The sequence below is a fragment of the Bartonella tribocorum genome (genome assembly GCF_002777915.1).
Taxonomy (GTDB): Bacteria; Pseudomonadota; Alphaproteobacteria; order Rhizobiales; family Rhizobiaceae; genus Bartonella; species Bartonella tribocorum_A.
On record NZ_NJGE01000004.1, the window covers coordinates 115,343 to 156,403 of the forward strand.

Annotated in this window: 35 protein-coding genes (1 of these 35 running past the window's edge); 7 read left to right on the top strand and 28 right to left on the bottom strand. The window is 37.6% G+C overall.

What is annotated here, in order from left to right:
* From ugpE to CER18_RS02895, 6 genes are all read right to left on the bottom strand, one after another.
* On the bottom strand, positions 1-201 hold the 5' portion of the coding sequence (ugpE, locus tag CER18_RS02870; RefSeq protein WP_100128591.1) for a sn-glycerol-3-phosphate ABC transporter permease UgpE. It extends 651 nt beyond the left edge of the window; the window shows 201 of its 852 coding nt (coding positions 1-201); its start codon is at positions 199-201; the stop codon falls past the left edge of the window.
* Positions 202-211: 10 nt separating this feature from the next.
* Positions 212-1,096 (bottom strand): sn-glycerol-3-phosphate ABC transporter permease UgpA, encoded by an 885-nt coding sequence (ugpA, locus tag CER18_RS02875; RefSeq protein ID WP_100128592.1) that lies wholly within the window; start codon positions 1,094-1,096, stop codon positions 212-214.
* 95 nt (positions 1,097-1,191) lie between these two features.
* Positions 1,192-2,526 (bottom strand): sn-glycerol-3-phosphate ABC transporter substrate-binding protein UgpB, encoded by a 1,335-nt coding sequence (ugpB, locus tag CER18_RS02880; RefSeq protein WP_100128593.1) that lies wholly within the window; start codon positions 2,524-2,526, stop codon positions 1,192-1,194.
* Between the two features lie 1,202 nt (positions 2,527-3,728).
* Positions 3,729-4,451: a glycerophosphodiester phosphodiesterase gene (locus CER18_RS02885; RefSeq protein ID WP_100128594.1), complete on the bottom strand. Its 723-nt coding sequence runs from the start codon at positions 4,449-4,451 to the stop codon at positions 3,729-3,731.
* Positions 4,452-4,636: 185 nt separating this feature from the next.
* The gene (gene guaA, locus CER18_RS02890) at positions 4,637-6,193 is read right to left on the bottom strand and encodes a glutamine-hydrolyzing GMP synthase (protein WP_100128626.1); all 1,557 of its coding nucleotides are present in this window, start codon (positions 6,191-6,193) and stop codon (positions 4,637-4,639) included.
* Between the two features lie 132 nt (positions 6,194-6,325).
* Positions 6,326-7,612, bottom strand: coding sequence for an RsmB/NOP family class I SAM-dependent RNA methyltransferase (locus CER18_RS02895; RefSeq protein WP_100128595.1), 1,287 nt, complete (start codon positions 7,610-7,612; stop codon positions 6,326-6,328).
* Between the two features lie 445 nt (positions 7,613-8,057).
* On the opposite strand from CER18_RS02895, the gene CER18_RS09980 reads away from it, so the two are divergent.
* The gene (locus CER18_RS09980; protein ID WP_180299370.1) at positions 8,058-8,204 is read left to right on the top strand and encodes a hypothetical protein; all 147 of its coding nucleotides are present in this window, start codon (positions 8,058-8,060) and stop codon (positions 8,202-8,204) included.
* Positions 8,205-8,382: 178 nt separating this feature from the next.
* Here the strand turns inward: CER18_RS09980 and guaB are convergent, their stop codons facing one another.
* The 3 genes from guaB to CER18_RS02910 all read right to left on the bottom strand — a co-directional run bounded on the left by guaB (position 8,383) and on the right by CER18_RS02910 (position 13,389).
* Positions 8,383-9,882: an IMP dehydrogenase gene (gene guaB, locus CER18_RS02900; protein ID WP_100128596.1), complete on the bottom strand. Its 1,500-nt coding sequence runs from the start codon at positions 9,880-9,882 to the stop codon at positions 8,383-8,385.
* A 159-nt stretch (positions 9,883-10,041) separates the two neighbouring features.
* Positions 10,042-11,613: a phospholipase D family protein gene (locus CER18_RS02905; RefSeq protein WP_100128627.1), complete on the bottom strand. Its 1,572-nt coding sequence runs from the start codon at positions 11,611-11,613 to the stop codon at positions 10,042-10,044.
* 390 nt (positions 11,614-12,003) lie between these two features.
* A complete protein-coding gene (locus CER18_RS02910; RefSeq protein WP_100128597.1) occupies positions 12,004-13,389 on the bottom strand; it encodes a sigma-54-dependent transcriptional regulator in 1,386 nt (461 codons plus the stop codon).
* Positions 13,390-13,656: 267 nt separating this feature from the next.
* On the opposite strand from CER18_RS02910, the gene CER18_RS02915 reads away from it, so the two are divergent.
* A complete protein-coding gene (locus tag CER18_RS02915) occupies positions 13,657-14,016 on the top strand; it encodes a hypothetical protein (protein WP_100128598.1) in 360 nt (119 codons plus the stop codon).
* A 284-nt stretch (positions 14,017-14,300) separates the two neighbouring features.
* Here the strand turns inward: CER18_RS02915 and CER18_RS02920 are convergent, their stop codons facing one another.
* Both CER18_RS02920 and CER18_RS02925 read right to left on the bottom strand, forming a co-directional pair.
* Positions 14,301-15,293, bottom strand: coding sequence for a KpsF/GutQ family sugar-phosphate isomerase (locus CER18_RS02920; RefSeq protein WP_100128599.1), 993 nt, complete (start codon positions 15,291-15,293; stop codon positions 14,301-14,303).
* Positions 15,294-15,332: 39 nt separating this feature from the next.
* Complete coding sequence (locus CER18_RS02925; RefSeq protein ID WP_100128600.1) at positions 15,333-16,223, bottom strand: UTP--glucose-1-phosphate uridylyltransferase; 891 nt, start codon at positions 16,221-16,223, stop codon at positions 15,333-15,335.
* A 258-nt stretch (positions 16,224-16,481) separates the two neighbouring features.
* Between CER18_RS02925 and CER18_RS02930 the strand changes: the two genes are divergently transcribed.
* Complete coding sequence (locus CER18_RS02930) at positions 16,482-17,738, top strand: lytic murein transglycosylase (protein ID WP_100128601.1); 1,257 nt, start codon at positions 16,482-16,484, stop codon at positions 17,736-17,738.
* Positions 17,739-17,753: 15 nt separating this feature from the next.
* Entirely contained in the window at positions 17,754-18,830 is a 1,077-nt protein-coding gene (locus CER18_RS02935) for an SGNH/GDSL hydrolase family protein (protein WP_100128602.1), read from the top strand.
* 163 nt (positions 18,831-18,993) lie between these two features.
* Here CER18_RS02935 and CER18_RS02940 read toward each other — a convergent pair whose 3' ends face one another.
* Entirely contained in the window at positions 18,994-21,018 is a 2,025-nt protein-coding gene (locus tag CER18_RS02940) for a M3 family metallopeptidase (RefSeq protein ID WP_100128603.1), read from the bottom strand.
* 886 nt (positions 21,019-21,904) lie between these two features.
* Here CER18_RS02940 and mgtE point away from each other — a divergent pair.
* The 3 genes from mgtE to ppa all read left to right on the top strand — a co-directional run bounded on the left by mgtE (position 21,905) and on the right by ppa (position 26,765).
* Complete coding sequence (gene mgtE / locus CER18_RS02945; RefSeq protein ID WP_100128604.1) at positions 21,905-23,281, top strand: magnesium transporter; 1,377 nt, start codon at positions 21,905-21,907, stop codon at positions 23,279-23,281.
* Between the two features lie 1,060 nt (positions 23,282-24,341).
* A complete protein-coding gene (gene typA, locus CER18_RS02950) occupies positions 24,342-26,168 on the top strand; it encodes a translational GTPase TypA (protein ID WP_100128605.1) in 1,827 nt (608 codons plus the stop codon).
* Between the two features lie 66 nt (positions 26,169-26,234).
* On the top strand, positions 26,235-26,765 hold the full coding sequence (ppa, locus tag CER18_RS02955) for an inorganic diphosphatase (protein ID WP_100128606.1): 531 nt from the start codon (positions 26,235-26,237) through the stop codon (positions 26,763-26,765).
* A gap of 52 nt (positions 26,766-26,817) precedes the next feature.
* Here ppa and CER18_RS02960 read toward each other — a convergent pair whose 3' ends face one another.
* The 16 genes from CER18_RS02960 to CER18_RS03035 all read right to left on the bottom strand — a co-directional run.
* Positions 26,818-27,132 (bottom strand): DUF167 domain-containing protein, encoded by a 315-nt coding sequence (locus tag CER18_RS02960; protein ID WP_100128607.1) that lies wholly within the window; start codon positions 27,130-27,132, stop codon positions 26,818-26,820.
* A gap of 22 nt (positions 27,133-27,154) precedes the next feature.
* Entirely contained in the window at positions 27,155-27,448 is a 294-nt protein-coding gene (locus tag CER18_RS02965) for a YggT family protein (protein WP_100128608.1), read from the bottom strand.
* Between the two features lie 335 nt (positions 27,449-27,783).
* Positions 27,784-28,344 carry an invasion associated locus B family protein gene (locus tag CER18_RS02970; RefSeq protein WP_100128609.1) on the bottom strand — a complete coding sequence of 187 codons (561 nt, stop codon included), beginning with the start codon at positions 28,342-28,344 and terminating at the stop codon, positions 27,784-27,786.
* 109 nt (positions 28,345-28,453) lie between these two features.
* Entirely contained in the window at positions 28,454-28,975 is a 522-nt protein-coding gene (locus CER18_RS02975; protein WP_100128610.1) for an RNA pyrophosphohydrolase, read from the bottom strand.
* 38 nt (positions 28,976-29,013) lie between these two features.
* Positions 29,014-30,324 carry a S41 family peptidase gene (locus tag CER18_RS02980; RefSeq protein WP_100128611.1) on the bottom strand — a complete coding sequence of 437 codons (1,311 nt, stop codon included), beginning with the start codon at positions 30,322-30,324 and terminating at the stop codon, positions 29,014-29,016.
* A complete protein-coding gene (locus tag CER18_RS02985; RefSeq protein ID WP_100128628.1) occupies positions 30,314-31,558 on the bottom strand; it encodes a murein hydrolase activator EnvC family protein in 1,245 nt (414 codons plus the stop codon). Before CER18_RS02985 ends, CER18_RS02980 begins: the two co-directional genes overlap by 11 nt.
* Positions 31,559-31,693: 135 nt before the next feature.
* Entirely contained in the window at positions 31,694-32,176 is a 483-nt protein-coding gene (gene rlmH / locus CER18_RS02990) for a 23S rRNA (pseudouridine(1915)-N(3))-methyltransferase RlmH (protein ID WP_100128612.1), read from the bottom strand.
* A gap of 1 nt (position 32,177) precedes the next feature.
* The gene (gene rsfS / locus CER18_RS02995) at positions 32,178-32,606 is read right to left on the bottom strand and encodes a ribosome silencing factor (protein ID WP_100128613.1); all 429 of its coding nucleotides are present in this window, start codon (positions 32,604-32,606) and stop codon (positions 32,178-32,180) included.
* Between the two features lie 68 nt (positions 32,607-32,674).
* Positions 32,675-33,268, bottom strand: coding sequence for a nicotinate-nucleotide adenylyltransferase (locus CER18_RS03000; RefSeq protein WP_100128614.1), 594 nt, complete (start codon positions 33,266-33,268; stop codon positions 32,675-32,677).
* Positions 33,269-33,297: 29 nt separating this feature from the next.
* Complete coding sequence (locus CER18_RS03005) at positions 33,298-34,554, bottom strand: glutamate-5-semialdehyde dehydrogenase (RefSeq protein ID WP_100128615.1); 1,257 nt, start codon at positions 34,552-34,554, stop codon at positions 33,298-33,300.
* Between the two features lie 42 nt (positions 34,555-34,596).
* Positions 34,597-35,739 carry a glutamate 5-kinase gene (gene proB / locus CER18_RS03010; protein WP_100128629.1) on the bottom strand — a complete coding sequence of 381 codons (1,143 nt, stop codon included), beginning with the start codon at positions 35,737-35,739 and terminating at the stop codon, positions 34,597-34,599.
* 1 nt (position 35,740) lies between these two features.
* Positions 35,741-36,766 carry a GTPase ObgE gene (obgE, locus tag CER18_RS03015; RefSeq protein WP_100128616.1) on the bottom strand — a complete coding sequence of 342 codons (1,026 nt, stop codon included), beginning with the start codon at positions 36,764-36,766 and terminating at the stop codon, positions 35,741-35,743.
* A gap of 170 nt (positions 36,767-36,936) precedes the next feature.
* Positions 36,937-37,665 carry an RlmE family RNA methyltransferase gene (locus tag CER18_RS03020; RefSeq protein ID WP_100128617.1) on the bottom strand — a complete coding sequence of 243 codons (729 nt, stop codon included), beginning with the start codon at positions 37,663-37,665 and terminating at the stop codon, positions 36,937-36,939.
* Positions 37,666-37,695: 30 nt separating this feature from the next.
* Positions 37,696-39,006 carry a Ppx/GppA phosphatase family protein gene (locus tag CER18_RS03025; protein ID WP_100128618.1) on the bottom strand — a complete coding sequence of 437 codons (1,311 nt, stop codon included), beginning with the start codon at positions 39,004-39,006 and terminating at the stop codon, positions 37,696-37,698.
* Positions 39,007-39,962: 956 nt separating this feature from the next.
* Positions 39,963-40,565 carry an invasion associated locus B family protein gene (locus tag CER18_RS03030; RefSeq protein ID WP_100128619.1) on the bottom strand — a complete coding sequence of 201 codons (603 nt, stop codon included), beginning with the start codon at positions 40,563-40,565 and terminating at the stop codon, positions 39,963-39,965.
* Positions 40,562-41,061: YadA-like family protein (locus CER18_RS03035; protein ID WP_180299371.1), on the bottom strand; the 500-nt coding region annotated here is incomplete at its 5' end. The genes CER18_RS03035 and CER18_RS03030, both read right to left, overlap by 4 nt.

The window sequence follows — 41,061 nt, forward strand, 5'->3', positions numbered from 1 at the left end:
TGAAAGGCCATTACCAAAAATCGTTTTATAATTTTCCAGAGCGTATTCCCCTGGTAAAAGAGGAAGTGTTCCTGAATTAAATGCTGCTGAACTATGAGTTGATGCAATGATCGCAACATAAACTGGAAAACAAATAATGATAATGCCAACAATGAGCGTAATATGGGTTAGAAATTTCAAAACAGGGCGATTTTCAACCATAATTTGTTTCCTAATATTGTACACGGCGCTCAATCCAGCGAAACTGGATAAAGGTTAGGACAATAACCATCAACATCAATATTGTTGATTGTGCTGCTGATGCACCGATTATCTGATTTCTAAAGCCATCGTCATATACTTTATAGACGAGGATATTCGTTGCACGTGCAGGCCCCCCAGAAGTTGTGTTATCAATAATACCAAAAGTATCAAACATAACATAATTGATATTGACGATAAGAAGGAAAAATGTTGTTGGTGAAATTTGTGGAAAGACCACAGTCCAAAATCGTTTAAAGGGACCAGCACCATCAATGGCTGCTGCTTCTATTTGAGAACGCGGAACGGACTGAAGAGCTGTAAGAAAAAAGAGAAAATTGTAGGAAATTTGCTTCCAGCTCGCTGCAATGACAATCAGAATCATCGCTTGGGTACCATTAATACGATAATTCCATAGCACCCCTATTTTTTCCAGAAGAAAAGGAATAATTCCAATGGTGGGATGGAAGATAAACAACCATAATATACCTGCTAATACTGGAGCAACAGCATAGGGCCAAAGCAAAAACATTGTATAAGCCTTTTTTGCACAGATAACACGGTCAACACAGACAGCCAAAAGAAGTGATATTGTCATTGAAGCGATAGTAACTGAAATGGAAAATACTGCGGTTGTAAGAAGTGATTGCAGATAAGTAGGATCAGAAAGAACGGTTAGATAATTTTCAAAACCAATAAAGGTTGTTGTAAAGCCAAAAGGATCTTCACGCTCAAAGGATGATTTTAGGGCTTGAGCTGCAGGCCAAAAGAAAAACAAAAAAGTCACAAGAAGCTGAGGGAAAAGCAGTCCGTAAGAAAGGAGACTATTTTTAAAATACGCATTTTTTTCTTGCATTCGCAGGGCTCTTTAAATGTAGAGACTTTTAAAAAATAAACAAAAAGGACTCAACTGCTTTTATTGAGTCTTTAACGTTTAACAAAAAAACGAGATCAATGATTAGATTTTTCAAATTCTCGCAAGAGTTTATTTCCACGTTCAACGGTCTCATCTAAACCATCTTTCGGTGTTTTTGAACCACTAAGAACAGCTTCTAACTCCTGATCAAGAATGGTACGAATTTGCGGTAAATTACCAAACCTTATCCCTTTCGAATTAACTGTCGGTGGATTAAGATTGATCTGTTTGATAGCAATATCAGCCCCTGGCGTTTTTTCGTAGAAATGTTGTTTTTCACTCAATTCATAAGTTGCTTTTGTGGTTGGAAGATAACCTGTTTTTTGATGCCATTTTGCTTGGTTCTCTGTTTTTGAAAGAAACTTAAGAAACGCAGCTGCTCCGGCATATTCTTTTGGGGTATGTCCCTTAAATGCCCAAATAGAAGCCCCCCCAATAACTGAATTTTGTGGCGCTCCTTCTGCATCCTTATAATACGGTAGCATACCAACGCCCACATTAAACTGTGCTTCAGAAACAATTCCAGCATGTGATCCTGAAGATTGCATAAAAATTGCGCAGTTTTGTGCCATAAACATCGGTGTCGCATCTAATGCGCCTGCAGGACCACCATAGCGGAAAATACCTTGATCAGACCACCTTTTCAGGTCTGTCCACATACGCACTTGTAAAGGTCCATTAAATGTAAGTTCTGAATCAAGTCCTTTAAAGCCATTTTCCTTCGTTCCAAAAGGAACATTGTGTAACGCTGAAAAATTTTCTATCCCAATCCATTGAGCTGCATAAGCCATTGTAAAACCACACGTTGCCGCTTTAGTCTCAAGAATTTTTTTAGAAAAATCTTCTACATCTTGCCATGTTTTAGGGGGCTGTTCTGGATCAAGTCCGGCTTTTTTAAAGATATCTTTGTTGTAATAAAGGATTGGTGTTGAAATATTGAATGGCATAGAAATTATATGCCCCTGTTCATCGGAGTAATAGCCGCTAATAGCAGGAAAATAATCTGTAGGATCAAATTCTTGTTTTGTATCAGCCATAAGTTGATAAAATGGATAGATTGCACCCTTTGCAGCCATCATAGTTCCAGTACCAACATCATAAATTTGAGCGAGAACGGGCTGCTTCTTTCCGCGAAATGCTGCAATAAGCGCGACCAAACCCTCTTCATATTCGCCGCGAAATGAAGGAACAACTTTATATTCAGATTGACTTGTATTAAAATCGTTAATGAGGCTTTCAGTTTGCTTTCCTAATTCACCACTCATAGAATGCCAAAAGCTGATTTTTGTCTGCGCAAAACTTGCTGTTATTCCAGCTGTGGACATTATAATAGCAACCGTGGCCGCTATGAAAAGATAAAAACGACTCATGGTTCACCCTTTCTGAAGTGATGGAATACAAACTACCCCTGAATTTATAGTATTACACATAACATGCTATGACAGTTTTATTTCAGAAATACATTTTTCCATTTAAACAGGAACCACCAAAAGGTCAAATGAATTTGTTTAGATTTTTTCGTTTTCTTTTATAGACTTTCTTATGGTTTAATGAGATATGCGTTTGTAACTATCTGAAAAAAGTGAGATAATTTAAATACACGAGGAAATAGATAAAAAGATATAGATCGTAAATGTCATTTAATGACTTTGTGTAATACCTAATAATATCTGGATTTACTTTTTTCAAAAAAGAATTGTTTATTCTTTTGTTATTTGTCTTATAATTTTTGGCTTATAACTTTAACATGATGTTGCTAGCAAATTTAACGAAGAGACATATAGAATTTTTCTTAAAATTAAAAAAATCGTTTTGACGTGCTTAAAAGTCTCCTTCGCGATAATGGCAACACATTGATTTATAATAATAAATTATCCTTTTCAACTTGAATTATAATGCCCAATATAGTAAGATTTTCTCATTCCAATCCCCCTCAAATTGAATCAATTCATATCATTTGCTTGCACATCAAAAGCGGGGCTGGCGTGTGGGTAAAACTGTATAAGAAAGGATTAAAAATGGCTCTTATAAACTGTCTTAATGCAAGATCTGTCGCAACATTGGGGGCTAGCAAATGGAACCACGCCCCTCATGCAAAATAAAATGATATTGTATGATTAATTGCCATGCTGTTAAAAAATCTTTTAATACATCTACATTTCATAATAGCCTCTATAAAACAAGCTATAAACCTTTTCGCTAAAGTATATAAGAATTTTTGTACGCCATCATTTTTATACTTTATAAAAGCGCAAAACAGCATCATCATATGATGCTCCTAATGCTTCAATAAGGCTTTCTTTTAAGAGAGTTTGAATTGAATATTTTATTTTTCTCAATAGCTTTTCATCCACACACCAATCTCACTCGTAATATGCAAGCGAATGATTTTGGTTGATTCATTGTAAAAAAATCTCTTGCTATTAAGAGTTATCACTTAATATAAAAAGCACTTAATTATCATTAAGAATCAATGTGTTATTATCATATAAAAGAAAATACTTCCCTCTTTCCTCCATTACACTAGCTTTATAAAGTATAAAGGCACTGGGATTTTATAGAAGTATATTTCCTAACTTTGTGCACGCAATTGCAATGCAAGATCAGGTTGATCTGTTGTAATATAATGTACAGGCATATTAAGCCAATGTGATAACCGAGGTTTTCCGTTGATTGTCCATACCCCTACCGTAAAACCAGCTTCAAGAGCTGCTTCAATAAAGTCCTGTGAGGCAATGGAACCATCTAAACTTAAATCAGAATAACCCAATTGTTTCCATTCAGAAAAACGACAATACATATCACCTTCAAAATTATCAACACATGGACCAGATGGTATTCCTGCTTCAACAAAAGGACGAAGGATCAAAGGATCAAAACTAATCGCAGAAACCCGTTCTGTTAAATTTCGACTTTTTATGAGTGCAAGCGCTTTTTGGGATAAGATTGTTTCACGCTCAACTTCACCACATGTTTTGATTTCAAGATGTAAACCAACATTGGTTGGTGCAAGGAGATCAAGAACCTCTTCTAGCAAAGGAGGCGCCTCTTGGCTTCCTTTCACGCAGAGTTGTTTGCGTGTTTCATTATCAATATCGTGAATATATCCCTGTTTGCCAACCAATTGATCTAGACGAAAATCATGAAAAACAACCACTTCACCACTTTTCAATAAATGAACGTCACATTCAACTTCATCAACACCTAACGCTATAGCGTTATTAAATGCTGAAAAGGTATTTTCAGGATAAAGATGCGCTCCACCACGGTGTGCAACAATTTTTTTCTCAGACATGCAAAATTTCACACTTTTTAATCTTAAATGATATTGGCTCTAAATGATATTAAGGTACAGATTTTCAGATAAAAGCTTATATTCTATAAACGTGCACAATTATTTTTTAAGATTTTTTCTATATTTTGCTCAATATCAAACCCTCAATCATATTTTATTCTTAAAAAGCTTACCCTTCATTTCAGTCATTCCCATTCAATGGTACCAGGAGGCTTTGAGGTTACATCATAAACAACACGATTAATCCCTCTAACTTCATTAATAATGCGTGATGCTGTCTTACCTAAAAATGCCATATCATAGGGATAAAAATCAGCAGTCATTCCATCGACAGATGTGACAGCGCGAAGCGCACAAACAAACTCATACGTGCGACTATCCCCCATCACCCCAACAGTTTGTACAGGAAGAAGGACAGCAAAAGCTTGCCAAATTTCATCATAAAGACCGGCTTTACGGATTTCCTCAAGATAGATAGCGTCTGCTTCACGTAAAATTTCTAATTTTTCACGGGTCACTTCCCCTGGACAGCGAATTGCAAGACCGGGACCTGGAAAAGGATGGCGACCAATAAACTGCTCGGATAACCCTAGCTCTCGTCCTAGCAAGCGAACCTCATCCTTAAAGAGCTCACGCAACGGTTCTACAAGTTTCATATTCATCTGTTCTGGTAACCCCCCCACATTATGATGGCTTTTAATGGTTACCGATTTACCAATAGCAGAAACACTCTCAATAACATCTGGATAAAGTGTTCCTTGTGCTAAAAACTCTGCTCCTCCTATTTTTTTCGTTTCTTCTTCAAAAACTTCAATAAAAAGGCGCCCTATTGTTTTGCGCTTTTTTTCTGGATCTGTCTCACCTTCTAAAGCACTCAGAAATATATCGGCAGCATTAACGTGAATAAGCTCTATGTTATAGTGATCACGAAATAATGTAAGAACTTCCTGAGCCTCATTCTTACGCATTAATCCATGGTCAACTAAAATGCATGTCAGCTGATCTCCTATGGCTTCATGAAGGAGCACCGCGACAACAGATGAGTCCACTCCCCCAGAAAGACCACAAATCACACGACTTTTCCCAACTTTTTGTCGTATTGTCGCAATTGCCTGCTCACGATAAGAAGCCATTGACCAATTGCCTTTAATCGCAGAGATTTTATGAATAAAATTTTGCAAAAGTTTTGTACCATCCGGTGTGTGGACAACTTCAGGATGAAACTGTACCGCATAAAAATGTCTTTTCTCATCAGCAATGGCCGCATAGGGGGCTCCTTTTGAGGTTCCTATGACACGAAAACCTTCTGGTAAAGCAGCCACACGGTCACCATGACTCATCCATACTTGATAATGAGAACCTTTTTCCCATACGCCATCAAAAAGGGCACTCTCCTCTTGGATTTCCAAAAAAGCACGACCAAATTCACGCTCATGTCCGGCTTCAACCCTTCCTCCAAGCTGAACACACATGACCTGTTCCCCATAACAAATACCAAGAATCGGAATACCGACCTCAAAAATTTCCGTTGGAGCACGTGGTGACCCCTCATCAATAACAGAATAAGGACTTCCTGATAAAATAATAGCTTTAGGATTTATGCGGCGCATAGCTTCTAAAGCCAATTGAAAAGGAACAATTTCACAGTATACCCCCATTGCTCGCACCCGTCGTGCAATGAGTTGTGTAACTTGTGAACCAAAGTCAATAATAAGAACAGTGTCTGGATGTGATATGCTCATAGAAAACCAATCAACAATTGTAAAAGAGAATTCATGAGAGTTATGATTCAATCTTTTTCTTTTCACAAGCCTGTTTTCTTAAGAAAAAGATTATTCTCGTAAAATTTATGATAAAAAATGCAAAAATATAGATTAATGTTTTTTTTGCAACACAGATAAAAAGAAACCATCTGTTTGTGTTGTTGCAGGTGATAAAGTCAGTCCATAATTTGAAAAAACTGGTTGTACAGAAGAAAAATTAAAATGTTTCTGCCAAAGTGCCTGTATATCTATTGGATAAAAATGAGAATGCTGTTGCAGGAAATGGGAAATTTGTTCCTCATTTTCATCTGCAAAAAGGGAACAGGTAATATAGACTAAGCGCCCTTTTGGCTTAAGATAATCTATTGCTTCATTCAAAATAGCCCTCTGTTCTGTTTGGCGTTGTTTTACCTGCTCTAATGTTAACCGCCATTTCGCATCTGGACGACGACGCCATGTTCCTGTCCCACTACAGGGTGCATCTAAAAGAACTCTATCCATCTGGCCTATTAATGGTTTCAATTCTTCTTTTTGTACTCGTGTTTGTACATTACGAACACCAGCGCGTCGAAGACGATCAAAAATAGGCGCTAGACGTGCTTTATCGGAATCATAAGCATAAATTTGCCCACGATTATTCATATCGGCAGCTAAAGCTAATGTTTTGCCACCAGCACCTGCACAATAATCTAATACCTGTATGCTTTCTTGCGCTTCCACAAGATGAGCAACAATTTGAGATCCTAAATCCTGTATTTCAAAGTGCCCTTTTTGAAAAGCCGGTTCCACTTGAACATTGGGATGGCGATCAAATTTTTCAATCGGAGCAACTCTTAGAGCTTGCTGAAACCATGGCAAAGATTGAAGTTTGGTTTTTGCTAACTCTTTCAACACCTTTTCTGATGTTGCCTTTAGGCTATTTACCCGTAGATCTAAAGAAGGACGCGTTGCTAACGCAGCAGCCTCAGTGACCCAATTATCACCAAATAAAGGACAAAGATGTGCTTGACACCATTGAGGAATATCACCACGAATATAGTCTGGTGCATCCACTAATTGCCGCCTTTGCCACGATTTGCGCTGTTTATCCTCTAATAACTGCGGAGCAAATCGGTCTCCTTCTAACGCATCGTCAATTTGCTCCAGCGTCATTTTTCCAGTATCTAATAAGGTAGCAAAAACAATATCCCGAATATCATCACTCTCCATACGCCATTGTAAAGAATATCGTCGTCTTAAAACATCATAAACGATTGTACCAATGGCTGCACGATCACCTGCTCCCGCAAAACGATGAGAAAGCCCCCAATCCTTTAAAGCTTCTCCTACGGGGCGATGCCTCATTTCTATCTCTTTGAGAACATCTATTGCTGCCTGCAAACGCCCACCTAATCGCATTCATTTCTCCCATTAAAATAATAAAACTCTAAACCGTTTTAAAAATAATATTATCTTCTTATTGCCAATGAAACCTATTCAAAACTCTCAAAAATTTACATTCACTTTTAAAATGATCTGAGCATACTTTTTTATAAGATCCAATTGAGTGTATCTAGATTTTTCTTTTCATCTTTTCCCCATTGGCTTTTATCCTTCTCAAAGGTATACAATCCTCTTATGCTAAAAGATATGCTGCCATCTATAAAAAAAAGAAAAATAAAATCTCTTCCATCTTAAAAGGATTATCTTTCTTAAAAAAAGAGAAAAAGCTTCTAACAAGATGAGACAAGCACATCTTATTCTCAACAAAAAATTAACTTTTTAGAAAATGCTTGGAACCACTATTTGGTATGACCGTTTTTAATAGACTGGCAACTGCCAGACAATTTAAAAGGAGAAAATAATGACTTATAATAATGGAAAAACAACTTCATCTAAAAGCCGTCATAATACAATACCCTCAAACAATGGAAAGAAATCCGTCCAAAGTGATCAGACAAACACTCGCCAACGTACGCCAAATACAGGACGCAAGACAACAAAAAGTTAATTCTAGCTTTATATAGTTTACTTCACACAAGTCTTGACTGAGAGAATTAGAGCTTTAGCCTCTAATTCTTTCTCTTTTGGATTATTACACCAAATCATAGACAAAAAAAGAACCATCTCTCTTCCTTGTTCTCGGAAGATTTTACATCTATGCAATATGACGCAAAGCTCTTATTCCTTCAAACTGGCCCCCGATAATTTGGGCTCTCCCGTGTGATCGAAACATCATGTGTATGACTTTCATGGAGTCCCGCATTGGTAATACGCACAAACGTTGCTTTTTTACGAAACTCTACGAGATCTTTTGCCCCAACATAACCCATCGAAGCGCGCAATCCACCAGCAAGCTGATGGAGAACTGATGCTATAGGACCTTTATAGGCCACTTGCCCCTCCACACCTTCAGGAACCAACTTCAATTCATCACGAACATCATCTTGAAAATAGCGATCTGCTGATCCGCGTGCCATAGCACCAACAGATCCCATACCGCGATAGGCTTTAAAAGATCGACCTTGATAGAGGTAAACTTCACCAGGACTTTCTTCTGTACCCGCTAAAAGAGAACCGATCATCGCTGCACAAGCTCCACCCGCTAAAGCTTTAGCAAAATCACCCGATGCTTTGATCCCACCATCTGCAATGATAGGAATTCCTGCTTTTTCCGCAACTTCTGCAGCATTCATAATAGCAGCAAGTTGTGGAACACCCACACCAGCAACAATACGTGTTGTACAAATAGAGCCAGGACCAATACCAACTTTTACCGCATCTGCTCCGCTGTCAATCAATGCTTGTGTTGCTTCAGCAGTTGCGACATTCCCAGCAATAACAGCTGGAGAAGAAGCCATCTTTTTAATCCATTCAACAGTTTCTAGCACACGCTGAGAATGTCCATGCGCTGTATCAATGACCAACACATCGACACCTGCGTCAATGAGGCGTTCAGCACGTTCAATCCCATCATTCCCAACACTACTAGCCGCTGCAGCACGCAAGCGCCCTTGAGAATCTTTAGCCGCATTTGGATTTAATTTTGCTTTTTCAATATCTTTAACCGTTATCAGACCGACACAACGATTTTGCTCATCCACAACTAATAATTTTTCAATACGGTGATGATGTAAAAGATATTTTGCTTCATTCAGTTGAACATTTTCACGCACTGTGATCAAATTTTCATGCGTCATTAATTCATAAATTTTTTGTTTTGGATCCGATGCAAAACGAACATCTCTATTGGTCAAAATGCCAACAAGTCGTCCCGCTGTCTCACCTTTAACACTATTTTCAACAACCGGAATACCTGAAATACCATGAGAGCGCATCAAAGCTTTCGCTTCTTCAAGTGTTGCATCAGGTCCAATTGTGACTGGATTAACAACCATACCAGATTCAAACTTTTTCACTTGGCGGACTTCTTCTGCCTGCTCAATAGGAGACATGTTACGATGAATAACTCCAAGACCACCAGCTTGAGCCATAGCAATTGCTAAACGTGATTCTGTTACCGTATCCATTGCAGCGGAAAGTAATGGCAAATTGAGATTAATATCGGCTGCAATACGCGTCCTAAGATCCACTTGACTAGGCATAACAAGAGAATGGCCGGGCTGTAAAAGTACATCATCAAAAGTCAGTGCCAATGCCCCTGTTCCCGTTTCAACAATCTTTGCCATAGCAAAATTCCTTTTATAATAAAACATTATAATAAAACACCGCACGAAGCTTTAAAACACATGCGGTTCTCATAGGGTAGATTGGCAAGAAATTATGCCATGCTACAAACAAAATGAAAAGAAAAATAAATATTTTTTTAAAGTGTGGTTTATAAAAATTTACAATTGTGATTCAATCGGTAACCAACTTATTACTTTTGCAAATGCGCGACGCCAAAAATTGCTTTCTGGCTCATAATCAATGCTATATTTTTTTTCATTTTCAATAAAATCCCAATAAATACGATTATTATCACCAAGACGAAGATGATAGCTCATCTCTCCCGTCGTTTCTTCACAAAACAACAAATCTAGCCTTGCTGTAATGGGGGCACATTCAAAAAGAATGCCCATTTCTGTATTGAGTGCTGCTGATCTAGGATCAAAGTTTAAAGAGCCAATAAAAGCTGTTTTACGATCAACTAAAAAAGCTTTGGCATGTAAACTTGCCTTACTCGATCGAAATAATCGTAACCCATGGGGATTGCCTTCCGCTTTTAATTCATAAAGCTTAACACCACTTTTCAATAGCGCCTTACGATACGGTACATAACCACCATGCACTAATGCTACATCGGTCGCAGCCAAAGAATTGGTGAGAATTTTGACATCAACACCTTTTGAAACCAAATTACTAAAATGCTGCGTACCAACCTTACCAGGAACAAAATAAGGTGATGTAATTTGAACCGTTTTTTGGGCATTTCCAATAACCTTTGAGAGGGCCTTCATAAGCCAATTACCCGCTTTTTCACGCAATGCTTTTTCTGGAGGATCAGAAAGAACAACAACTTTATCCGCTAAAAATAACCGCTTTCCTGTCTGGATAAAACAATCAAAGTTAATATGTTCTTTGACATAATCTAAATAAACTTTTGCAACCTTGGAATCCCGAAAATTTCGTAATTTATCCTTCCAATAGCTAAGATCGCTTGCGCTTTTAGGAATAACCAAAGTATGAATTGGCAAAACAACAGCACTATTCCAAAAATCATCAAAGATACTTTCCACCTTTTTAACAGAGGGACCGATTAACATCAAATCTAAATCTCGAAAATGAGATTCTTCAGCAGCATCAAAATAAGAATCTGCAAGATTACGTCCTCCTACAAAAGCAACCCTGCCATCAACAATAAAAGCTTTATTATGCATTCTACGTGTTACAGTAATTGCCCGTAATATAATCTCTAAACCACGACGTAAACCACCTTTACGCGATCGCCCTGGATTAAACATTCTCACCTCAATATGAGGATGTTTATCGAGTGCAATATAAGCTGGATCACGTGCCTGAGCGTTAATATCATCCAAAAGAAGCCGTACCCGAACGCCTCGATCAGCTGCCTCAACTATTTCGCTTAATAATAAACGCCCCGTTAAATCATCGTCCCAAATATAATACATCAGATCAAGGCTACGCCCAGCCTCTGCCGCGCCTATTGCACGAACACAAAACGCATCCAAATTGCTGATGATGAGGGAAAGGGCATCTTTATTAACCCCCAATCCATTTTCTTCCTCAGCCAATTGACTAACAATACGATCAAGCTTGGTCTCATCCTTCTGAATAGGCAACGCATAAGAAGATTGTCCCCTAGCACTTTTCATAAAACGCCCATAGGTGTAAATTGCCAACATAGATGCAATTAAAAAAAAGAGAATAAAGCCAATAACAATCTGTAAAAGAGTCAAAAAGGATAAACTTTCTATTTTTAAGCGTTGCATCACCCGTGATACAAACCACAACACTCATCATTTTATCTTAACCGTATAGCAGATAAAATGCCACCTCTTGCTTAAGAGAGTATAAATTTAATATCCATGATAAAAAAATAGCTGAAATATTTAAAAATCTCTTGGCTTTAATAAATATAAATTTAACTAAAATTGTATAAACTGAGACAAATGATTAAAATAATCCAATAAAATTTATACTTGATTTAAGTCTACAAAGTCATCCTCTATCGTTCAAATTTACAAGTAAATGATTGTTTTATTTTAATTGCCGCTACTGACTTTATCAAAAGCCCTGCTGCCTTTTTGAAAATCATACTCTTCATCAAAAAAGACTTCTTATGAATTTTACTTTTGATCTTGATTTCTTATGGTTCTCAATTCTTCCATTTTTCTATAAAGTGTAGAGCGACCGATGTGAAGACGGCGCGCAATCTCACTCATATGTCCCTTATAATGTTTAACCGCTTTCTCGATAATATCATGTTCCATCTCTGCAAAAGTACGCACATGCCCATCAGTATTCAAAAATTGTATTGAGTCTTGTTCATTATTTTCTTGCATATTACCCTCAATGATATTTGGAACACTCATGAATGAATTTCCCATTAACTGCGGAAAATCTCGAACAGTTAATAAAGGTCCCTCACTAAGTAAAATCGCACGAAATAAAAAATTTTCAAGTTCATTTCGATTGCCAGGCCAATCATACTGCATAAGCAAAGAAAGAGCTGATCCTGCTAAACCATGTACATGTGATCGTCCTGTTTCTGTTATGATGCGATTGATCAAACGTTGTGTGATCTCTGGAAAATCATCCCTTAATTCTCGTAAAGCAGGAACGCTAATAGAGAGATGAGAAAATTGTTCAAACAAACTATGCAAAAAAAAGTTCTCTTTAACCAAGTCCTTTAAACGCGATGTTGAAATAGCAATGATCCGAAAAGGAAAAAGTTCTCCTTTTGTATCCCTTTCCCTTTCTTTAAGATAATGAGCAAACCGCCTTTGCTGTATGGGCTCAAGTCGATCAATATCACAAAGGCAAAGTGTCCCTTTTTCAAGCGAAGAAATCAATGGGAGGAATTCTTTAAACCAATGCTGATTTTCTTCTTCTGGATCAGAAATCGCTGAACATTGAAAGCGAATAAAAACGCCCTCTGCAAATAAACCTTCATGATGAATAATCCGTGCTAAGGTCTCACGACCCGTTCCAACTTCACCCTCTATCAAAAGATTCTGTGAAGTCGTTGCTGCTGCTTTCGATTGCTCTAAAACGACCTGCATAGCTCTACTTTTTATGTAAAGGTCAGAAAAGCGTAAATGATTCTCTTTCTTGCGCCGAATATCTCGAACCTCATGTTCCAAGGCTGAAATAAGAGCAAGAATATCCAAAGTAACTCTTACGCGTAATAATGTTACTGGATAAATCCAATAATCAATAGCTCCAGCTGTTAAAGCTTTCTGGAGTAAATCATGATTCTCTTGTTGTGCTATCACAACAATAGGAACAGAAACACCAGCAACTCTAATCATTTTAATCAAATCGCTCACACTCAAATCACTCATCACGACATCAAGGAGTGCAAGCACAATGTTTTTACGTCTGTGTAAAAGATCAATTGTACGAAGGCCATTTTCTGCTTCAATGACACGGTAACCAAAACCTCGGAGCATAGCAGAAAGCTCTATACGTCTTCCATAATCTTCACTCGCAACAAGAATGGGACCAACCATAATGTCAATAATCTCCTTTGAGATTACTCATGAGACTATTCAGCAGCTTAATGTAAAAATTGTTGTAAACCATAAGAAATATTTCACCTCTTGTGTTTCACTTGCACATTTCATCAAGCTGTTAATTAAATACAACATTAAGGCATTTTTTTCTATTTTTTTTGCTTTTTCATTGATTTTCATCAAATTTTTCATATTGACTCATGGTATAATTTAATAACTTTATAGGAAATAGAGAGCAAAATAATCTAAATTAGAGTGAAATAAATGAAACATACCTATCATATTTTATGTCTTACAATCATCGCTTTGCTAGTGAGTGCTTGTAGCTTTTCGCAATATTATAACCCTAATATGTCAACTGGGATTGATGGAAAATGGGTTGATGAGAATGGTATTATTTCTTCTTTCCATAATGGTGTTTTTGAAACGCGTGCAGCAGATACAGAAGAAAAACTATCAGAAGGTGCATATAATTATCTCAATGCTCAAAATATAGAAATTGAAATACGCTCTATTCTCCGTGGAACAATTTCTAGAGTCAATTGTACAATGTCATATAACGCCACACAACTTCTCTGCACCTCAAATACAGGAGCACCGTTTTTCCTTAAGCGGAAATCTTAAACCAAGTAAAAGTGAAGCTTCTCTTAAATTAAGAACACAGAGGAAGCACATACATCAAACAGGAGGAGATCCTTTCCCCTCCTGAGAGGAAGTCCTCTCTAAAATACGCAAAAAGAGTGATATGCTCTCCATCTGTAAAGTTTTTTTAACATGATAAAATGCGTAAAATAACCATTTTTTTCCAAAAAATATCAGAAAAATTCCTTTCACAGTAAAATTGTGACTTTGTATCGTTCAATCTATTTTAGCCTAAAGTAACATTTTATCTGATAGGGAATTTTAATCTAAGCAGCACCGATGCGCAAAAGATCATGAAAATGAACAATTCCTATCGGTTTTTTATCTTCAACCACGAAAAATGCACCAATATGATGATCATTAATAAAAGCCATTGCTGCACCAACAAGTGTATTCGGCTTTACAACTTTAGGCGCTTTGGTCATCACCTCATCAACATTAAATTTTGATAAATTAAAATGAATGTTCCGTGCAAGATCACCATCGGTCACAATTCCAATGAGTTCACCTTTTTGATTAATAACACCAACACAACCAAAATGTTTTTCGACCAAAACATTCATCGCTTCAGTCATAGCTGTTCCCTGCATAACCAAAGGAATACGATCACCCTCATGCATAATATCACACACGTATTTAAGGCTTGCACCAAGAGAACCACCAGGATGATATATTTTGAAATCGGTTGCGGTAAAACCACGCATTTCTAAAAGAGAAACCGCTAATGCATCGCCCATTGCCAATTGCATAATTGTTGAAGTTGTAGGAGCTAAACCATGGGGGCAAGCCTCTTCTACCTTTGGTAATAAGAGAACAATATCAGCTTGTCGTCCTAACACAGAGTGCTCATTTGATGTCATTGCAATAAGAGGAATACGAAACCGCGCCGCATAACTCATAATACCACTTAACTCTTGCGTTTCACCAGACCATGATAAAGCAAGAATAACATCATCAGATCCAATCATACCAAGATCACCGTGATTGGCTTCTGCAGCGTGAACAAAAAAAGCAGGTGTTCCCGTTGAAGCTAAGGTTGCTGCAATTTTTGTCCCTATATGACCACTTTTTCCAAGACCTGTAATGATCACATGTCCGTGGGCATTTTTAATGGCTTGAACAGCCGCTTCAAAAGAAGATGAAAGACTTCTAAGAAGAGCTTCTTCAAGGACTTGAAGCCCTTGCTTTTCACTGGCAAGTGTTTTAAGCGCCGATGCAACAGCACCCTGCAAAGCCATATGAGGAAATGGTATTGTCATAATCAAATTCAATCAATAAAATTAAATGAAAGATCTACATCATTTTTCAACTGTAATGGTTTCCAGTAAATTTTTCAATGAGGCAGAAATATGGCTGTGCATATCAGCACGTGCCAAAGAAAATGCAACGTTAGCTTCAATAAAACCGGCTTTAGAACCGCAATCAAAAGTACGCCCTTCTAATTGCAAACCCCAAAAATCCTGTTCGTTTGAAAGCCTTATCATTGCATCTGTTAGTTGAATTTCATTTCCTGCTCCTCGTTCTTGAGTGGAAAGAATATTAAAAATTTCTGGCTGCAAAATATAACGTCCATTGATGTACAAATTTGATGGTGCTGTTCCAAGCGCTGGTTTTTCTACCATTTTTGTGATTTCAAAACCATTGGCAATCTGTTTTCCTTTCCCCACAATACCATATTTATGGGTTTCTCTAGGATCACATTCCTGAACTGCTATAATATTTCCACCCCCCGTTTTTTCATAAAGGCTCATCATCTCAGAAAGACACCCTTTTTTTGCTTGTATCAACATATCAGGTAATAACAAAGCAAAAGGCTCACCTGCAACTAATTCACGCGCGCACCAAAGTGCATGCCCTAATCCCAAAGGTTGCTGCTGCCGTGTGAAAGAAGTTGTCCCTGGCAACGGCTGCAACCGGTGCAAATGCGCAAGATCTTCTTTTTTTCCACATTCAGCAAGTGTTGTATATAATTCAACTTGCGCATCAAAATAATCCTCAATGACCGCTTTGTTGCGTCCAGTCACAAAAATAAAATGCTCAATACCAGCTTCCCGAGCTTCATCCACAACATATTGAATAACAGGCTTATCAACAACTGTTAGCATTTCTTTAGGAATTGTTTTTGTCGCAGGAAGAAAACGCGTACCAAGGCCTGCTACGGGAAATACTGCTTTCCGGATTTTACGCAAACTCACCCTCCTATGAATTCATATAACCTTTTTATTTATCACATGTTTTTATGAAATAGTAAAAAGATATCTTATTGTTCTGATTATCATTATAATGGGCAGTAAAAAATGTAAAAGAAAATATGAGAATTTATTGAAAGAATTAAACGAATTATTTGTTGCAGTTTTTTCCTCTTCTTGATCATATTACCGATTAAACTAAATACAAAATAAAGTTATTGTACATCTCATAAATTGAATATTAATGGGGATTTCAAAATGCAAAAAACTAAATTGAAGACTTTCTCTTTTTTAGAGAAGTCAATAAACCGGAGAACACTTATCACTGGCTTTGTCGTTCTTTTGTCTGCTTTTTTAATGTTTTTTGCATCCTTTTCATATGCTGATAGCGGATTTAGATACTGGATTAAAGGGTTTAAAAAAATAGCTATTGCTCACGATATTAGCCCCTCTACGTTTCATATGGCTTTTAAAGGCATTAATGCTATTGATCCAGAAGTTTTAAAAAGCGCCGCATACCAACCGGAATTTGTTGCACCCTCATGGAATTATTTTGATAATCGTGTCCATGATATCGCAATTGTGGAAGGACAGCGCCAAGCAAAAAAATGGCATAAATGGCTTCTTCAAATTGAAGAACGTTTTGGTGTTGACCGGAATATTCTACTTGCTATTTGGTCAATGGAAAGCAATTATGGGAAAATTTTAGCCAATAAAAGTGTCATGCGTGATACCATTCGCTCACTTGCAACCCTAGCCTATGCCGATAAAAAACGTGCAAAATATGCATATATACAACTGATTGCTGCTATGAAAATTCTACAAAGTGGTGAAATTAAACGCTCTCAACTCACTGGATCTTGGGCTGGAGCATTGGGACATACCCAATTTATTCCAAGCAGTTATCTCGCCTATGCCATTGATATGGACAAAGATGGACGGCGTGATATCTGGACCTCTGTTCCAGATGCTCTGGCTACTGCTGCTAATCTTCTCCATAAAAATGGCTGGCAACCTCACCTTATTTGGGGCGTAGAGGTAAAAGTTCCTCAGGGGAAAAACCTTCCTGAAGGCTGGCATTCCTTTGAACAATGGAAAAAATTAGGTGTAAAATACGCAAATGGGCATCCTCTTCCTCCGTTAGCTGAGCAAGCAATATTAAAATATCCAGATGGAGCCAAAGGACCTATATTCTTAGTCACAAAAAATTTCTTTGTTCTAAAACGTTATAATAATGCAGATCGTTATGCTTTCGCTGTTGCTCTTCTTGCTGATCGCATTGCTGGACATCCTGGATTAGTGCATGATTGGCAAAGGCCTTTTCAACCTCTTACCTTCCAAGAGTGTAAAGAGCTGCAATCTCGCTTAAGTGCACTGGGCTATTATAAAGGGAATATTGATGGAAAAATCGGAACAGCCTCCCGCAAAGCAATTAAAGCTTTTCAGCTACGTCACGGTTTCAAAGCAGATGGGTATCCATCCTCTCAAGTGCTTTTCCTCCTTCGCAAACAATAATGGAGCGTTAAGATTTTGTCTCTTTTTCGTCTGATATACTCAATGCTCTTGCTGTTTTCACTTTCTATTGTGGGAATCATTCAGCCTTCCCCCAGTAAAGCAACCAACTTCTTCAAATGGTTGTCACAACAAAATAAACCGATACAACAACCACCGCAAATTATAGAACAAAAAATAAACAAGCCGCAAAAAAAGATCGTAATACAAAAAAAAATACAAAAGCTGAAAAACGAGAATGCAAAGCGCATTCTGGTCATAGGGGATTTTGCGGCTTCTGCTGTTGCCGATGCACTTAAAGTTTTTTTTGCAGATAATAGCGATATCGCTATCATGAACAATACAATGCCGGCCTCTGGCTTAGTTCGAACGGATTATTATTCTTGGCAAAGCAATATTTCTAAACTCATTGATCAAAATAACCCCGATGTTATTATCATGATGATCGGTGCAAACGATAATCAGCCCATCACAGACTCTCATAGCATGATTAACACAGATCAGTCAGAATGGATGCCTATCTACAAACAAAGAATTATCGAAATTGCTGAAAGTCTTCATGCCTCTGGAAAATCATGGATATGGGTAGGTCAGCCTTCCTTTGGAAATGATCTTTTGACACAAAAAATGAAAATTTTTAATGCGCTCTACAAACAAGAAACAGAAACAGCAGGGGGATATTTTCTCGATATCTGGAGCGGTTTTATTGATGAAAAAGGAAACTTTTCTTTTTCAGGCTATGATATTCATGGAAAAACAGCCAAATTACGTACCAATAATGGCATTCATTTCACCGCTGAAGGAAAGAAAAAGCTTGCCTCTTATTTAGAAAAACCATTGAAAAATATTTTAAATTTTCATGCCTTTTCTCATGACGAAACATACTCAACCGATCAAACTATTCAAACACTTATACAAGAATCAAAAAAACAAGAGCCAAGTAATATTATGCGCCAGCTTCCGATGAGCCTTAAGGATATGACTCAACAAAACATCCACCTTTTAGGCAAAAGAAAATCAAGTTTTATCAAAAAATCATGGTTTCCGCCAAATGGGCATCAAAAAGATCGCGCTGATAATTTTTCTTCGCCATAATGTCTCTTTAAAATATAAAATCTCATTTTTTCCATAAACGAAAAGAAAATAAGATAAGAAATACTGCTCACAGAGCCATGGATAAAGAGAAAATTTGCATAAATCGTAACTACATCTTTCGAATAATATGAAAACGGCATGGAACTAACCATACCGTTATCGTTTATAGTCCACGTTTATTAATCATTGCATCTGGTAAAGGCATTCGTCCCCGAAAAGCTTTATACAGTTCCTCTGGATCGCGACTTCCCCCAGCAGAATAAATAAAACGCTTTAAAAGATCAGCAAGCTCTGAATTAAAAGCATCACCTGTTTCTTCAAATGCTTGAAAAGCATCAGCATCAAGTACTTCCGACCACATATAAGAATAGTAACCAGCAGCATAACCATCCCCTGCAAACACATGCATAAAATGCGCAGGACGATGACGCATAATAATCGTATCAGGCATGTGCAACTTTTCTAATTCTTTATGTTCAAAAATTGTTGGATCAGTGACTGTTTCTCCTTGGTGAAAAGCCATATCCACTAAGGCTGATGAGATAAATTCAACCGCAGAAAATCCAGCATTAAATGTCTGTGCTGTCAAAACTTTATTGATCAATTCTTGCGGCATCGGATGCCCTGTTTTTGCATGTATAGCATAAGATTTTAATATCTCTGGTACGGTTAACCAATGTTCATAAAGTTGAGAGGGAAGTTCAACAAAATCACGTGAAACGGATGTTCCTGCTACAGAAGGCCATGTGACATCAGAAAGCAAACCATGCAATGCATGCCCAAATTCATGGAAAAGTGTACGGGCATCATCAAGTGATAAAAGTGCAACCTCCCCTTTAGAGGGTTTAGCAAAATTACAAATATTGTAGATAACCGGTTTTTGTCCACCATCCAATTTATGTTGCGATTGCAACCGGCTCATCCATGCACCAGAACGTTTTGAAGAACGTGCAAAATAATCACCAATGAAATGTCCAAGTAAACTTCCATCAGATTTCTTTACTTCCCACAGACGCGCATCAGGATGCCAAAGTGCAACAGCATTTTTTTCTTCAAAGGTAATACCAAATAGTTTTTCTGCTACCCCAAAAGCCGCTTTAATTATATGATCAAGTTGAAAATAATATTTGATTTCAGCGCTATCGAAAGAAAATTTTTCAGTGCGGAGCTTTTCAGCATAATAACGCCAATCCCAAGCGGCTAAAGATTCATTGCTTCCCTGATTGTTGGCAAAATTTTGTAATTCAATTTGCTCAGTAGAAGCCTTCGCTCTTGCGCGCTCCCATACAGGCATAAGCAAACCCATAACAGAATCAACACTTTTAGCCATGGTATTATCGAGTTTCAAATCTGCAAAAGATTTATATCCCAATAATTTAGCCTGCTCATCTCGGAGTGCAATAATCTCTAAAATAATAGTTCGATTATCGTTCTTGTTATTATTTTCACCCCGTTTAGCCCAAGCTTGGAATGCAATCTCACGCAAATCACGACGATCAGAGAACTTTAAAAAAGGTTCAATAATCGAGCGTGCTAGTGTTAACGCATAAGCTTCTTGATTGCCTCTTTCGCACGCAATTTCCTTCATTGAAGCAATAAGATCTTCTGGTAAACCAGATAAGTCTGTTTGTTTTAAAAATAGAATCCACTCAGCTTCATCGTTTAAGACATTCTGCCCAAAAGTAGCATTTAAAAAAGCAAGTCTTTCATTAATTTCCACAAGCCGTTTCTGCGATTTATCGTCTAGCTTCGCACCATGACAAACGAACTTTTTCCACCATAATTCAAGAACGCGTGTTGTTTCATTCTCAAACATACCCTGCTGCGACTGTTTATAAAGCACATCTATTTTTGCAAATATCCGCGCATCCATCATCATTTTTGAAGAATAACGAGAAAGTTTTACAACAAACTCTTGTTCGAGCTGTTGAATCAACGCATTCGTGTGAGCACTGGTGCGCAAGAAAAATATTGAACAGACACGATCAAGCGCTTTGCCACAAAGTTCAAAAGGTTGCAAAAAATTTTCAAGCGTTGGTGGTTCTTGCACCATCGCAATCGCCTCTAATTCTTCTTCCGCTTCTTGAAGTGCCTGTTCAAAAGCGGGTTTAAAATCTTCATCTTCTATAGAAGAAAAATCAGGAAGACCTGAAAATCCCTTCCAATTCAGCACTGCTGCTTTTGTCATAATATTTTATGTCTCCATTATAAATTTCAGCTGTAACAATTATCTTTACGACGCAAATTGATAATATACTAAAACTATTTCGTGAATTTCAAAATTAACTTTCAAAGCTCTCTTGAATAAAGAATGTCTTTAGCTTTATGAGATCAATAAAAATAAGAATTTCTACACTTATCAAACAAAATCTTTGATTTATAAATGATAATTGATCGCTTTTTTATATTGAATGAGAAACTTGAATATCGTAGGATTCCGCTATTTTAAACCATATTATATCGAAGCAATAAAGATTATTCACGCCCACATCACAAATGAATTTACCTATTGATAAAAAACATAAAAATGCTTCTTATGAATTTTTAAAATGCAAGAGCTGTTGTAATATTGGGGGCTGAAAACATAACACAATGATACCAGCATGCACCTTTTATTTAAACGTAAAGAGGGTATCTTCTATGGATTTTATACCATTTACGACTAACGTCATGAAATAAGCGTGACGTGTGCTCAGAAATATTTCTTTAAAACAAGCGCGTGAATTCGCAACATAAGTATGTTCTGTTTTTTTGAAGAACATTATAATCTCTAATCTTTACAAGATATGATTGTAGATTCTTTCGAAAATTGCACTAAAGAAATGATTGTAAAAATGAGAACTGATTTTTACATTTACGCCTCCATATTATCCCTAAATTAGGCTGTATTCTTTTTTCAATAATTTCAGAAAATTGTTTATAACTTATAATTTATCCTTGACTTTATTTAAAATATTAACAATTGGAAATATGGTTGGGGAGGTTTTTTTTCGAATCTTCCATAAACTTTTATTTTTTATCTCGTCATCTTATCTGGATTTATAACACTCCAACTTTTCAGGAGGTACTTTATCATGACCGAAATCAAAACGACCTTTGACTTCAAAAACTTTTCTCCTGAAGCTCTCGCTGAAAAATTAAAAAATCAGCATTTTGCAGACTCTATTGATATCATCAATGACCTCGATATCATGGAGCGTGTAACTATTCTTAGTCTTCTGCCTCTTGAGTATGTTATCGAACTTTTTGATAAACCAGAACTTGAACAACCTGTTGCTATTTTAGAACTTTTGCCCATAAATCGTGCTGTTGAAATTCTTGATGGCATGTCTGCAGATGCTGCTGCAGACGTCTTTCAAGAAATGGATAAAGAAACCCGTACACGGCTTTATGCCTTGCTTAAACCCTTAACGCGCGCTGAACTTAAAAAACTCACAAGTTATCCTGATCATACAGCTGGGGCACTGATGACAACAGAGTTTATAGCGGTTCCTTCAAACTGGACCATACAAAAAACTTTGGATCATATTCGTGAGGTCGAGAGAACACGTGAAACAGTTTATACCAGCTATGTGATTGACCCTAAAACAGGAACTCTTCTCAAAGCTGTTTCACTGCGTAATCTTATTCTTGCCTCACCGGATGAAAAAATTCTGAACGTCCCTACCCATGATTCGCCCATTACAATATCGCCCTTCACACATCATGAAGATATTGCGCGTCTTTTCCAGCGCCATGACCTTCTCTCGGTGCCCGTCGTTGATGAAAATAACCATGTCATTGGCATTGTAACCGTTGACGATGTGCTTGATACTATGGTCGATGAGATGAATGAAGATGCCTATAAATTTGGGGGTATGGAAGCACTTGATAAACCCTATATGCAAATCAAATTTCCTGAAATGATGAAAAAACGCGGCGGCTGGCTCGCTTTACTCTTTATCGGTGAAATGCTAACCGCAAGCGCTATGCAATATTTCGAAACTGAACTTGAAAAAGCGATTATTCTTACACTGTTTATTCCTCTCATTATGAGTTCAGGAGGAAATTCCGGTTCACAAGCGACATCCCTTATTATCCGCGCATTGGCTTTACGTGAACTCACGCTAAAAGACTGGTGGAAAGTTATCATTCGTGAAATTCCAACAGGACTATCCCTTGGTCTCTTACTCGGAATTATTGGCGTTACGCGCATCGCTCTTTGGCAACAACTCGGTATCTATGACTATGGACAACATTGGATTGCTGTTTCAACAACTGTAGGCACTGCTTTAGTTGGCATCGTTACCTTCGGTTCTCTTTCTGGCTCTATGTTGCCCTTTATTCTTAAAGGTTTAAAATTTGATCCAGCAAGTGCTTCTGCTCCTTTTGTGGCAACTTTAGTCGATGTCATGGGTATTATAATCTATTTTTCTGTAGCTTCCTTCATTTTATCAGGAACTCTTCTTTAAATATATGAAGTAAAAACATGCCCTTATGGAAAGATCTTGTCATATCGTTTCAGATCTTTCCATAAGAGCACAAGTTCTATTATTTATTTTCTAGCGCATCATTTCATATGATAAACATTTTTATATCGAATAATAGCTTCCAATGCCGTAAAATTACCTCATCATAATCTTCTCATAAAATCATCTTCTTGCTTGTCATAAGCGGGATGGAGGTGTGATATTAAGGCATCTCTCTTTAAAAAAAGACAAAAATGTGCAACAAGTAAGTGTATTCTTTTTAGAGTGCTCTATTTGCAGGAGAGGTATAATTTTATCAAGTATGATAAACAAAAGTCTAATCAATGAACAAATCTCTATGGTTTAAAATGCATTTCTTGAGAAGATTTTTAAGTCATAAAACCGAATTAAAAATAACGACAAAGAGGAAAGTTTTCTTTTAATATCTTCGTATTCTTTATAAATCAGGCTGTGGTCGCGTTTCATAAATACATTAAAATAGATAATAACTCTTCCTCTAATCTGGCATATAAAAGTCAAAACTTGTTATAAAACTTTTAATCGTCTCAATATTTATCTCAAATATGCGGTTGCATTAAGTCTGGATGTTGATTGATAAACTCCACAAGAAGCAAAAGCTTTATTAGGAAGAACAATATAAAGCCGTCAATAGATTGGCTATAGATTGAAAGATCTTCCGGATTTTTATCAATCTTTTTGAAAAACAATAAATGTAACACAGCTCGCTTTACATTTACTTATTCTTGCAGGTGTTCACATAAACTCCTTGCGTTATATCGATAAAGACTAAATTAACAGTGATTTATGAACAATTTTTGGCTCGAGAATAGAATACTCATGGACTACAAAGTTCTTTTACGAAACTCCAACAATTGAGACTTCATAGAGCATGAAAGACTTAAGGAAATCGCTTTGCTATAAAAATATGGACTCCATCTTCCAAAATTATAAAAAAGCATGTAAAAGGCTTTTTAATAGTCAGGCAAAGAATGTAAAAACTTTGCCTCAAATGAAATTTCATTAAACGAAAAGAAGAAAATTTATGCAATTGCGTAACATTGCCATCATTGCCCACGTTGACCATGGGAAAACAACGCTTGTAGACGGACTTCTCAAGCAATCAGGAAACTTCCGTGATAATCAGCGTACAAGCGAACGTATGATGGATTCAAACGATATTGAAAAAGAACGTGGAATTACAATTCTAGCGAAAGTGACATCTGTTGTTTGGAAAGATACCCGAATTAATATTGTTGATACACCAGGACATGCCGATTTTGGTGGAGAAGTTGAACGTATTCTAAACATGGTTGATGGAGCCATCGTCCTTGTTGATGCAGCGGAAGGACCAATGCCACAAACAAAATTTGTCGTTGGTAAAGCATTAAAAGTGGGATTACGCCCTATTGTTGCTATTAATAAAATTGACCGACCTGACGCACGCGTTGATGAAGTCATTAATGAGGTTTTTGACCTTTTTGCCGCTCTTGATGCAACCGACGAACAGCTTGATTTTCCTATTCTTTACGGATCGGGGCGCGATGGATGGATGGCTGAGGCCCCAGAGGGACCAAAAGATCAAGGCTTGGGGCCTTTATTTGATCTTGTAACGCGGCATGTTCCTTCTCCTAGTGTAGCCGCAGGACCATTCCGCATGATTGGAACTATTCTTGAAGCGGATCCCTTTTTAGGACGCATTATTACAGGGCGTATTCATTCCGGTTCTCTAAAGCCCAATCAAAATGTTAAAGTTCTTGGGCAAGATGGAAAACTTTTAGAAACTGGACGTATCTCAAAAATTTTGGCATTTCGTGGTCTAGAACGGCAACCTATTGAAGAAGGCAATGCTGGTGATATTGTTGCGATTGCAGGTCTACAAAAAGGCACCGTTGCCGATACTTTCTGTGATCCAGCTGTCAATGAACCCCTTACTGCCCAACCCATTGATCCTCCTACTGTTACGATGAGTTTTCTCGTCAACGATAGTCCCCTTGCAGGAACGGAAGGAGATAAAGTAACAAGCCGTGTCATTCGTGACCGTTTGTTAAAAGAAGCAGAAGGCAATGTCGCTCTAAAAATTGAAGAATCAGCCGATAAAGATTCTTTCTACGTTTCAGGACGAGGAGAATTGCAACTTGCAGTTCTCATTGAAAATATGCGCCGTGAAGGATTTGAGCTTAGTGTTTCACGTCCACGTGTTGTGATGCAAAAAGATGAAAATGGAATAACTCTTGAGCCAATAGAAGAAGTTGTTATCGATGTTGATGAAGAATATTCCGGTACTGTTGTGCAAAAAATGTCTGAACGTAAAGGTGAAATGGTGGAATTACGTCCTTCTGGAGGGAATCGAGTCCGCCTTGTTTTTTACGCGCCCACTCGAGGACTCATTGGTTATCAATCAGAACTTTTAACAGACACCCGTGGTACAGCCATTATGAATCGCCTTTTTCATGCTTATGAACCTTATAAAGGAGATATTGCTGGTCGTGTTAATGGTGTTATGATTTCAAATGACAACGGTGAATCTGTCGCTTATGCTCTTTTTAATCTTGAAGATCGCGGACCTATGATCATTGATGCAGGGGTGAAAGTCTATCAGGGTATGATTATTGGCATTCACTCACGGGATAACGACTTAGAAGTCAATGTTTTAAAAGGAAAAAAACTCACCAATATGCGCGCTTCTGGAAAAGATGAGGCCGTAAAGTTAACACCTCCCATTAAAATGACACTAGAACGTGCTCTATCTTGGATACAAGATGATGAACTTGTGGAGGTCACCCCTAAGAATATTCGTCTTCGCAAACTTTATCTTGATCCCAATGAACGTAAACGTTTTGAAAAAACACGGGCGTCGATTTCAAACTAATTTCATAATCTCTTTGGTAAAATATTTGATTGTAAGCCTTACTTTAATCCCAGAAAGGATGCCTTTATGAATATTAAGGAAATACCCGTGGGCAAAAACCCACCAGAAGATATTAATGTTATTGTGGAAGTCTCTCTTGGGGGGCAACCGATAAAATATGAGATGGATAAAAAGTCGGGCGCATTATTCGTTGACCGTTTTCTTCATACTTCAATGGTTTATCCTGGAAATTATGGTTTTGTCCCTCATACGCTTTCAGATGATGGTGATCCTATTGATGTTCTTATCTGTAATACCCGTCCACTGATGCCTGGTTGTGTGATCAATGTTCGTCCCATTGGGGCTTTGATGATGGAAGATGATGGTGGTAAAGATGAAAAAATTATTGCCATTCCCACTCCAAAATTAACAAAACGCTATATCAATATTCATGACTATACAGACCTGCCTGAAATTACACTCAAACAAATTGAACATTTCTTCAAGCATTATAAGGATTTGGAACCTGGGAAATGGGCTAAAATTGAAGGGTGGCGTGACAAAAACTTTGCTTATGAACTAATTAAGCAAGCGGTTGAGCGCAATAAAGAAATATAAAAATTTTAATAACATAAAGCCTATTAAAAAATAGGCTTTATTATTTATTTTTCTATGAGATACAATCTCTAAAGGATTGCCATATCTCCTTTAACTCTTCTAAATGTGTTGCAAAGTGAAGCTGTTTATAGCGAGATGTTGCACCACTTTTCAGAGAAATAGAAGAAGATGGAATTTTCCACTGCTTCGCAAAAAACTTAATGAGAGCTTTATTTGCTTTTCCATCTTCAGGAACTGCACGAAGGCGTATAACCAAATATTGTTTCTCACCATCCCTACATTCAATCCCTATTATTTTGTCAACGGATGATTTTGGAATGAGGTATACAAACAAAATCAAGCTATTTTTATCAACTTGATAAAACATTTATTCACCCCAAATCGCATTTCTATAGATACATGCCTTCGTAAACGCGCCACATGAAATTACGAATAAAATAAATAATAATGAACACCACAATAGGCGAAATATCAATCGTTCCCAAATTTGGTAAAATTCGTCGGATAGGGCTTAAAACGGGATTTGTAAGGCGATAGAGAAAGTTGCTTATCAGAATAACAAAACGATTGCGTGAATTTATGATATTAAAGACATAGAGCCAAGAGAGAATAACACTGGCGATTAAAATATCAATATAAATCTCAAAAATTAAATCAATCGTTTGAAGCAATGCATAAACCATGCGTTATCCCTTTCAATCAAGGAAACAGAAAAGTGTATAGAAAGTTTTCATTAAAATGAATCGGTATATTGAATAATAGTTTTATATCCCAATATTCTATGAATAAAAAATAAATAGCTCAAATTATTCATCTCTCTATTTAATAATGATAAAGTTAGAAAACAAATATCAAAATTAAAGAGTGCACTGAAAATAGAAGAAATGATAAATAATCTGAAAATTTTAAAAGCACTGAATTATAGAGTTATAGCTTAACTCTCATCGTTTTAATGATCAATACTATATGCACAAACTAAAAACGGCCTTAAAAGGCCGCTTTTATTTCATTTTTAACCTTATTTCTGTAAGGCAGCCAAACGATTAAGAGCATTACTAAAACCATTTAGCTGAACAAATAAATCATTCAAAGGTGGTTCACCTGCAGCAGCAATTGTCATCGCTAACTTTAATTGTTTTCCAGCACGTAAGGCTGCTACATGATTTTTGTCAAAGGCAACTGGAACCATACAACCTGCTGGTACACAAGTCCGAATACCAGTTTCAATAACAGCTTTTCCATCATCAACTTGTAACCGAACAGGCTTAGAAACCAAAATACCGAAAGGAACTGTTAAATTACCCGATACAGCACCCTCAGCATTGAGAATAAGAGTCATAGCTACAACGACACGCCCCTGCTCATTGACTTCTTGACGATGCATAAAGCAAACTTTTTTCCCTTCTTGTAACCCACAGTTAATGGTCCACAAGCCGTAGGTTTCAGTCAAAGAAGAAGCTCCATTTGGCAATGTTTCTGCTGCCTCTTTTGGTGCAGAAGGCTTTGAATTTGTTGCAAATGCAACAGATGAAATACTCAAAAGAGTACAAACTATAAATAAATTAAATAACTTTTTCATTTTTATATTCCTGTTCTTTACATAAAAGAGACACATGTTTATCATCTATAAATAATTACATTATATAAAGCATCTTAATAAAAAAAGCTTTCGCATAGTCATATAGCTTTTATAATAACTTAAGGCTACCTCGAAATTCGCTGACAACTCTCATATAAACATGCTTTTTAAAATAAATAGCAATTGAAGGAATGGCTTCTAGATCAATCCATTTCCATTGATCGAATTCCGCTTTACTGCCATCGGGGGGCGGGTTAATCATAACTTCAGAAAGCTCTCCGGTAAACTGGAAAGCAAACCATTTTTGTGTTTGCCCACGATATTTATTGCTTAATGTGCACGCAGCAAGTTCTTGTGGAAAATCATAATGGAACCAATTTTGTGCTTCTTTAATCAACTTTACAGACCGAATACCCGTTTCCTCATAAAGTTCGCGATATGCTGCATCTAATGGTTTTTCATTTTCATCAATTCCTCCTTGAGGAAGCTGCCAACAATGAGATCTATCAATATCTGTACATGTTGGCGTCATTAAACGACGCCCAACCCAAACTTTACCCTCATGGTTAAAGACAACAATTCCAACACATCTGCGATACGGAAGCGTTTTCAAGTTAACATCTGCATCCATTTATATTCCTCAAAAGTGCAAGCTCTAGATATCATTTCTCACTTTAATATATCCTTATTGGGATCTGGTGGAAATGCTGCATTTGCCATCTCACCCCGCAACAGTTTGTAAGCCTCATTCAATTGAATATCATCCTTAGGGTCTTTCGGAACAAAAGCAGCTGAACCAGATCCTTTATTGCTTTCTCGTTTCCCTTTGATATGCCCTTTTAATGCAGACTCACCAACTTTTACATCATAACCCTTATATTTTTCAGGAAGTGGTTGCTCTACAATAATATCAGGTGTAATTCCTGTTCCTTGAATAGAAGTGCCAGACGGCGTATAATAAAGCGCTGTTGTTAAACGTAAGGCACCATCTTCGCCTAGAGGGATAATCGTTTGAACAGATCCTTTACCAAAAGATTGCGTCCCTAAAATTGTTGCACGACGATGATCTTGTAGGGCTCCTGCAACAATTTCAGAAGCACTTGCCGAACCACCATTAATAAGAACAATGAGTGGTTTTCCATTGATGACATCCCCTGGCTTCGCATCAAATCTCGTCACATCACTCTTTTTACGGCCACGCGTTGATACAATCTCACCTTTATTGAGAAAAGCACTCGAAACATTAACAGCTTGATCTAAAAGTCCACCCGGATTAAGCCGCAAATCAAGGACATAACCTTTTAGTTTATCTTCAGGAATTTTAGATTGGATATCTTTAATCGCTGCTAGAAGATTCCCTAATGTCTGCTCAGAAAACTGAATAACTCTTAAATATCCAATGTCGCCCTCAACCCGATATTTCACCGCTTTTACCTTGATAATATCACGAATAATCTTAACTTCAAATGGCTGATCAACGCCAGAACGAATAATTGTTAAGGTAATTGGTGTTCCAGGAGCCCCTCGCATCTTATTAACAGCTTCATTCAACGTTTGACCATTCGTTTGTACATCATCAATTTTTGAAATAAGATCTCCTGCTAGAATACCTGCTTTTGAAGCGGGGGTATCATCCATTGGTGAAACAACTTTAATTAAGTTTTTTTCCATAGTGACCTCAATACCAAGACCTCCGAATTCTCCTTTCGTAGAATCCCGCATATCTTTAGCTTCTTCAGCATTCAAATAAGATGAATGGGGGTCCAGCGATGTAAGCATACCATTGATAGCATTTTCAATCAGCTTTTTATCATCTGGAACTGTGACGTATTGCTTACGCACGCGCTCAAAAACATCGCCAAATATGGCCAACTTTTTATAGGCGTTATCTTCATTATTCGCAGCAACAGACTGCACCATAATCATTGAACAGGCGCCGAGCAATACCCCAGCGACCAAAAAAATAACTTTACGAATCATTTTGGCTCCTTCTCATTTTTTCAGTCTGCCACCAAGGAGTTGGATTTACAGGCTTTCCCTGCTTTCTAAACTCAATGTAAAGCATTGGGGAAGCTTTTCCTATATCCAATGCAACACTATTTGCAATAAATTGCATCCCCATCATACCCAGAGGCTCACCTGAAAGAACAAACTGCCCCTGTTTTACATTAATTTTCGACATTCCAGTAAGAATGACATGATAACCATTTCCAACATTGAGAATGATTAACTGTCCGTAAGAACGAAATGGCCCAGCAAAAGCAACAAAAGCATCCGCGGGCGATATAACAACAGCCCCTGACTCTGTTTCTATCGTCTCACCAAAACGCGTAATCTGCGAATTCTTATGAGAATATCGGATTCTTTTTCCTGAAACAGGAAAAAGTAAAGAACCTTTTCGGCTTTCAAAATTGGATTGCTCTAACAATTGTAAACTTTTCCGTATCTGTATTGATGAATCAGAGCTAAGTTTTGACTGACGGTCAAGCTCTAAAATCAATTCTTCCAAAGACTGCGCTTTTTTAGCAAGAGCAATATTTTTTTGTTGCTGTTCTATAAGTTCTTTTTCTGATTCTTTTTGTAGTTTGTTTTTTTTGTCTAATAAAAGCTCTAGACGTTTTCGCTGTTCTGCTTGACTTTGCAGTTTGGTCTTTAATGCCGTATATTCTATAGTAATGGAATTGCTTAAATTGGTCAACTCTTTGAGTTTCTCTGTTAAATCTCGTGTTTTCTCTTGCATTTGAGGAATGACAGCCCCTAATAAAACAGAACTGCGCATGGAAGCTAACACACCCTCTGGCTGTATCATAAGAGCTGGAGGTGGATTTAATCCCATACGTTCTAAAATTGCAAGAACTTCTGCAAATTCAGCGCGACGACTTTGTAAACTTTGATAGACTTGTACCCGCTTTTCTATCATTTTTTCAAGCTTTTCTTCCCTTTCAGCAATATCATCTGCGATTTTACGTTCTTCTTGAGCAGCTTTTACGAGTGCATCACTCAAAACACGTTGATCTTTTTTTAAATGCTCAACTTGACGCGTAAGAAAAACAACACGCTCACGCGAAAGTGAAATATTTTGGCGAATTTCTCCCAATTCTTTATGTACTTCTGCACTCCTCATTGTATCTTCCGCATGCGATACAGAAAAGCAAAAAAACGTATTCAAGAGCAGAATGACAAATATCACGCATTCCCCATATAAATATCGCATCTTTCTATGAAGAAGCTTTTTCATTTGCAAAAACCATGACACCTCATCGTATACACGAGAGATGCTTTAAACGGTGTCGGCTAAAACTATATTAATAAATATATAAATAAGTGCTAAAAATTGAATAAAAAATATTTAAAAACGATGATATGGATGGTGATTTGCAATGGTCACAGCGCGGTAAAGTTGTTCTGTAAGAAGAATACGTGCAATTTGATGTGGCCACGTCATAAAACCAAAAGATAAAAGAAAATCAGCACGATTCCTTATTTGTTCATTATGCCCATCAGGTCCCCCCAAAGCAATGATGACATCCCGAATGCCTTCATCACGATAGCACTCTAATTTCTCAGCAAAAGCAACTGAAGAAATCGATTCTCCACGCTCATCCAACACAATTAATCGACATTTTTCAGGTAAAAATTCAATAAGCCTTCTTCCCTCTTCCTCCATACGTTGACACGCTGTTTGAGCGCGACTTTCTGGTATCTCCTGTAACTTTTTTAAATGAAATCCTACAGCTCCGGAACTTTTAGAAAAACGATCCAAATAATGCTGAACCAATTTTTGCTCTGCTCCACTTTTCATACGACCAACCGCAAAAATAGAAATTTGCATTTTAATGATCTCCGAAGAGAACCGATGTTGTATTGTTTAAATCTGGAGCCATCCATATTTTTTCTAAATTATAAAAAAGACGAATTTCCGGACGAAAAAGGTGAACGATAATATCACCTGTATCAATCAATACCCAATCACCTCCAGAAAGCCCTTCTACACGTGCAAGACCCTGCCCACTGTCTTTCCAAGTGCGTAGCAAATGATCCGCGATAGAAGATATATGACGCTGCGAATTTGCTGAAGCTATGACCATATAATCAGCCAAAGAGGACTTTTTCTGAATATCAACAGAAACAATATCTTCTGCTTTTGTATCTTCTAAACTCTTGAGAATAATTTCAAGACTCCCCTTAACAGAAAAAACTTTTTTTGCTTTTGAAGACAAAATATCGTAAGAGTGGTTTTGTACAATGTTTTTCAGATCAATATTCCTTTCTTATTGTTGTAGAATGTAAAAAAGCTTTCTCTAAAGAGAAGCAGAATCTTATAAATTGTTCAAGAAAAATTATTCTGCTTTAAACGAAGGTTTGTTGAAGATTGAAAAGATAAAGGTCCATGCAAATAGGTCCAAACTGGCGGCTTGATAAAAGGTAATCGCTCACTTTCTCTCTCATCCAAACGAAACTGGCGATAAATGTGTGCCATAGGAGAAGAGAGGGCTGATTTATTGCCTAAAGGACGATCAATAATTGCAATAGGAAGCATAGAGATAATATCACGCCATCGATACCAATGATGAATTGTTGTAAAACTATCTGCCCCTATAATCCATACAAAATTTACGCTACTGTAATGGTTCAGAATATAAAAAATCGTCTCTACTGATACTTTGCTCCCTATAGCCTGCTCAAAACCTGTTAAGCGAATTTTTGGATGATCAATAAGCTTAAAACTTAATCGCATTCTCTCCTCTAAAGAGAGCAACTGTGTACAATCCTTTAAAGGATTGCCTGGACTAACCATCCACCACAACTGATCAAGCTGCAAACGCCGAATAGCAATTTTTGCAACAAGAAGATGCCCCGCATGCGGTGGATTAAAGGAACCACCAAAAAGACCCACAACATTCGATCTTTCAACATGTGGCATACGATCTTTCCATGGGAAAAGTGGATTTTTCAAGCTCTAACCTGACCGTTTCCTTTAACATGATATTGAAATGATGTTAGCTGTTCAACACCTATGGGACCACGTGCATGCATTTTTCCTGTTGCGATACCAATTTCCATTCCAAAACCAAATTCACCTCCATCAGCAAACTGTGTGGACGCATTGTGTAATAAAATAGCTGAATCCAAATGATTAAAAAATTTCTTCACCACTTCCATATCCTCAGCAATAATCGATTCCGTATGCCCTGATGAATAACGCTTAATATGAGCAATGGCTCCCTCAACCCCCTCAACTGTTTTAACAGAAAGAATAGCATCAAGATATTCATGTGACCAGTCTTCTTCAGAGGCTAATTTCACATCTGGCAGAAGAAATACAATATCTTCTGTAGCACGGATTTCACACCCCTTCTCCTGTAAAGCAGTCAAAACAGGAAGAAACTTTTTTAATGCCTCATTGTCAATGAGAACTGTCTCAACAGCACCGCATATCCCTGTTCGACGCAACTTCGCATTTAAAACAATATTGCGCGCCATATCCAAATCTGCCGATTTATCAATATAAATATGACAAAGCCCCTCTAAATGGGCAAAAATTGGAACACGCGCATCAGACTGAACGCGCGCAACAAGACTCTTTCCACCACGTGGCACGATCACATCAATCGCTCCATCCAATCCTTTGAGCATCTCCCCAACGGCAGCGCGATCTGTCGTTCCAACCATTTGAATCGCGTCTTTAGGTAAACCAGCCTGTTCTAAACCTTGTACTAATGCACGATGAAGAGCATGTGAAGAATGAAAACTATCCGAACCACCGCGCAAAATCGCAGCATTGCCCGCTTTTAAACACAAAGCACTCGCATCAACTGTAACATTTGGGCGACTCTCATAAATAATGCCAATCACACCAAGAGGTGTCCGTACACGACTTATATGAAGCCCATTGGGGCGTGTCCAAGCACTTATGACCTGCCCAACAGGATCAGATAAACGAGCAACTTGGCGGACACTCTCTATTATTGCACCCAAACGCAATTCATCTAATTTGAGCCGATCCACCATTGCAGCTTTCAAATTATTCTGAGCAGCCTTCTCTAAATCCAGACAATTCGCCCGTAAAATTTCATCTGAGTGAGCCTCTAGGCTTAAAGCGATCATCTCTAATGCATTGTTCTTTTGCTCAGAGGAAGCAACAGCCAACGCTGCAGCGCCAGAACGTGCTTTTTTCCCCATATCTTTCATTTGTTCTTCTAAAGTCATCGTATCATTCACTCTACCAAAACAATAAATAAAGTAACTTTTTTAAACAGAATTGGTCAAGCAGCGTAAAATCATATCATTACGATGCACCATAGCAGAACGTGCCTCATACCCAAGAATAGATTCTATTTCTTCGCTTTTACGTCCTATAATACGTATAGCTTCATCTCTTCCATAACTTACAAGTCCACGCGCAATCTCAACCCCATTTGTATCAACAATTGCAACCGTATCCCCACGATGGAAATTTCCCTCAACAGCAATAACCCCTGCTGCTAATAATGATTTTCCTGATTCAAGAGCCTTAATAGCTCCTTGATCAATCGTCAAAATACCAGACGGATCTAAATGACCAGAAATCCATGTTTTCCAAGCACTAACAGATTTCTCACCGGCCGCAAAAAAACTCTTGCGTTCACCTTTATCAATCGCCGCAAGAGGATTCATACGTTTGCCTGAAGTAATGATCATCGCTGTTCCAGCAGCATTCGCTATCTTTCCAGCATCAAGCTTGGTCTTCATTCCTCCCCGTGAAAACTCTGAAGCAGCAACATCCGCCATTTTTTCGATATCATGCGTAATGGACGCAACAAAAGGAATAAATTCAGCCGTCGGATCACAATGGGGCGACTTTGTATAAAGACCATCAATATCAGATAAAAGTATTAAAAGATCCGCCCCCATCATTGTTGCCACACGTGCAGCTAAACGATCATTATCACCATAACGAATTTCATTTGTTGCAACAGTATCATTCTCATTAATAACAGGCACTGCTCCAAAACGTAAAAGTACATTAATCGTCGCACGTGCATTGAGATAACGCCTTCGTTCTTCTGTATCAAATAAAGTGAGCAAAATCTGGCCTGTTTTGAGTCCATGTTGTGCAAGCGCATCACCGTAGGTTTTTGCTAATTCAATTTGTCCCAAAGCAGCACACGCCTGACTTTCTTCCAATTTCAAAGCTCCTTTAGGAAGCTGTAGCAATGTCCTTCCTAAAGCAATAGCGCCTGAAGACACCAATAATATTTCTACGCCTCCTTTGTGCAATTCAACAACATCATTAATCAAGCTTTTAAGCCATTCAACGCGCAAACCTGTCTGAGGATCAACCAAAAGTGCAGATCCAATCTTAACCACGATACGTTTATAGTGTGTGAGTTTTTGCAATCCAACAACAGCCATCTCAATCAATCCTGCTATCCCCACCAATCTCCTCTTTGCGTGACATTTCAATAATATGTGCACCTGTACGCAGCACATTTTCTAAACCTTCGCGGCTAACCGCAGAAAACATCATAACAGGTTGATCCGTTACTTTGCGCAAAGCTTCCTGTTTTGTTTTACGCTCTTCAATCGTAAGAGTATCTATCTGGCTTAAAGCGACAATTTCAATCTTATCACTTAGATTATTTCCATAGGCCTCAAGTTCATGACGCACAATTTGATATGCTTTTACAACATCTTCTTCTTGAGCAGAAATTAAATGAAGGAGAACACGACAACGTTCCACATGTCCTAAAAAACGGTCTCCAATTCCCACCCCTTCATGGGCTCCTTCGATCAAACCGGGAATATCAGCCAAAACAAACTCACGACCATCAATTCGTACAACACCAAGATGAGGATGGAGAGTGGTAAAAGGATAATCTGCAACTTTTGGCTTTGCAGCCGTTACAGAAGCTAAAAAAGTTGATTTTCCGGCATTGGGTAAACCAACAAGCCCCGCATCAGCAATTAACTTCAAACGAAGCCATATTGCACGCTCTTCTCCAGCCAAACCCGGATTTGCACGACGTGGTGCCCGTTTTGTCGATGTTGTAAAATGAAGATTACCAAAACCGCCATTCCCTCCTTTTGCAAGGCGATAACGCTGTCCCACTTGTGTTAAATCACAGATTAACGTTGTATTATCTTCTTCAAAAATTTGCGTTCCAACCGGAACTTTAAGGATGACATCATCACCCTTCTCACCCGTCATATTACGCCCCTTGCCATGCCCCCCTGTTTTTGCTTTAAAATGCTGTTGGTAGCGATAATCAATCAGCGTGTTAAGCCCATCAACAACAAGAGCCCAGACATCACCACCCCGTCCTCCATTCCCTCCATCAGGCCCCCCAAATTCTATGAATTTTTCACGGCGAAATGATACTGCTCCAGAACCTCCATTCCCAGAACGAATATAAACTTTAGCTTGATCAAGAAATTTCATTGGAAGCACTCACTGAGGAATCAATCTCTCTACCTCTATAGGCAATATATTAATTTTACCAGTTTTTCATCATTGATAACAGAAAAACTGTCACGATCGCTAATAACTCTTTGAGAAAAAATCATCCCGTTAATAGATTAAATAAAGTGAAGTCTTCTAAAAAGAAGGCGCTATTCTTGTATTTTTGTTTTTCCCTTTAATTCAAGCGCTAGAAGGTAAAGCTCCACTGATTCTGATCGACTTGCGGGTGGTTTAACATGATAGACTTTTTTAAAATGCTGTTTTAATCTTGCAAGAAGAGTATTTTCTGCTCCTCCTTGAAAGGCCTTTGCTAAGAAATGTCCTCCAGGCTTGAGAACAGAAAGAGCAAAATCAGCAGCAACTTCACATAAATAAATCGTTCTTAAATGATCCGTCTGACGATGACCTGTTGTTGGTGCTGCCATATCAGAAAGAACCACATCCGGTTTTGTCCCTAAAGTTTCAATTAATTTTTGCGGTGCATCTGCATGTAAAAAATCCATTTCTAACATCGCAACTCTAGGTAATGGATCCACATGCAAATAATCAATGCCAACGACACTAGGTTTTTCATCACTTGCCCCTACTATGCGCTCAGCGACCTGACACCATCCCCCCGGTGCTGCCCCTAGATCAATAACCTTTTGACCTTTTTTAAGAAACTTATAACGTTCATTAATTTCAATGAGCTTATAAGCCGCGCGCGAACGATAACCCTCTACTTTTGATTGATGAACATAAGGATCATTCAAATGTCTTTCTAACCATCGCCGTGATGAAGCTTTAATGGTTCCAGCTTTCTTTTTTACGCGCTGATATAATTCATGTGACCCTGAACCTCCATAACCACCTGTTGGGGTTTTTGTTGTTTTTTTCATCGTTATTCATCGTCTCCAATATTTAATTCTCTAACGCTTGAAATCTCTGCTCTTTCTACGACGACACCATACACCATCGCGTAACATCAGCTCTATCAAAATTCCTTCCCTTAATCCACGATCAGCAACTCTTAAACGCTGACTTGGCCAAACTTCTCGAATAACATCTAAAATTGCACAACCAGCTAAAACTAAATCTGCTCTCTCACGCCCAATAAAAGGATTTATGACACGTCTTTCTATATCCCATGACAATAAGCGTTTTGTCATAAGAGTAATGTCTGCATCATCCATCCAAATGCCATCCACTTTCTTCCTATCATAATGCTCTAAATTAAGATACATCCCTGCTAAAGTCGTAACCGTACCAGAAGTTCCCAAAAGATGAAACTTCGATCCTTGCGCTAACTCTCCTAATTTATGACGATCTGAAAAACTATTTAACAATCCTCGCACATAATTTTTCATTTTTTCAAAGTCGTCTAAACTAATATTATTCCCCCCAAAACGTTCCGCAAGCGTAACAACACCAACAGGAAGAGAAGTCCAAGCAGTAATTTGTCCCACTAAACGAAAAGAACGCTTTTGAGAAACATCAAGGAGCACAATTTCTGATGATCCTCCCCCAATATCAAAAAGCACAATTGCCTCAGTATTTGGTTCAACAAGTGTACTACATCCTGTAACAGCAAAACGTGCTTCTGTTTGCCGATCAACAATTTCCAATTCAAGACCTGTCTCATCCAAAACACGCTGAATAAAATGCCTACCATTTTCTGCTGAACGGCAAGCTTCCGTTGCAATCAAACGATAACGCTTAATATGCCTTTGTTTTAGCTTTAAACGACAAATCTTTAATGCTTCAATCGCACGATCCATAGCTTGTGCATTAAGAAAACCATTATTTATTAAACCTTCTCCCAATCGTACAACACGAGAAAAAGCATCAACAACACGAAAATATCCCGGTTTACTAGGAGATGCGATAAGAAGACGACAATTATTCGTCCCCAAATCAAGAGCCGCATAAAGAGGTGGAGATTTTATTTGAGAGAACCGTCGAAGAAAAGGCGCTTGGCGTTTTTTTGTTTTTTGAGCGTCCATCATTGTCTGATTATGAAACTCAAAAGCTGTCTCCGATTGAATTAAAACCTGTTTCTGTTTACAATGTCCTTTTCTCTGTTGTCTCTTTATATCAACAAGGATAGAGCATGCCTCTGTTCGTGACAATGCAGAACGACTATTTTTATTATTCCCACAGTGATCATGCAATTGATTTGCTTTGGTATCGTATGATTCTCCTTGCTTTGACTCTTTTGAACCATAATTTAACGGGGTCATTTCTCTTATCCCTTGAGCGTTTTCCCCCAATAAATAAACGCAAAAACTCTTCTGCCCATTCCTAAATAAAGCAACAGTGCGGCATTAAATGATAAAATACAAGAAAACATTCTCTTTTTTCTTATCATCGAAACTTTCTACGCTAGTATCATTAGATACTAACATCATTCAAATTTTGTATAATCTTTTGGTTGCTTCCGTGAAGTCATGCTTCTCTTGATAACTATAAACTAATCGTTTAAGTTCAAATCAATTTTGTAAATTATGCTATTTTTATATCATTTATACGAAGTACGCTTCTATTGTAACAAACCAGCATTATCATACTCTTTGCTAATGCTTAAGGTTGCAACAACCTACACATTGATATAGTTTATAAGAGAAAAAATTCTTTTTTTCAATCGCGTTATCCGTACACAAACCTCATTTGTTATATGCAACAAAATGGCTTTGGTTATGCTAGAATAAAAGCTTCATGGTCCTATAAAATGCAATTACGGTGCCATTATTTCGTGAATACAAGGAAAAACTATCGTTCAAAAATTCTCTGGAACTATAAATTCTCTTGTTATTATAATATTTCAATTAAAACATATTAATGCTTAATCAGACCGCTCTAAAAAGCCATATGAAACTTAAAAAGAATCTAGCATGCTCCTTATTGTAAGAAGGGCATATTTCTATTTATTTACAATTGAGTATTTCTCATAACTTTTTATTGCTAACAACTAACGCAATTACTCTCTAAGATCTGTGGAAAACTCTAACCTAATTTTCTATTATATTAAAGTATTCATGGTGATTTTAACTTCATAAAACTCGCATTTTTTTGAATAAATCACTTCTCTATCTCATGACATAAAACTTGTCACTTATTTCACCTTATAATTTATTCAAAAATATAACTCAACAATTTATGAAAAAATGACTCTCGTTAAAAATTTCCCAATGAACTTCTAAGGACGCAAAGAATTAAGTGCTGCGTTTAACCCTTTAAATGGCACAGTAAAAGAAAATACCTTTCCATCTTTAAGTTTATAGGAAATACGTACTTTATTGTCCTGTTCTATTTGTTTAGTAAGAACCGGCCCTACAGGTGATTGTGCCAAACAAACCGTTTCATTACACTGCGTATAATGAATAAGAACAGGTTTTTTTTCACCTTTCACAAACATCTGAATCGGAACATTTATATCAGAATTTGGCAATGTTCGAAGAAGCATCACTGCTTGACCATTTGTCGTAGAAACAAGAGACCAACTAAAAATGGTATTTCCTTCCTGATCATGAACAGTCTGTGTCACATTACAAATACCTTGCTTAAGCTTAAGCTTTTGTTTTTCATCACAAATCAAAGTCCAGTCATAAAACTGCATAATAATTCGTCGTGTTTCACCTGGTTCTCCTCTAGGTATGGATAAGTGCGGTGGATGAATTGTATAAATACTATTATTTTCATTAGCAAAGCTTTCGCCCTTGCCTATTAAGGCAAGAGCAAACAGAATCTTCACTAACATATTTCTTTTTTTTAAAATAATAATCATTTTTGCTATTATCATCTCAACCTCAGAGTAATTCCAGCACCTACGCCCCAGTGACCTCCAGCACTTGTAATAGATACATTCGAGCGAATATTTCCATCTTCAGATGTATAACCAGCACCGATAGCAAAGGCAGATTGGCTGCGCCACAAACCACTACCAAATGAGACACTTACAGATCCTGGTATATCATAGTAACGTAAGTTAGATACTGCCAAGCCAATAGCCGCTGCTTGTCTTGCTTCCTTACGGACATCCTCAATGGCATAATTTAACGTCTCAAACTTTATATCCGTATAAGATTTTGCCTCATTAACACCATTATTGACAAGACTACTTACTTGATCATCCGTATACTTCTTCGCATCATCAAGCACTAGCTTCATCTGCTGATCCGTATAATCATGCAATTGACCACCCGTTACCGCTTCTTTCGAACCACTTTCTATACGACCTTCCGCTAAATTATCTATCAATACTGGATCACTTTCATTACCTCCAACTAACGTAATCT

What these genes read in the sequence shown, in the direction of transcription:
- ugpA (WP_100128592.1), bottom strand. Translation starts at nt 1,096, where the DNA reads ATGCAAGAAAAAAATGCGTATTTTAAAAATAGTCTCCTTTCTTACGGA.
- ugpB (WP_100128593.1), bottom strand. Translation starts at nt 2,526, where the DNA reads ATGAGTCGTTTTTATCTTTTCATAGCGGCCACGGTTGCTATTATAATG.
- CER18_RS02885 (WP_100128594.1), bottom strand. Translation starts at nt 4,451, where the DNA reads ATGTCTGAGAAAAAAATTGTTGCACACCGTGGTGGAGCGCATCTTTAT.
- guaA (WP_100128626.1), bottom strand. Translation starts at nt 6,193, where the DNA reads ATGAGCATATCACATCCAGACACTGTTCTTATTATTGACTTTGGTTCA.
- CER18_RS02895 (WP_100128595.1), bottom strand. Translation starts at nt 7,612, where the DNA reads ATGCGATTAGGTGGGCGTTTGCAGGCAGCAATAGATGTTCTCAAAGAG.
- CER18_RS09980 (WP_180299370.1), top strand. Translation starts at nt 8,058, where the DNA reads ATGACTTATAATAATGGAAAAACAACTTCATCTAAAAGCCGTCATAAT.
- guaB (WP_100128596.1), bottom strand. Translation starts at nt 9,882, where the DNA reads ATGGCAAAGATTGTTGAAACGGGAACAGGGGCATTGGCACTGACTTTT.
- CER18_RS02910 (WP_100128597.1), bottom strand. Translation starts at nt 13,389, where the DNA reads ATGGTTGGTCCCATTCTTGTTGCGAGTGAAGATTATGGAAGACGTATA.
- CER18_RS02915 (WP_100128598.1), top strand. Translation starts at nt 13,657, where the DNA reads ATGAAACATACCTATCATATTTTATGTCTTACAATCATCGCTTTGCTA.
- CER18_RS02920 (WP_100128599.1), bottom strand. Translation starts at nt 15,293, where the DNA reads ATGACAATACCATTTCCTCATATGGCTTTGCAGGGTGCTGTTGCATCG.
- CER18_RS02930 (WP_100128601.1), top strand. Translation starts at nt 16,482, where the DNA reads ATGCAAAAAACTAAATTGAAGACTTTCTCTTTTTTAGAGAAGTCAATA.
- CER18_RS02940 (WP_100128603.1), bottom strand. Translation starts at nt 21,018, where the DNA reads ATGACAAAAGCAGCAGTGCTGAATTGGAAGGGATTTTCAGGTCTTCCT.
- mgtE (WP_100128604.1), top strand. Translation starts at nt 21,905, where the DNA reads ATGACCGAAATCAAAACGACCTTTGACTTCAAAAACTTTTCTCCTGAA.
- typA (WP_100128605.1), top strand. Translation starts at nt 24,342, where the DNA reads ATGCAATTGCGTAACATTGCCATCATTGCCCACGTTGACCATGGGAAA.
- ppa (WP_100128606.1), top strand. Translation starts at nt 26,235, where the DNA reads ATGAATATTAAGGAAATACCCGTGGGCAAAAACCCACCAGAAGATATT.
- CER18_RS02960 (WP_100128607.1), bottom strand. Translation starts at nt 27,132, where the DNA reads ATGTTTTATCAAGTTGATAAAAATAGCTTGATTTTGTTTGTATACCTC.
- CER18_RS02965 (WP_100128608.1), bottom strand. Translation starts at nt 27,448, where the DNA reads ATGGTTTATGCATTGCTTCAAACGATTGATTTAATTTTTGAGATTTAT.
- CER18_RS02970 (WP_100128609.1), bottom strand. Translation starts at nt 28,344, where the DNA reads ATGAAAAAGTTATTTAATTTATTTATAGTTTGTACTCTTTTGAGTATT.
- CER18_RS02975 (WP_100128610.1), bottom strand. Translation starts at nt 28,975, where the DNA reads ATGGATGCAGATGTTAACTTGAAAACGCTTCCGTATCGCAGATGTGTT.
- CER18_RS02980 (WP_100128611.1), bottom strand. Translation starts at nt 30,324, where the DNA reads ATGATTCGTAAAGTTATTTTTTTGGTCGCTGGGGTATTGCTCGGCGCC.
- CER18_RS02985 (WP_100128628.1), bottom strand. Translation starts at nt 31,558, where the DNA reads ATGCGATATTTATATGGGGAATGCGTGATATTTGTCATTCTGCTCTTG.
- rlmH (WP_100128612.1), bottom strand. Translation starts at nt 32,176, where the DNA reads ATGCAAATTTCTATTTTTGCGGTTGGTCGTATGAAAAGTGGAGCAGAG.
- CER18_RS03000 (WP_100128614.1), bottom strand. Translation starts at nt 33,268, where the DNA reads ATGCCACATGTTGAAAGATCGAATGTTGTGGGTCTTTTTGGTGGTTCC.
- CER18_RS03005 (WP_100128615.1), bottom strand. Translation starts at nt 34,554, where the DNA reads ATGACTTTAGAAGAACAAATGAAAGATATGGGGAAAAAAGCACGTTCT.
- proB (WP_100128629.1), bottom strand. Translation starts at nt 35,739, where the DNA reads ATGGCTGTTGTTGGATTGCAAAAACTCACACACTATAAACGTATCGTG.
- obgE (WP_100128616.1), bottom strand. Translation starts at nt 36,766, where the DNA reads ATGAAATTTCTTGATCAAGCTAAAGTTTATATTCGTTCTGGGAATGGA.
- CER18_RS03020 (WP_100128617.1), bottom strand. Translation starts at nt 37,665, where the DNA reads ATGAAAAAAACAACAAAAACCCCAACAGGTGGTTATGGAGGTTCAGGG.
- CER18_RS03025 (WP_100128618.1), bottom strand. Translation starts at nt 39,006, where the DNA reads ATGACCCCGTTAAATTATGGTTCAAAAGAGTCAAAGCAAGGAGAATCA.
- CER18_RS03030 (WP_100128619.1), bottom strand. Translation starts at nt 40,565, where the DNA reads ATGATAATAGCAAAAATGATTATTATTTTAAAAAAAAGAAATATGTTA.